General features: G+C 45.0%; 55 protein-coding genes and 1 riboswitch (2 of these 56 running past the window's edge). Of the genes, 41 read left to right on the top strand and 14 right to left on the bottom strand.

The window, feature by feature from the left end; translation table 11 throughout:
* The 4 genes from NFU07_RS10725 to NFU07_RS10710 all read left to right on the top strand — a co-directional run.
* Positions 1 to 511 carry the 3' portion of an NAD(P)/FAD-dependent oxidoreductase gene (locus NFU07_RS10725; RefSeq protein WP_251477906.1) on the top strand. It extends 398 nt beyond the left edge of the window, so 511 of the gene's 909 nt are visible here — the last part of the coding sequence; its start codon lies off the left edge, out of view; the stop codon is at positions 509 to 511.
* Between the two features lie 124 nt (positions 512 to 635).
* Positions 636 to 935 carry a hypothetical protein gene (locus NFU07_RS10720; RefSeq protein WP_251477903.1) on the top strand — a complete coding sequence of 100 codons (300 nt, stop codon included), beginning with the start codon at positions 636 to 638 and terminating at the stop codon, positions 933 to 935.
* Between the two features lie 113 nt (positions 936 to 1048).
* A complete protein-coding gene (locus NFU07_RS10715; protein ID WP_251477900.1) occupies positions 1049 to 1228 on the top strand; it encodes a hypothetical protein in 180 nt (59 codons plus the stop codon).
* Entirely contained in the window at positions 1225 to 1590 is a 366-nt protein-coding gene (locus NFU07_RS10710) for a nuclear transport factor 2 family protein (RefSeq protein WP_251477897.1), read from the top strand. Before NFU07_RS10715 ends, NFU07_RS10710 begins: the two co-directional genes overlap by 4 nt.
* Positions 1591 to 1632: 42 nt before the next feature.
* Here NFU07_RS10710 and NFU07_RS10705 read toward each other — a convergent pair whose 3' ends face one another.
* Genes NFU07_RS10705 through NFU07_RS10695 form a run of 3 tightly spaced genes read right to left on the bottom strand, consistent with a single transcriptional unit; the run spans position 1633 to position 4049 of the window.
* On the bottom strand, positions 1633 to 2205 hold the full coding sequence (locus tag NFU07_RS10705) for a 5' nucleotidase, NT5C type (protein ID WP_251477894.1): 573 nt from the start codon (positions 2203 to 2205) through the stop codon (positions 1633 to 1635).
* Between the two features lie 4 nt (positions 2206 to 2209).
* Positions 2210 to 3301 (bottom strand): bifunctional diaminohydroxyphosphoribosylaminopyrimidine deaminase/5-amino-6-(5-phosphoribosylamino)uracil reductase RibD, encoded by a 1092-nt coding sequence (gene ribD, locus NFU07_RS10700; protein WP_251477891.1) that lies wholly within the window; start codon positions 3299 to 3301, stop codon positions 2210 to 2212.
* Entirely contained in the window at positions 3288 to 4049 is a 762-nt protein-coding gene (locus tag NFU07_RS10695) for a GTP cyclohydrolase II (RefSeq protein WP_235197954.1), read from the bottom strand. Before NFU07_RS10695 ends, ribD begins: the two co-directional genes overlap by 14 nt.
* A 277-nt stretch (positions 4050 to 4326) precedes the next feature.
* Between NFU07_RS10695 and NFU07_RS10690 the strand changes: the two genes are divergently transcribed.
* From NFU07_RS10690 to NFU07_RS10680, 3 genes are all read left to right on the top strand, one after another.
* A complete protein-coding gene (locus NFU07_RS10690; RefSeq protein WP_251477888.1) occupies positions 4327 to 4824 on the top strand; it encodes a ferritin in 498 nt (165 codons plus the stop codon).
* Positions 4825 to 4889: 65 nt separating this feature from the next.
* Positions 4890 to 5621, top strand: coding sequence for an ABC transporter ATP-binding protein (locus NFU07_RS10685; RefSeq protein ID WP_251477885.1), 732 nt, complete (start codon positions 4890 to 4892; stop codon positions 5619 to 5621).
* Positions 5618 to 6367 carry an ABC transporter permease gene (locus NFU07_RS10680; RefSeq protein ID WP_251477882.1) on the top strand — a complete coding sequence of 250 codons (750 nt, stop codon included), beginning with the start codon at positions 5618 to 5620 and terminating at the stop codon, positions 6365 to 6367. The genes NFU07_RS10685 and NFU07_RS10680 overlap by 4 nt, the downstream gene beginning before the upstream one ends.
* Positions 6368 to 6420: 53 nt before the next feature.
* Here NFU07_RS10680 and NFU07_RS10675 read toward each other — a convergent pair whose 3' ends face one another.
* Positions 6421 to 7479, bottom strand: coding sequence for a saccharopine dehydrogenase family protein (locus tag NFU07_RS10675; RefSeq protein ID WP_251477879.1), 1059 nt, complete (start codon positions 7477 to 7479; stop codon positions 6421 to 6423).
* 90 nt (positions 7480 to 7569) lie between these two features.
* The gene (locus NFU07_RS10670; RefSeq protein ID WP_251477876.1) at positions 7570 to 8403 is read right to left on the bottom strand and encodes an STAS domain-containing protein; all 834 of its coding nucleotides are present in this window, start codon (positions 8401 to 8403) and stop codon (positions 7570 to 7572) included.
* A 195-nt stretch (positions 8404 to 8598) separates the two neighbouring features.
* Between NFU07_RS10670 and NFU07_RS10665 the strand changes: the two genes are divergently transcribed.
* The 5 genes from NFU07_RS10665 to coaW all read left to right on the top strand — a co-directional run bounded on the left by NFU07_RS10665 (position 8599) and on the right by coaW (position 13214).
* Positions 8599 to 9045: a GNAT family N-acetyltransferase gene (locus NFU07_RS10665; protein WP_251477873.1), complete on the top strand. Its 447-nt coding sequence runs from the start codon at positions 8599 to 8601 to the stop codon at positions 9043 to 9045.
* Positions 9046 to 9074: 29 nt separating this feature from the next.
* The gene (locus tag NFU07_RS10660) at positions 9075 to 10064 is read left to right on the top strand and encodes a S8 family peptidase (protein ID WP_251477870.1); all 990 of its coding nucleotides are present in this window, start codon (positions 9075 to 9077) and stop codon (positions 10062 to 10064) included.
* Between the two features lie 174 nt (positions 10065 to 10238).
* A complete protein-coding gene (locus tag NFU07_RS10655) occupies positions 10239 to 10655 on the top strand; it encodes a DUF485 domain-containing protein (protein ID WP_251477867.1) in 417 nt (138 codons plus the stop codon).
* The gene (locus tag NFU07_RS10650) at positions 10652 to 12187 is read left to right on the top strand and encodes a solute symporter family protein (protein ID WP_251477864.1); all 1536 of its coding nucleotides are present in this window, start codon (positions 10652 to 10654) and stop codon (positions 12185 to 12187) included. The genes NFU07_RS10655 and NFU07_RS10650 overlap by 4 nt, the downstream gene beginning before the upstream one ends.
* A 223-nt stretch (positions 12188 to 12410) precedes the next feature.
* Positions 12411 to 13214, top strand: a complete 804-nt coding sequence (gene coaW / locus NFU07_RS10645; RefSeq protein WP_251477861.1) for a type II pantothenate kinase — start codon at positions 12411 to 12413, stop codon at positions 13212 to 13214.
* Between the two features lie 64 nt (positions 13215 to 13278).
* On the opposite strand, the gene NFU07_RS10640 is transcribed toward coaW, so the two are convergent.
* Positions 13279 to 13836 (bottom strand): nitroreductase family protein, encoded by a 558-nt coding sequence (locus NFU07_RS10640; RefSeq protein ID WP_235199240.1) that lies wholly within the window; start codon positions 13834 to 13836, stop codon positions 13279 to 13281.
* Between the two features lie 167 nt (positions 13837 to 14003).
* Between NFU07_RS10640 and NFU07_RS10635 the strand changes: the two genes are divergently transcribed.
* A complete protein-coding gene (locus NFU07_RS10635; protein ID WP_251477857.1) occupies positions 14004 to 15401 on the top strand; it encodes a protoporphyrinogen oxidase in 1398 nt (465 codons plus the stop codon).
* Between the two features lie 157 nt (positions 15402 to 15558).
* Here NFU07_RS10635 and katA read toward each other — a convergent pair whose 3' ends face one another.
* Positions 15559 to 17025: a catalase KatA gene (gene katA, locus NFU07_RS10630; protein ID WP_251477854.1), complete on the bottom strand. Its 1467-nt coding sequence runs from the start codon at positions 17023 to 17025 to the stop codon at positions 15559 to 15561.
* A gap of 392 nt (positions 17026 to 17417) precedes the next feature.
* Between katA and NFU07_RS10625 the strand changes: the two genes are divergently transcribed.
* From NFU07_RS10625 to NFU07_RS10610, 4 genes are read left to right on the top strand one after another with little or no spacing between them, the layout of a single operon-like run.
* Complete coding sequence (locus tag NFU07_RS10625; protein ID WP_251477851.1) at positions 17418 to 18920, top strand: class I adenylate-forming enzyme family protein; 1503 nt, start codon at positions 17418 to 17420, stop codon at positions 18918 to 18920.
* A 31-nt stretch (positions 18921 to 18951) separates the two neighbouring features.
* Complete coding sequence (locus tag NFU07_RS10620; RefSeq protein WP_251477848.1) at positions 18952 to 20133, top strand: acetyl-CoA C-acetyltransferase; 1182 nt, start codon at positions 18952 to 18954, stop codon at positions 20131 to 20133.
* The gene (locus NFU07_RS10615; RefSeq protein ID WP_251477845.1) at positions 20126 to 21028 is read left to right on the top strand and encodes an NAD(P)H-dependent flavin oxidoreductase; all 903 of its coding nucleotides are present in this window, start codon (positions 20126 to 20128) and stop codon (positions 21026 to 21028) included. Before NFU07_RS10620 ends, NFU07_RS10615 begins: the two co-directional genes overlap by 8 nt.
* Positions 21012 to 21821 (top strand): enoyl-CoA hydratase-related protein, encoded by an 810-nt coding sequence (locus NFU07_RS10610; protein ID WP_251477842.1) that lies wholly within the window; start codon positions 21012 to 21014, stop codon positions 21819 to 21821. The genes NFU07_RS10615 and NFU07_RS10610 overlap by 17 nt, the downstream gene beginning before the upstream one ends.
* A 49-nt stretch (positions 21822 to 21870) precedes the next feature.
* Here NFU07_RS10610 and NFU07_RS10605 read toward each other — a convergent pair whose 3' ends face one another.
* Positions 21871 to 22455, bottom strand: a complete 585-nt coding sequence (locus tag NFU07_RS10605; protein WP_251477839.1) for a hypothetical protein — start codon at positions 22453 to 22455, stop codon at positions 21871 to 21873.
* 172 nt (positions 22456 to 22627) lie between these two features.
* Here NFU07_RS10605 and NFU07_RS10600 point away from each other — a divergent pair, with 172 nt between their 5' ends.
* The 11 genes from NFU07_RS10600 (at position 22628) to NFU07_RS10550 (ending at position 34082) form a co-directional block, all read left to right on the top strand.
* On the top strand, positions 22628 to 24190 hold the full coding sequence (locus NFU07_RS10600) for a fatty acid--CoA ligase (protein WP_251477836.1): 1563 nt from the start codon (positions 22628 to 22630) through the stop codon (positions 24188 to 24190).
* Between the two features lie 67 nt (positions 24191 to 24257).
* Positions 24258 to 24650 carry a hotdog fold thioesterase gene (locus NFU07_RS10595; RefSeq protein WP_235197972.1) on the top strand — a complete coding sequence of 131 codons (393 nt, stop codon included), beginning with the start codon at positions 24258 to 24260 and terminating at the stop codon, positions 24648 to 24650.
* A gap of 157 nt (positions 24651 to 24807) precedes the next feature.
* Complete coding sequence (locus NFU07_RS10590; RefSeq protein ID WP_251477834.1) at positions 24808 to 24951, top strand: hypothetical protein; 144 nt, start codon at positions 24808 to 24810, stop codon at positions 24949 to 24951.
* Between the two features lie 119 nt (positions 24952 to 25070).
* Positions 25071 to 26033: a hypothetical protein gene (locus NFU07_RS10585; protein ID WP_251477832.1), complete on the top strand. Its 963-nt coding sequence runs from the start codon at positions 25071 to 25073 to the stop codon at positions 26031 to 26033.
* A gap of 107 nt (positions 26034 to 26140) precedes the next feature.
* Positions 26141 to 27805 (top strand): formate--tetrahydrofolate ligase, encoded by a 1665-nt coding sequence (locus NFU07_RS10580; protein WP_251477828.1) that lies wholly within the window; start codon positions 26141 to 26143, stop codon positions 27803 to 27805.
* Positions 27806 to 27807: 2 nt separating this feature from the next.
* On the top strand, positions 27808 to 28029 hold the full coding sequence (locus NFU07_RS10575) for a hypothetical protein (protein ID WP_235197976.1): 222 nt from the start codon (positions 27808 to 27810) through the stop codon (positions 28027 to 28029).
* 164 nt (positions 28030 to 28193) lie between these two features.
* Positions 28194 to 28700, top strand: a complete 507-nt coding sequence (locus tag NFU07_RS10570) for an RrF2 family transcriptional regulator (RefSeq protein ID WP_235197977.1) — start codon at positions 28194 to 28196, stop codon at positions 28698 to 28700.
* Positions 28697 to 31534 carry a YhgE/Pip domain-containing protein gene (locus NFU07_RS10565; protein WP_251477825.1) on the top strand — a complete coding sequence of 946 codons (2838 nt, stop codon included), beginning with the start codon at positions 28697 to 28699 and terminating at the stop codon, positions 31532 to 31534. Before NFU07_RS10570 ends, NFU07_RS10565 begins: the two co-directional genes overlap by 4 nt.
* 114 nt (positions 31535 to 31648) lie before the next feature.
* Positions 31649 to 32146, top strand: coding sequence for a TspO/MBR family protein (locus NFU07_RS10560; protein WP_251477822.1), 498 nt, complete (start codon positions 31649 to 31651; stop codon positions 32144 to 32146).
* Between the two features lie 130 nt (positions 32147 to 32276).
* Entirely contained in the window at positions 32277 to 32891 is a 615-nt protein-coding gene (locus NFU07_RS10555; protein ID WP_235197981.1) for a PH domain-containing protein, read from the top strand.
* A gap of 216 nt (positions 32892 to 33107) precedes the next feature.
* Positions 33108 to 34082, top strand: a complete 975-nt coding sequence (locus NFU07_RS10550) for a proline dehydrogenase family protein (protein ID WP_235197982.1) — start codon at positions 33108 to 33110, stop codon at positions 34080 to 34082.
* Positions 34083 to 34126: 44 nt separating this feature from the next.
* Here NFU07_RS10550 and NFU07_RS10545 read toward each other — a convergent pair whose 3' ends face one another.
* On the bottom strand, positions 34127 to 35383 hold the full coding sequence (locus NFU07_RS10545; protein ID WP_251477819.1) for an MFS transporter: 1257 nt from the start codon (positions 35381 to 35383) through the stop codon (positions 34127 to 34129).
* Between the two features lie 754 nt (positions 35384 to 36137).
* On the opposite strand from NFU07_RS10545, the gene NFU07_RS10540 reads away from it, so the two are divergent.
* The 4 genes from NFU07_RS10540 to NFU07_RS10525 all read left to right on the top strand — a co-directional run bounded on the left by NFU07_RS10540 (position 36138) and on the right by NFU07_RS10525 (position 43303).
* Positions 36138 to 40517 (top strand): S8 family serine peptidase, encoded by a 4380-nt coding sequence (locus tag NFU07_RS10540; RefSeq protein ID WP_397443728.1) that lies wholly within the window; start codon positions 36138 to 36140, stop codon positions 40515 to 40517.
* 107 nt (positions 40518 to 40624) lie between these two features.
* Positions 40625 to 41017, top strand: a complete 393-nt coding sequence (locus tag NFU07_RS10535; RefSeq protein ID WP_251477816.1) for an acyl-CoA thioesterase — start codon at positions 40625 to 40627, stop codon at positions 41015 to 41017.
* A gap of 112 nt (positions 41018 to 41129) precedes the next feature.
* Positions 41130 to 41231, top strand: a riboswitch (purine riboswitch).
* Between the two features lie 153 nt (positions 41232 to 41384).
* On the top strand, positions 41385 to 41972 hold the full coding sequence (locus NFU07_RS10530; protein ID WP_251477812.1) for a xanthine phosphoribosyltransferase: 588 nt from the start codon (positions 41385 to 41387) through the stop codon (positions 41970 to 41972).
* Entirely contained in the window at positions 41969 to 43303 is a 1335-nt protein-coding gene (locus tag NFU07_RS10525) for a nucleobase:cation symporter-2 family protein (protein WP_251477809.1), read from the top strand. Before NFU07_RS10530 ends, NFU07_RS10525 begins: the two co-directional genes overlap by 4 nt.
* Positions 43304 to 43346: 43 nt before the next feature.
* Here NFU07_RS10525 and NFU07_RS10520 read toward each other — a convergent pair whose 3' ends face one another.
* A complete protein-coding gene (locus tag NFU07_RS10520) occupies positions 43347 to 44342 on the bottom strand; it encodes an alpha/beta hydrolase (protein WP_251477806.1) in 996 nt (331 codons plus the stop codon).
* Positions 44343 to 44537: 195 nt separating this feature from the next.
* Between NFU07_RS10520 and NFU07_RS10515 the strand changes: the two genes are divergently transcribed.
* Together NFU07_RS10515 and NFU07_RS10510 are read left to right on the top strand one after the other, a co-directional pair.
* Positions 44538 to 45143, top strand: coding sequence for a hypothetical protein (locus NFU07_RS10515; protein ID WP_251477802.1), 606 nt, complete (start codon positions 44538 to 44540; stop codon positions 45141 to 45143).
* A 117-nt stretch (positions 45144 to 45260) separates the two neighbouring features.
* On the top strand, positions 45261 to 46199 hold the full coding sequence (locus NFU07_RS10510) for a ring-cleaving dioxygenase (RefSeq protein ID WP_251477799.1): 939 nt from the start codon (positions 45261 to 45263) through the stop codon (positions 46197 to 46199).
* A 44-nt stretch (positions 46200 to 46243) separates the two neighbouring features.
* On the opposite strand, the gene NFU07_RS10505 is transcribed toward NFU07_RS10510, so the two are convergent.
* Entirely contained in the window at positions 46244 to 47152 is a 909-nt protein-coding gene (locus NFU07_RS10505) for a proline dehydrogenase family protein (protein WP_251477796.1), read from the bottom strand.
* A 340-nt stretch (positions 47153 to 47492) separates the two neighbouring features.
* On the opposite strand from NFU07_RS10505, the gene NFU07_RS10500 reads away from it, so the two are divergent.
* Complete coding sequence (locus NFU07_RS10500; RefSeq protein WP_251478244.1) at positions 47493 to 48767, top strand: acetamidase/formamidase family protein; 1275 nt, start codon at positions 47493 to 47495, stop codon at positions 48765 to 48767.
* Between the two features lie 72 nt (positions 48768 to 48839).
* Here the strand turns inward: NFU07_RS10500 and NFU07_RS10495 are convergent, their stop codons facing one another.
* Positions 48840 to 49400 (bottom strand): shikimate kinase, encoded by a 561-nt coding sequence (locus tag NFU07_RS10495; protein ID WP_251477793.1) that lies wholly within the window; start codon positions 49398 to 49400, stop codon positions 48840 to 48842.
* 112 nt (positions 49401 to 49512) lie between these two features.
* On the opposite strand from NFU07_RS10495, the gene NFU07_RS10490 reads away from it, so the two are divergent.
* Positions 49513 to 50559, top strand: coding sequence for a lactonase family protein (locus NFU07_RS10490; protein WP_251477790.1), 1047 nt, complete (start codon positions 49513 to 49515; stop codon positions 50557 to 50559).
* 144 nt (positions 50560 to 50703) lie between these two features.
* Here the strand turns inward: NFU07_RS10490 and NFU07_RS10485 are convergent, their stop codons facing one another.
* Together NFU07_RS10485 and NFU07_RS10480 are read right to left on the bottom strand one after the other, a co-directional pair.
* Positions 50704 to 51033: a hypothetical protein gene (locus NFU07_RS10485; protein ID WP_251477787.1), complete on the bottom strand. Its 330-nt coding sequence runs from the start codon at positions 51031 to 51033 to the stop codon at positions 50704 to 50706.
* A gap of 3 nt (positions 51034 to 51036) precedes the next feature.
* The gene (locus NFU07_RS10480) at positions 51037 to 51618 is read right to left on the bottom strand and encodes an SCO family protein (protein WP_235197994.1); all 582 of its coding nucleotides are present in this window, start codon (positions 51616 to 51618) and stop codon (positions 51037 to 51039) included.
* 240 nt (positions 51619 to 51858) lie between these two features.
* Here NFU07_RS10480 and glgB point away from each other — a divergent pair, with 240 nt between their 5' ends.
* The 5 genes in view from glgB to NFU07_RS10455 are tightly spaced (at most 40 nt apart) and all read left to right on the top strand, a layout consistent with a single transcriptional unit that may run on beyond the window.
* Positions 51859 to 53739: a 1,4-alpha-glucan branching protein GlgB gene (gene glgB, locus NFU07_RS10475; RefSeq protein WP_251477784.1), complete on the top strand. Its 1881-nt coding sequence runs from the start codon at positions 51859 to 51861 to the stop codon at positions 53737 to 53739.
* Positions 53736 to 54884, top strand: coding sequence for a glucose-1-phosphate adenylyltransferase (locus NFU07_RS10470; protein ID WP_251477781.1), 1149 nt, complete (start codon positions 53736 to 53738; stop codon positions 54882 to 54884). The genes glgB and NFU07_RS10470 overlap by 4 nt, the downstream gene beginning before the upstream one ends.
* Positions 54881 to 55906 carry a GlgC family sugar phosphate nucleotidyltransferase gene (locus tag NFU07_RS10465; RefSeq protein WP_251477778.1) on the top strand — a complete coding sequence of 342 codons (1026 nt, stop codon included), beginning with the start codon at positions 54881 to 54883 and terminating at the stop codon, positions 55904 to 55906. Before NFU07_RS10470 ends, NFU07_RS10465 begins: the two co-directional genes overlap by 4 nt.
* A complete protein-coding gene (gene glgA / locus NFU07_RS10460; RefSeq protein WP_251477776.1) occupies positions 55903 to 57345 on the top strand; it encodes a glycogen synthase GlgA in 1443 nt (480 codons plus the stop codon). The genes NFU07_RS10465 and glgA overlap by 4 nt, the downstream gene beginning before the upstream one ends.
* A gap of 40 nt (positions 57346 to 57385) precedes the next feature.
* Positions 57386 to 57511, top strand: the 5' end (the start) of a protein-coding gene (locus NFU07_RS10455) for an SDR family oxidoreductase (protein ID WP_235198000.1). 684 nt of this gene lie beyond the right edge of the window; the window shows 126 of its 810 coding nt (coding positions 1-126); the start codon lies at positions 57386 to 57388; its stop codon lies off the right edge, out of view.

Raw genomic sequence — 57511 nt, 5'->3', positions numbered from 1 at the left:
GTATTGCGATGGATGGGAGTTAAAGGACCAGCCGCTCGCAGTCATTGCGGATAAGAGTGTCTTTGAATTGGCGAAAAAAGTATACACCTGGAGCAAAGATTTGGTAGTCTTCACCAATGGAGAAGGAAGGCTTGATCTGGAAGAGAAGGATAAGCTGATTGCCAAAGGCATTAAAGTCAGGGAAGAGATCATTGATGGGTTGGAAGGCGAAAATGGACAGTTACGCAGCGTCAGACTTGAAGATGGAACCTTGATTGACCGAACAGGCGGGTTTGTCACACCGCTCTGGAGCCATCCGACAAGTTTCGCGAAAGAATTAGGCTGTGACCAAAATGAATACGGCGGCATTTTAACGGATGGCTATGGACGCACGAACGTCTGGAATGTCTATGCTGCAGGAGACGCTTCGCTTATCGTCCCTTCCCAATTGGTGATTGCAGCAGGCGAAGGAAGTGCTGCAGCCATCGGCGTCAATGGGGATTTGACCAATGAGTATTTTGACAGCGAATGATGAATAAGTAATTTTTCAAAGCGGACAGCTACTGGCTTGTCTGCTTTTTTTAAAACGAATCTTTTGCGTATACCTGGCTTTATGGGTTAAACTTTCCATACAGAATGCTAGGAGGCGAGCCGAAATGGATCAATCGAATGCTTTATCAACCATTACCTATATCGACACCGAACGGTCCATTGAAGCCGGTGAAATGAAGATTACGCAATCAGAATACAGCATCTATCTTTTTGAAGACCATCTTATCGCTTCAACGACAAAATTCAGCTTGGACAATGTCTGGGATATTTCCTATAAATCGTTTTCGGAAGAAGCCAATCTCCTTTATCTGCACACGCATAGGGGAGTGGTCACTTATAAAGTCTTTGAAAATCCGATGAAGTTTGTCCGGACTTTCAAGAAAATAAAAAATGAAAATTACTGAGAAGCAGCGGGAAAGCGGCTTCTTTTTTTGCGGTCAAAATCCTAAAGAAAACAGCATTTGCCGCTGTTGGAAAGCAGGCTTTGTGCTAAAATTTAGAAAAAGGGGGTGGGCGAGTGGAAGGCGATTATTTTGTGGGTTGGGGTACTTTAGCGTTGATCAATGCCGGAATTGCCCAAGGGAAGAACAGGAGCGGATTGAATTGGTTTCTGCTATCGCTGATTGCCGGGCCGGCAGCGACGCTTGCCTTAGTGATTTTTGAGAAATTGCCTGATGAAGGGAGCCATGCCAGATGAACTCAGTGATCGAAACAGCAGATCAATGGACGGATTGTGTAAATGCCAAAGATATTGACGGTGTGCTAAGCCTATCAGCGACAAATGTCGAAATCAGCGGGCCGAGAGGAACAGCAGCGGGCCATGACATGCTTGCACAATGGATAGAAAACTCCGGAATTCAATTGCGTACGCTCGCCCGTTACGTGAAAGACGGCAAAGTGATCTATGAACAAAAAGCTTCTTGGGAAAATGAGGACGGAGAAGTCATCCTTTATTCATTTTTCTTAGTGAAAGAGGGAAAAGTCACGCAAATAGCACGATTTGATTTATTGGAAGATGCGTTTGGTTCGAGTGGGCTGAGCGAAGAAGACTTGGTTTAATGGATAAAGAAAAAAGCTGGCCACGGAATATGGCCAGCTTTTTTAGTTGGTTTTGCTTTTTACAAGTTGATGGAACTCAGACCAGTCAGTTAAGCGGAGTCCTTCGACATGCCGATTGTACGATTGGTCGCGGATAATGACATTCAAGGAATCACCGGACAAAGTATCGATCACTGCAGGCTTGTCATCAAAATAATAGTCCAGTTCGAGATTTTTGATGATTTCAAACTTCTCATGGTCTTTCATGCCGCAATAAAACTGGCTGTCTTTTACAGGAAAGCCCTGGCTCTTCATCCAGTTTTTCGTTTCCTCTCCATGTGCAGCCCCGCGAGCTGTAATATAGAAAATTTCATGGCCTTCTTTATCGAGCTGCTGCAGAATTTCCACAGCGCCTGGATAAACAGGGCATTCCGCATAATATAGTTCAGCGAGCGAACTATTCCACATATTGCTTCCTTCTTCGTCCGTCAAATCGAATAATTCATGGATTTCTACTCGGTTAAGCTGATCGAACAATTCACGGGCAACTTCGCGCCCTAGCTTCTGTTGATAAAGCTGGAATGCATAGCCCCGCAAATCGATTAAGGTATCATCAATATCGAATCCAAATTTCATTTTTTTATCTCCTAACTGGATAAGCTGTAAATTTAAAGTCTTTGCCGACTTTCGTAAAATCGCCTTCTTCGAGGTCGATGGCATCTTTCATCAAATCAAACCCGTTTCCTTCTAAAAACGTCGGGGCATTCTTGCCGCCGATCAATTTCGGAGCGAAGTAGAGCACTACTTTGTCAATAAACCCATTTTCTAAGAACGAGGCGTTGACTGTTCCGCCGCCTTCGATGAATAAAGAAGAAACCGACTGCTCGCCGAGCGTGCGCAAAACATCCGGAAGGTCGACCCGGGTTTCTCCGCTAGTCTCGAAAATGCGTATGCCGCGTTCTTCCAATACCGCTTTTTTGTTTCCATCCACTTGCTTTGCCGTGAAAATCCAAGTCTCTGCTAAAGAGTCTGTCACGAGCTTCGCATCCAGCGGAATGCGCAGGCTGGAATCCAAGACAATGCGCAAAGGGTTGCGGCCATTAGGGATGCGTGCAGTCAATTCGGGATCATCTTCGATGACAGTTCCGACTCCTACAAGAATCGCTTGGTTTTCGCTTCGCAATTTATGTACATCGTAGCGTGCTTCTTCGGAAGTGATCCATTTGCTGTCGAGGGCATGGGTCGCAATTTTGCCATCTAAAGTAGAAGCGGCTTTCAACGTAACGAAAGGGCGCTGTTTAACAATGAATTTATTGAAGACTTCATTCATTTTGCGGGATTCTTCCTCGCGTATGCCAACGATTACTTCAATGCCGGCATCTTCCAGCATCTTCACGCCATTTCCGGAAACGACAGGGTTTGGGTCTAATGTGGCCACCACAGCTTTTTTCAATCCAGCTTTGATGATTGCTTCAGCGCAAGGACCTGTCCGGCCGTGGTGGGAACAGGGTTCCAAGGTGACATAAATGGTACCTCCTCTTGCAGCATCGCCCGCCATCCGCAGTGCATGGATCTCTGCGTGCGGTTCCCCGGCTTTAAGATGGGCACCTACGCCGACAATCCGGCTTTCATTGACGATGACCGAACCTACCAAGGGATTCGGAAAGGTCTGTCCTTTCATAGACTGGGCATTATTCAAGGCTAAATCCATATAAAACTCATGGTTTGGCATGAACAGGGCCCTCCTCGTCTTGTAAGTGGCCGGAACGATTGATTTTTGTCTGCAGGTATTTGGAATTGTATTCCGATTTATCGCCCCAAAGTGCTGTGCGTCCAGCGAGCGGCAGTCCAGCATTTTCAAGCGCATGAATTTTTTTCGGGTTATTGGTCAGCAAAGTGACCGGTTTTGTCCGAAGGGTTTTTAAGACGGCAATCGCGTCTTCGTAGTTCCGCGAATCATCGACAAATCCCAAGCTTTCATTGGCTTCGACCGTGTCATAGCCGTTTTCCTGCAGGACATAAGCCATCGCTTTGCTGAAAAGTCCGATGCCGCGTCCTTCGTGGTTCGCCAAATAGAACAAAGCGCCAGAACCGTGTTCTGTGATTTGCTTCATGGATTGTTTCAATTGGAAGCCGCAGTCGCAGCGTTTGCTGCCGAAGATATCTCCAGTATGGCAAATCGAATGCATGCGAATCAAAGCGTCTTCACTGTTTTCAAAATCTCCGTATACCAATACACTTGATTGTTGGTATTCAGCCAGGTTCGACGAAGAAAGTTTTTCGATGATGCTTTCGATATCATCTGTTGTTTCATCGTGTTTCAACCAGCAATACCATTGGAAAATAACGGTTTCATCGTATAAGTTAACCGGAAGGCGGATCGGCCCTACGAGATAGATCGCTCCTTCATCGGATTCAACCATTTTTATTTTATCTTTTAATACTGAAAAAACTTCAGGTTCTAATTTTGTAGAAGTCATTTTGCTTCCCCCTCTTGAATAGCTTAATCGAGCTTGTACCGTTATCATACAACAATCGGTTACTAAAAGTAAGTTAAAAGCTTCGAAATCGAATAGAATATATTAATAATATTTTTAAATAATAATTATTATCGTTTAGAAAGTTTTATATCTTCATTTAAATGATTATTATTCTCAATTATATTATTCTATTCTCATTTATTTTGCAATGATTTAAGGGATATGTTATATTATCTACATTAGAATGATTCTAAATAAGGAAGAGGAGGATGATCACATGTTGCCGTCAAAACTAGTATTAGCGTTAAATGACCAATTCAATAACGAGTTGCAGGCATCCCATTCGTATACTGCCATGGCCGCTTATTTCTCGAAAAAAGGGTATCATGGATTTGCCAATTTCTATTTAGTGCAGGCGAAAGAAGAACATTTTCATGCGATGAAATTTTACGAGTATTTGGTTACAATGGATGAAAAGCCAATGCTGCAATCCTTGAGTGAACCGAGAAACCATTACGACAGTGCCATGGACGTGTTAGAAAGTTCTTTAGCGCAAGAAAAAGATGTCACAAGCAATATTTATGCACTGGTTACATTAGCCGATGAATTGCAGGAACATGCAACTTTATCTTTCCTTGACTGGTTTATTGAAGAACAGATGGAAGAAGAAAAAATGTTCCGTGATATGATTACCCGGATGAAACATATTGAAGAAGGCGGAGAATACTTCCTTAAGATGGATGATGAATTCGCTGAACGCAAATTAGAAGAGTAAAGCGATTTTAAACAGCACACTGCTGACTGTGTGCTGTTTTATTTTTTGAGAAGAGGAGTGGGACTATGGCGATCGACTATAAACCGGCGATCCATTTTAAGCATGTGGATTATTCCATCGGAAACCTGAACATCTTAAAAGACATCACCGGTTCTTTTCCAGCCGGAAAAATCACCACATTAGTGGGACCGTCTGGAGCAGGGAAAACGACCTTGCTTAAATTATGCAATGGCTTATTGTCACCAAAATCCGGTGAAATCTATATTAACGGCGTATCGATCCAGCAATATGAACCGGTGGAACTTCGCCAGACTGTCGGCATTGCTTTGCAAAGTGCGCCGATGATTGATGGATCTGTCTATGACAATTTAAATTTGCCGCTGGCATTGAAAAATGAAAAATTGGAGGAAAGCCGGGCTCTTAGCTTATTGGAAGATGTCGGTTTAGAAAAAGAACTTTTAAAGAGGAACGTCAAAGATTTATCAGGAGGGCAGCGGCAGAAAGTGTCGATTGCCAGGACTTTGGTGAACCGCCCTCAAATTTTATTGCTGGACGAAATCACTTCATCTTTAGACCGGACTTCACTGAAAGAAATCGAAGAATTGGTTGTAAAGATCAATCGAAAATACAAAGCAGCAATCATTTGGATTACCCATAATTTGCAGCAAGCTTTGGAAATCGGTGATTTTACCTGGGTCATGATGGACGGGGAAGTTGTCGAAACCGGGGAAAGCGAATTATTGGAAGACCCGCACAATGAAAAAGTCAAAGTCTTTGTGAAGGGGGAAGTTAAATGACTTATTTGACCTTATCGATTACCCTTATTTTCGTTGTCATTCCCTTGATCCTATCGAAGACCTTGAATCTTGGATTAGAAAAAGACACCATTATTGCAACGATCCGTTCGATTGTTCAATTGCTGGCAGTCGGATTTATCCTGAAATTCGTCTTTGATTCGGAGAGCTTGCTTTATATTTTCCTGATGGTGACGTTGATGATTGTAGCGGCCACTCATAATGCACAGAAGAAAGGTGCCGCGATTAAAGGAATTACCTGGAAAATAGCGGTGACGCTCGTATTTGTGGAAGTCCTCACTCAAAGCATTCTCTTAGGCTTCCATATCACGCCTCCAACTGCGCAATACATCATTTCCATCAGCGGCATGGTGATCGGGAACTCCATGGTGCTTTCCATCTTATTCTTGAATCGCTTCACTTCGGAAGTAGAATCGCATCAAGATCAAACGGAACTGATCCTATCGCTTGGAGGCACCCCGAAACAAGCGATTCACAGACAATTGATCCAATCGATCAAAGCCAGTATGATCCCGACCATCGAGAGCCAGAAAACCGTCGGGCTTGTGCAATTGCCTGGTATGATGAGCGGACAAATCATTGCGGGTGCGGATCCAATTCAAGCCGTGCAATTCCAGTTGCTGATCATGTTCCTATTGCTAACGACTGCAGCCGTCACGAGCGTTTTGTTAGGATTCCTATCTTATCCGACCTTGTTCAACCAACGGATGCAATTACTGAAGAATTAAAAAAGGGGTTGTCTCAAAAGTAATTTGGGACAACCCTTTTTTCTATTAGTTGATCAAGGGTAAAAGGTATCGACTTCGAAATTTCCGGAGCCTGGCAGTTCTTCGACAAGGCTTGAGCCGAATAGCATGGATGGCGTGTAGCTGCCTCCCGTAAATCGGTCAGCCAGCACTCGAGTGACACATTCCAATGCGCCGTAAATCGTTAAGTCGTATACATTGGCTGTCTGAAGGCGAGCAACTTTTCTTAAGCCTGCTGCATTCCGGGCTTCTCCCCATATAAAAGCGGGAGAGTTGGAGCGAAGTTCTTCGTCGGGTCCGGATATGCGCTTATCCACCCAATTATTCAATGTTTTTTGAACCGCGGCGGATGATAAAACAGGGCGCAGGCCGCCGATAAAGCGAGCGCCGACTGCTGCTGGGCGGGGGACGGGCGTCCAAGCAGAAATGTTTTGAATGCCGGTTGTGTAGTAAGCGGTTGAAACGTCTCCCCAAGGGATGCCCATGGAAGAACGCGGCCCTCGCCCGTAATCGATGACGCGGCGCTGGCTTCCAAGAGGCACAGGCGTTAGCTCCCCGTCTTGCCGGACCGTACTGCCGGAACCCAATCCTTCGATCATCGTTTTATAAGTGCCTCTCGAAATTCCCGAGTCCGAATCAAAGCCAAGAGACAACGAAACGGCATCCGGCATTAATTCTTTTAATTTTAAAGCTGTGCAGTCAGTTGGAATAATATCGAAACCGACACCGGAACAAATAATGATGCCTTTTTGTTTCGCTTCTTCTTTTAAGGCATGGGCTTGTTCAAAGACGTCGATTTCCCCGGTAATATCCAAATAATGCACCCCTGCAGAAAGGCAGGCTTCCATCATGGGTTGGCTAGTTTTGCTGAAAGGGCCGGCACAATGGAGGACCAGCGAAACATCGGCCAAATGGCCCGCCGCATGTGCATCCAAAGAAAAAGCGCGCATGTCGAGATTTAATTCATCTGCGAGCGGCTGAAGTTTCTGCTCATTTCGGCCAGCCAAAATCGGAGACAGCCCTCGCTTAACTGCTTCGCGTGCAATCAATTCACCTGTAAAGCCATAAGCTCCGTATAAAAGCCATTTCTCCATTTCTGTCCACTCCTTTATGGTTTGAAACTTACAACCATTCTGACGGCAAGCCGTTGGAAAATCCAGTGAACCCTCTCTCGACGCATTTTGCTATTTTCCGGTCTTTGATTTATTCATATCTTCTAGAGCTTGTCTGACAGTTGCATAACTTCGGATGGTCGAAAGGTTGACGCCTTCATGGATCATCGCCTGTGCAATTTGGGGACGGATGCCCGTAGAAGCGATAGCGATACCGAGCAGCTTCAGCATACTTGAGATTTTCAGTAACTGGTCAGCCACTTGGTTGTCGATCATGAGGATGCCAGAGAAATCGACAATCAGCATTTCAATATTCAAAGAAGGGATTTTCGGTACGATATGTTCCATCAGGTATTGAGCCCGTTCCCGGTCGATCAAACCGATCAACGGAAGAACGGCAATGCCTTCTTGAATGGATACAATCGGAGCAGAAAGTTCATTGATTTGGCGGCGGTTGGCGGTGAGTTTCTCTTCAGTCAACCGTTCAAATGCAAAGATGGCTTCATTCAAACTGATATCCAGTAAATAATTAAACCGTTTGATTAAATTTATCATTTCGAGTGCTGGCAATTGATAAGCCATGGACACAGCTGTTAAATGGTCAATGAAAATGGAGCGGGTTGATGGATAGCGGACAATCACCGTTGAAATTGGCTGGCCAAGAGCTGCCTGAAGCTCTCCATTTTTTTTGCTCCATTTTACTAATTCGGTATGTACATTTTCTTCCGGGTTCAATAATGAAGCGCCAAGGAATTCCAGAAACTCGGTATAGACAATTTTAGCTTGGTCAATTTCCTGTTGGGAAACAGAGTGGGGAAAAGTAGGCACTATGTCATCAACGATTGTGTTAGATAGAGATTGAGCATTTTCAGTCAAATGCTTGGCCACATTTAAAATTGATTCCATATAGTTCACGCTCCAATAATAGATTCGATTGTCCTAGTTCCATTATATACATTTAAAAGGAAGAATTTTAAAAATGAATTAATATTTCCTTTTATAGCCACAAATTATTCGTTTGACAATTTAGAACATTTGTTCTATTATACGAAATAAATCCAAGCATCAAATTGTTCGATTAAATCGTTAAAGGAGGAAAAGATGGCAATCACTTATAAAAGCGTGGACGGTGAATTGAATGATCCGGTTTTATTGGAAGGAATTCTTCGTCTGCATCACTCTATTTTTGGCGAATCAGCCCTTCTTGAGGAACAGATGAAGGAAAAAATGAAGCTGCGGATAGAAATCGCTCTCCAGGAAAATGAGGTACTCGGCTATAAGATGGGGTATGAATTGAAGAAGGAAACTTTCTATAGTTGGCTCGGAGGAGTGGATAGCAGATGGAGAGGAAAAGGCATTGCTTCTGAACTGATGGATCGGCAGCACCACTATGCACGTGCCAGTTCCTATAAAACGATCGAGACCCGCACCAAAAACAAATGGAGAAATATGCTTTTGCTGAATATCAAAAATGGCTTTGACATTGTAGGGATTTACGCAACTGCCGATAGGGATGTTAAGATCATCTTGGAAAAAAAGTTATTTTAAGTAATTCCATTCATAAGGAGGAGAAACAGATGGAAAAAATTCATCTCATACCATACCGAATTGAAGAAATTACTTCAGCGGCACCACAGATACCTGAAGGCGTTCGCATGATACAGGCACCGGCTATTTGGGAAATGGCAGCACATGGGAAAGGAAATGTCATTGCCGTTTTGGATACGGGCTGCCAGGCAGATCACCCGGATTTAATCGAGCGGATCATTGCTGGCAGAAACTTTACAAGCGACTTTGATGGAGATCCTGAAAATTTTGATGACAATAATGGGCACGGCACACATGTAGCGGGAACTGCCGCTGCATCATTGCGAAAAGGTGGAGGCATTGCGGGTGTTGCACCGGGTGCTGATTTGCTGATTATTAAAGTGTTGAATGGAAGCGGAAGTGGAGAGTATGCGGGTATTATTGCCGGCATCCATTATGCAATCGATTGGAGAGGGCCAAACGGTGAACAGACTAGTGTGATTTCGATGTCTCTCGGTGGCCCGGAAGATATTCCGGAATTATATGAAGCGGTAAAACGGGCGGTTGATGCAGGGATTCCAGTGGTTTGCGCTGCCGGAAATGAAGGGGACGACAGCCCTCAAACAGACGAATTCGCTTATCCAGGGGCTTATGGTGAAGTCATTCAAGTAGGAGCGGTAGATTTCAGCCGGAAAATTGCGCCGTTTAGCAACACCAATAACGAAATTGATTTGGTGGCGCCGGGCATGAACATCTACTCGTCTTATCCAGGCGGCAAATATGCAAGCTTGTCAGGAACTTCAATGGCGACGCCTCACGTGTCTGGAGCCTTGGCGCTGATCAAGAATATTGCTGAAAAAGAATTCCAGCGGGAGTTGACAGAAGCGGAACTTTACGCTCAATTGGTCAGAAGAACCGTGCCTCTTGGCTATCCGAAAACAGCGGAAGGAAACGGTTTGCTCGCCTTGGATATTCTGCAGAAATACGAGCGGTTAATGGACCTTTTCAATTCTTCCATAGAGAAAACCGATCCAGAATAATTAGTTGCAAAGAAAAAATCTCAGAACAGTCAGGTGACTGCTTCTGAGGTTTTTTTTGAATAAAATTCCATCCTATATTACCACATTTTGTATGATTTTTATTGACGTGAGTCTTTAAGGATGTTTTAATTATTTTTAGATTCAGAAAAATTAAAATTTTAAGGGGTGTTATATTTGTCAAAGCCAATTGCAGAAACCAATGCAGAACTTGCTCGTTCAAAGGGGAGCAGCAAAGTGAAAGATGGCAATACCGTTTCTGATTCAAGAGCAGCAGGACATGTCCCGGACTTTTTAGCAATTGAATCCTCAGCGGGGTTCAAAGAATTAATGAAGAAGAAAAAAGCTTTTCTCGTACCAACAACCATCCTTTTTTTAGGACTTTATCTATTATTTAATTTTATTATTTCGTACTCAAATATTCTCGAAGCTACTATTATCGGTGATATTTCTTGGGTTTGGGTCTTCGCTTTCAGCTTATTCGCCATGACGTGGATTCTTGTAACCGTATACATGAAGCGGGCAGAGAAGTTTGACAAGATGGCTCAAGATACGTTAAAAGAGTTTAACTATGACAAGGAGGAAAATCGATGAATGCTACAGTAATTATTATTTTCTTAGTCATCGTTGCGATGACCCTTGTCATTACATATTACGCTGCGAAACGGACCAATTCGACAAGTGATTTTTACACGGCAGGCGGAGGATTGACAGGTTGGCAGAACGGAATGGCCATTGCAGGGGATTATTTATCAGCAGCATCATTCCTAGGGATAGCGGGCTCCATCGCATTATTCGGATTTGATGGATTCCTATTCTCAATCGGCTATTTGGTGGCTTATCTCGTAGTACTATTCATTGTCGCAGAACCCCTTCGGAACTTAGGGAAGTATACATTAGCTGATATGATCAATGCCCGTTTTAATGCGAAAAAAGTACGAGGAGCGGCAGCATTGAGCTCCATAACAATTGTTATTTTCTACATGATCGCCCAATTGGTAGGGGCCGGTGCATTAATCCAGTTGCTTTTCGGCATTGACTATTTATGGGCCGTGCTTTTGGTCGGTATCATGATGACCATTTACGTTCTTTTTGGCGGCATGACAGCGACAAGCTGGGTTCAAATCATTAAAGCCGTTCTTTTGATGGTGGGTACCGTCATTCTTTCTTTCCTGGTGCTGCAGCGCTTCGATTTCAGCATCCTGGAAATGTTTGCTCAAGTGAAAACAGCTACACCACATGGTGAAGCATTCTTGAATCCAGGTGTGAAATACACGATTCCGTTGGATACGATTTCCCTTATGCTGGCACTTGTTCTAGGAACAGCCGGGTTGCCGCATATCTTGATGCGTTTCTTTACAGTTCGTGATGCGAAAACGGCAAGAAGCTCGGTTATGTGGGCAACTTGGATCGTCGGCATCTTCTACGTAATGACAATTTTCCTTGGATTCGGCGCTGCCGCATTTGTAGGATCCCAAAAAATTATTAGTACGAATGCTGCCGGAAATATGGCGGCTCCGCTCCTTGCTCAGGCGCTTGGTGGAGACATCTTGATGTCCTTCATTTCCGCGGTAGCATTTGCGACCATCTTAGCCGTAGTGGCAGGTCTTGTGTTAACGGGTGCTTCTGCTTTTGCCCATGATATTTATGGCCAAATCATCAAAAAAGGAAAAGCATCCGAAAGAGAACAGATGCTGGCTGCACGTTATGCCTCCGTCGGCGTCTCTGTATTCTCCATCCTTTTGGCGATTTTCGCCCAAAACTTGAACGTTGCGTTCTTGGTATCATTGGCATTCTGTATCGCAGCAAGTGCAAACTTGCCGGTTATCATCTACACGATTTTCTGGAAGAAGTTCAACACGACGGGAGCCATTTCCGCTATTTTGACCGGTTTGATCTCAGCGTTAGTTCTGGTTTCAATCAGCCCGAGCGTGATGAATCCGGAAGCTGGCGCAGCGATTATCACAGGAACGCCGATCTTCCCGCTGACTAATCCGGCCATCGTTTCCATCCCGCTCGGCTTTATCGGCGGAGTGGTAGGAACTTTGCTTTCGAAGGAAAGCGATATCAAGAAATATGCTGAAGTTAAAGTCCGTGCGAATACAGGCGGCTTCAGACAGCTATAAAATAAGAAGTCCAATAGGTGCGCCGCCTTCTCTTTCTCTGAGAAGGCGGTTTTTTTGGGGAGAAAAATGAAGGGGCTTAGAGAAGTTATCATTCTTTTCCTGCAGGTTGTTATTCTGGACACCTTCCCTCTTGTGGAAAACTGCACCAAATCTTAAAAGATTATGGTAGAATTTCATCGTATGCAATTAATGACAGCTGGTATTCAGAAAGAGCAGGTGCGAAATGATTATCGGAATAGATGCGGGAGGTACACTGATTAAGATCGTGTACACCGAGAATGATCAACTGCAATTCAAGAAATCCCCGATAGCAGATATAGAAGGAGTGGCAGCTTGGGTGAACAGCCTAGGCGATTGTGAAATTTGCCTGACTGGCGGAAAATCAGGCGTGTTGCGTTCACTTTTGACGAAAGAAGCAAAGGAAATAGTGGAATTCGAGGCCACTCATCGTGGTGTTCAATTTCTGTTGGGCAGAATGGGGCGCAGTGAAACGACGTATCTTGTCACAAATGTAGGGACAGGGACTTCCATTCACTGTATTCAAAACGATACTCAAGAACGCTTAGGGGGCACGGGAGTTGGCGGGGGCACTTTATTGGGCTTAAGCCATTTATTGACCGGGGTCAGCGACTACGAAGAAATCGTCAGACTCGCAAGCAATGGTTCCCGTGAGCGGATCGATTTAAAAGTAAAACATATATATGAAGGAAAAGAACCGCCGATTTCCGGTGAATTGACAGCAAGCAACTTCGGAAACGATCTTTTTTCCGTCTCGGATGAATTGACGAAAGAAGAATTACTGGCTACAGTGATCGGGCTTGTCGGCGAAACCGTCAGTACGGTCAGCGTACAAGCGGCCCGTCAATGCGACAGTTCGTTGGTCATCTATATTGGATCTTCATTCATCCACAATCCCTTATTAAAAGAAGTGGTAAAAAGTTATACGATTCTTCGCGGCTCTACACCGTTATTTTTGGAAAACGGTGAGTTTTCAGGAGCAGTCGGAGCGATGACCACTTTGCAGTAGAGGGTTAAGCGTACGTAAAAAAACTCGTCTCTTCGGCCGGAATTCGGCGCCTGAGACGAGTTTTTTATTCGGAAATAATGGTTAGTTTTTCACGGATATCGGTGCGTTCACGTTTTTCAGGAACATGCTGCGGATAGCCGATCATCATCGTAGCGACGATTTTCTCTCCTGGCTGAACACCGATGGAATGACGGAAAATCGGGTTATAAATCCAGTCGTTTGAGCGCCAAATCATGCCGATGCCGCGCGCCCAGGCTGCTAATTGGAAGTTTTGCAATAAGGAAGAAATAGCGCCGTAATCTTCATCCCAGCGTCTTTGGCGAGGATCTTCCGGCATGATCACCACGAGATGCAGCGGGATTTCGCGGAAGTACTTCGCTTTATTCAAAACTTTTTGCGGTGTGACACCATCTTCTTTTGGCATAGCGTCGATGAAAGCTTGGACGAATTTTTCTTTGCCTTCGCCAGCGTAAAGCTGGAAGCGCCATGGTTCGTTCACTGTATGGTTCGGAGCCCATTTGGCAACATTTAATAACTCGATGATTTCCTCTATATCAATTGGGTCGGATTTGAATTTTTTAATGGTGCGCCGTTCTATGATATTCTGGTCAATAGCATTCATCATCTTCATTCTCTCCTTCATGTGGTAAAGTCCCTTTCTTTATCAAACCAAAAGTTTTGGTGAAACGCAATCTAAAAAGAAAATCAAAGCGTAGTAAAACTGTCAAACTCTCTTCTGCCGAGAAGGATATTTATTGATAAAATGAAGTCACAAGGAGTGGATGAACCATGAAAACGGCTGCAATTATAGGTGGAGGCATTACCGGGCTCTCCGCTATGCATTATTTGCAAAAGTTAAAACAGCAGCGAAACCTGGATTTGAATCTTGTGTTGATTGAAAAAGATGAGTTGCTCGGCGGTAAAATCAAAACAGCCAAGGATGAGGAATTCATCATGGAAACTGGAGCGGATTCAATAGTAGCACGCCACGCAAGCGTCATGCCGCTTATTGAAGACTTGGATCTGCAAGAACACGTTGTCTATAATGGAACCGGGATTTCTTATTTGTATGCGAATAATAGATTACATGCCATTCCAGCAGATTCTGTCTTTGGGATTCCGATGAACAAAGAAGCATTATTCAGTTCTACGCTCGTTTCAGAAGAAGGGAAGCAAGAAGCCCTCAAAGATTTTGAAACGATCAATGCAACTTTTACGAAAGACAGTTCCATCGGTGAATTTTTGGAAGCTTTTCTTGGAAAAGAATTGGTCGAAAATCAAATCGCACCGGTTTTATCGGGCGTTTACTCCGGGAATCTGTACGAACTGACATTGGCGACAACTTTGCCGTATCTAGTCGATTACAAGAATAAATATGGCAGCATCATCAAAGGGTTCGAAGCGAATGCTGCCCATTTCAAAGGAACAGCGAATAAGAAATTCATCTCGTTTGACGAAGGGATGTCTGTATTGATCGACCGTTTGGAAGAAACACTTGAAGATGCAGCGATTGTGAAAGGTGCTCAGACGGAAAAAGTGGAAAAAACGCAAGCCGGCTATGAAATCAAAATCAGCAATGGCGAAACGATAAACGCTGATTATGTTGTGCTAGCAACGCCTCACCGGGCAGCACAAACAATGTTGGATCTTCCGGAACTAGACGAGGAATTCGATCAACTTTTAACTTCTTCGCTTGTAAGCGTCTATCTCGGCTTTGATTTGCCGGACGCGGATCTTCCAGCGGATGGCACCGGGTTTATCGTCTCCCAGAAAAGTGATCTTCTGTGCAATGCTTGCACATGGACGAGCCGGAAATGGGCGCATACTTCACGAAAAGGCAATTTGCTTGTTCGCTTATTTTATAAAAGTTCGAACCCTTCCTATGCCCGTTTAAAAGATTTAACCGAAACGGAATTGGCTGAAGTGGCTTTGTCGGATATTCAGAAAAGTTTAGGGATTGGGGCAAAGCCTGTGTCAGTCGAAGTGACTGGCTGGAAGAACTTAATGCCGAATTACACGATGCAGCATAAAACAGCTGTCTCTGCTTTAGAAGATAAAATGGCGAAACTTGTGCCGAATGTAAAGCTTGCTGGTGCTTCTTTTTACGGTGTCGGCATCGGCGCTTGCATTCAGAATGGCAAAGATTTAGCCGAAGAAATTGCAGAAAGTATACTAGCAGAAAACTAAGGAAAGCAGGGGAGCGGCCGATCAGGCAGCTTTCCTGCTTTTTGATTTGCGAGCGACTTTCCGAGAAATACGAGCGACTCAATGACAAATACGAGCAAGTTGCAAAAAGTCCAAAAAAAGCAGCCACCCTTTAAAAAGGATGGCCGTAAAATAGGTTTTATTTTGTTTCAGTAAGACCTGGAACTGGAAGTCCAAGACCTTCTGCAACACGTGTTCCAAATTCAGGATCCGCTTTGTACAAGTGGCCGATTTGGCGAAGTTTGATATCTTCTTTGTCGACTGCGCTCAAGCCGCCAACGAAAGTAGCAACAAGGCGTTCTTGCTCTTCCGGAGTTTGCAGGCGGTATAGGTCGCCCGGCTGCGTGTAATGGTCTTCCTGGAAGTAAGGAACTGAATCAGTCATGCCGGAAACTTCAAGCGGAGCTGGTTTCGCAGCTGCTGTTTCAGTTGGTCCGCCGTAGCTGTTTGGCTCGTAATAAACTGAACCGCCGCCGTTGTTGCCAAAGTTCATTTGGCCGTCGCGCTGGTAGTTGTTTACTTGGTTTTTCGCAGCATTGATCGGAAGCATTTGATGGTTAGCGCCTACACGGTAACGGTGTGCATCGTGGTAAGCGAACAAACGGCCTTGCAGCATTTTGTCCGGTGAAACGTCGATACCAGGAACCAATGTGCCAGGTGAGAATGTTGCTTGCTCAACTTCAGCAAAATAGTTTTCCGGGTTGCGGTTCAGCACCATGCGTCCAACTTCGATTAACGGATAGTCTTTATGAGACCAAGTTTTCGTTACATCGAATGGGTCGAAGCGGTACGTGTTCGCATCTTCCAATGGCATGATTTGAACGTACATTTTCCAAGCTGGGAAGTCGCCTTCTTCGATTGCGTTGAACAGATCTTCTGTGTGGAAGTCTGGGTTTTCACCGGCAATTTTATCTGCTACTTCTTGTGTGATGTTTTTGATGCCTTGTTCAGTCAGGAAGTGGTATTTCACCCAGTGGGATACGCCTTCAGCGTTTGTCCATTTGAATGTATGGCTTCCGAAACCGTGCATATGGCGAAGTGTTGCAGGGATCCCGCGGTCACCCATCAAGTAAGTTACTTGGTGCAACGATTCTGGAGATAACGACCAGAAGTCCCACACTGCGTTAGGGTTTTTCAAGTGTGTGCGTGGATCGCGTTTTTGTGTATGGATGAAGTCAGGGAATTTGATCGCATCTTGGATAAAGAAGATCGGCGTGTTGTTTCCGACTAGATCGTAGTTTCCTTCTTCTGTATAGAATTTCAAAGCGAAGCCGCGTGGGTCGCGAACGGTATCAGCAGATCCAAGTTCTCCAGCTACTGTAGAGAAACGTGCGAACATATCTGTACGTTTGCCGACTTCAGAAAGGAAAGCAGCTTTCGTATATTTTGTAACATCTTGAGTTACTTCAAAGTATCCGTGAGCGCCGGCGCCTTTAGCATGAACTACACGCTCAGGTACACGTTCCCGGTTAAAATGCGCTAATTTTTCAAGAAGATGAACATCTTGAAGCAATACTGGTCCGCGTTGGCCAGCTGTCTGTGAGTTCTGGTTGTCGCCAACTGGAGCTCCCCAGCTAGTCGTTAGAGTTCTTTTATCTGTACTCATGTTTCGAACACCTCATTCTCATTATTATGTAAAACACTACACTACTAATAATAACATTTTTTAAATTAAAATCAAACCTTAATAATAATCATTATAAATAAAAGAGAGTTAATACTATTCTAATTGAACGGAATTGAAAAAATCTCCGTAGTTTCTCAATTACAAATATGCATTGAGCGAATCAATATATTAATTTGAACAATCGTTCGAAAATTAAACGAAAAGGTAAAAATCCGTTGCATTTCAAAATGAAAGAAGATAAGATTTATTCTAAGGTAAGAATTTTCTGACAAATATCCGCTTGTTTATTTTCATAACTACTTTTTCACTCGACAAAATGAAAACCCTTACAGAATCTGATATCTTCATCATTTGTCTTAAGGAGGAAAAATATGTTCATAACCGAAAGCATTGCCCGATACGCTGATAGCCAGCCGGAAAAGATCTACACGACTTATGAAGGGAGGACATGGACATACCAGTCCTTTTATGAAAAGGCGAAACGCGTGGCGAGCTATTTTCAAAATAAAGGCTATGAAAAAGAAGATATTATCGCGTTGTATGCTTTAAACTCGGATATTTTCCTCGTCTGTTATTTTGGGATTCAATTAGGTGGATTTACTGCGATGCCCGTAAACACCAAATTAGCAGCGCCGGAAGTGGAATATATTTTCTCGAATTCCAATGCGAAAGCGCTGATCTACGATGTCCGGATTGAAGAGACGATCCACGGAACTGCGCATCAATTCCAGGACGTGCTTCAAATTGGCGGCGGCAACACAATAGGAAGCGTGATTGCTGACGAAGCGCTGCATTTCCAGCGAGTCGCACTCCAGCCGGAAGATACGGCAGTGGTCATGTATACTTCCGGGACGACCGGCAAACCGAAAGGCGTCATGCTGACTCATGCTAATATCCAGGCGGCGGCTGAAATTTGGTCGGAAGCGATGGCCATTACAGAAAATGACCGGATGTTGGTTGCAACGCCGCTCTTTCATTGTGCAGCAAGCCATGTATTCGTTGTGCCAGTCACCTATATGGGCGGATCCCTTATTATAGAAGAAGCTTTTTCCCCTGATCGCACCGTCAGCATGCTTCAAAAGTCGGCGCCAACGATGTTCTTTGGCGTACCGGCCATGTACAGCATTATTTTAAATATGCCGGCGATCCAAGAAACCAAATTGCCGGAACTCCGGTTATTTTGCTACGGGGCTGCACCTATGCCGTATGAGCTGGTCAAAAAGCTAAAAGAAATATTCCCGGGAGTCGGCCTTCAAAATTGCTATGGCCAAACGGAAAATGCACCGGCGGCTTCTTCGTTAAAGGATGAATTTGCATTAGGGAAAATCGGTTCAGTGGGCGAAGTGCTGCCTCAAACGGAAATACGCATTGCGGATGAATTCGGCGAATCGTTGCCTGTTGGACAAGTCGGTGAAATTGTCGTCAAAGGCCCGCAAGTGATGAAAGGCTATTTGCGGAACGAAGAAGCGACTCATCAGACGATCCGGAACGGCTGGCTTTATACCGGTGACCTGGGAAAATTCGATGAAGATGGATTGTTGTATATCGTCGACCGAAAAAAAGACATGATCATCCGCGGGGGTGAAAATGTCTATCCCGTTGAAGTTGAAGAAGTCCTTTACCAAATCCCTCAATTGCTGGAAGCGGCAGTAGTCGGGGTGCCGCATGAAGTCTATGGTGAAGTGCCGAAAGCTTACGCTGTGAAGAAACAAGGGCAGGAAATTTCAGAACAAGAAATTAAAGATTATTGCGCGACGCAATTAGCCAAATACAAAGTGCCGCTGGAAGTTGAATTCATGGAAGAATTACCAAGAAACGCCTCTGGAAAAGTGTTGAAGCATACATTGCGGAAAGTGGAAAATACGGTTTCGTAAAGAACTGGAAATTCGAAAGGGGAATAATGAAATGGAAAACGTGTACTTAGTGGACGGAGCGAGAACGGCGTTTACAGCATTTGGCGGGTCTTTTGCCAATGTAGAAGCAACGGAACTTGGAACAGCAACCGCGATTGAAGCGTTAAAACGTGCGAACGTCAAAGCGGAAGATATTGACCACGTCATTTATGGAAACGTCATTCATTCCAGTTTGAACGCGGCCTATTTAGCAAGGCATATCGGGTTGAAAGCGGGAGTGCCGCAAGAAGTGCCGGCGCTTACATTAAACCGCCTTTGTGGTTCGGGGGCGCAGGCTGTTGTTTCAGCGGCGCAGCATATTTTGCTTGGGGAAGCGGATCTTGTGCTGGCGGGTGGTGCAGAGAATATGTCAATGTCGCCTTACTCGAATTTCAAGCAGCGTTTCAATGGATCCAAGATGGGCAATATGCAATTTGAAGATATGCTGACTGCCACGTTGACCGATCAATATACCGGCAATGGCATGGGCATGACAGCGGAGAAACTGGCTGAACAGTATTCGATTTCACGCGAAGAACAGGATGCGTATGCCGTAGAATCCAACCAAAAAGCTGCAGCGGCCTCGAACAATGGCGTATTTGCCGAAGAGATTGTCAGTGTTGAAGTAAAAACAAGAAAAGGCACTACGCTCATTGATAAAGATGAACATATCAAACCGGACGCCAATGTCGAAAAACTCTCGACACTGCGCCCTTCCTTTAAAAAAGAGGGTACGGTAACAGCTGGAAATGCATCCGGCATCAATGACGGCGCGGCTTCAGTCGTAGTAGCGGGCCAAGCGGCCGTCGACAAGCATGGCTTAAAGCCGATTGCCCGAATCGTTTCTTGGGGAGTTGCAGGTGTCGATCCGACGGTTATGGGAATCGGACCGGTGCCAGCGATTAAACAAGCCTTATCACGTGCAGACTTATCGTTGGAAGATATTGACCTCATTGAGGTAAATGAAGCATTCGCTGCGCAGTATCTAGCTGTAGAAAAAGAATTAGGGCTCGACCGTGCTAAAGTGAACGTCCACGGAGGTGCCATTGCACTTGGGCACCCGGTAGGAGCTAGCGGAACCCGGGTCTTGCTCTCAGCAGCCTATGAACTGAAGCGCCGCGGAGGGAAATATGCGGTCGCGAGCCTATGCATTGGTGGCGGGCAAGGGATTGCGGTGGTGATTGAACGTGCTTAAATTGCCCGTTATCGTCTCTCCGATGTTTCTCGTCTCTACGCCTAAAATGGTCATCGAATCCAGCAATGCAGGTGTCATCGGGTCATTTCCTTTATTGAATGCCCGGCCGATTGAGCAATGCGCGGCTTGGCTGGAAGAAGTAAAGACTGCACTCGGTGATAAGCCGTGGGCTGTCAATTTCATCTGCCATAGGGGTTCGAATAAACGCTATGAGGAAGATTTGGAAATGATCCGGCGCTATGAGCCGCCCATCGTCATCACGTCGCTGGGCTCGCCGGCTGATGTGATTGAAATCGTCCACGCTTATGGGGGACTGATCTATTCGGATGTCGCGAATGTCCGGCATGCGAAAAAAGCGGCAGCAAGCGGAGTCGATGGCTTGGTTCTAGTGAGTGCAGGGGCTGGCGGCCACGGGGGAACATTAAATCCTTTTGCTTTCATTGCTGCAGTGAAAGCCTTTTATGAAGGGACCATTATCTTATCCGGATCTCTTTCGACCGGGGCGGATGTCGCGGCTGCCAAAATGATGGGGGCTGACTATGCGTACATGGGCACCCGCTTTTTAGCAGCTGAAGAAAGCAATGCCCCGGAAGATTACAAGCAGATGGTCATCGACTCTTCGATTGAAGATATCCTGTATACCGATTCGTTCAGCGGAGTGCCTGTGAATGTGCTCGTCCCGAGCTTGATCAAACAAGGAATCGATCCGAAAACCTTGAAGCCGAAAGAGGAGATTGATCTGTCGCATTTAGTCAATGCAAAAGCATGGCGTGATATCTGGTCTGCTGGCCACGGCGTGACAACCATCACGAAACGGGAGACGACTAAAGAGATTGTTGAAACCTTGATTGCCGAGTATGAGGAAGGAGTGGCTAAACTTGTACGAAACGATTAAAACGGAACTAAAAGAGGGCATATTGACGCTCACCTTAAACCGTCCGGATCAAATGAACGCGTATACGGAAAAAATGAATGAAGAACTTCTGGATTTTTATAAAAATGTAAACCAGGATGACGCAGTCCGTGTCATTGTGGTGACCGGAAGCGGCCGGGCATTTTGTGCAGGCATGGATTTATCCGAAGGAGGCTCCACGTTTTCATCAGAGCAGTCCGCCGAAGATTATCGGGATCTAGGCGGACAGGTGAGCTTGCAGGTCTATGAAGTGAACAAGCCGATTATCGCTGCCATCAACGGACCAGCTGTCGGCATCGGGATGACGATGACTTTGCCGATGGATATCCGGATTGTGAAAAAAGATGCGAAAATCGGATTTGTGTTCGGACGGCGCGGGATCGGCCCGGAAGCAAGTTCAGGTTGGTTCTTGCCGCGGCTTGTCGGCATCGGGAAAGCGTTGGAATGGACGCTGACTGGCAGGTACATTCCAACGGGCGAAGCCGTCAGAAGCGGACTGGTTCAATATGAGTCGGATGAGCCGCTGGCAAAAGCTTATGAAATTGCACGCGAGATTGTCGAGAACACAGCTGCCACTTCGAATAGTTTTACACGGCAGCTGTTATGGAAGATGCTGGGGCAAGACCATCCGGAAGCTTCCCATTTAATTGAATCGAAATTTCTGCACTGGGCAGGGCAAAATGCAGATGCCAACGAAGGCATCCAGGCATTCGTTGAAAAACGGAAAGCTGAATTCCCAATGAAATCAAGCCAACTGCCCGAGTTTTTTAAATGAAGAAAAGGAGTGGCCCCAAATTAGTTTGGGATCACTCCTTTTTCTTTTATTACACTTTCGTGTCGATGTATTTATAGATGCTTTGGAAATCAGCGGGGATGTTCGCAGCATTCTTCATTACATCGGTATACCAAGTGTCCAATTGAGCCAGTTCATCGGTGCTTAGGCTTTTCCCGTTCGCCGCTTTGTCGACAAAGCTATTGATGCCGTTCACCCGGTTTTGGAAATGAGGGATGTGCTGGCGAAAACGATCGGCGATTGTCGGATTGAACAGCATTCCGAGATGAATAATCCCATTATTGATGTATTCTTCCGCATACAAAGCCGCTCCTGCTACTGCTAATTGATCAGCGAGCTCAGGCTTTTCCGTTTTCTCCACGGTATGCGGCATTAATTTTTTTACAGTCGCAAGAATGGCCAGCAATTCTTGCTGCTGTTCTTTGGACAAGCCGTTTTTTGTGTCGAAGTGTTGGAAAATCTCGCTGGTTTTATCCAGCAATGATGGCAGGCTATCGATTTCAAGCGTTTCAGGTACAGCCCCGAGCATGCTTTTCACTTTTCCGTAGACGAATAAACGCTGAAGATACCCATAAAGCAAAACAATGCCGTTGTATTGAATTTCTAAAGGATTCATTTCCGTAGCCTCCAATCTGTTTTATCTTTACCCATTATACCGATTCTTAAAAAGTTAAGACAAATCGCTTAAATTTTCTGAAAAGTTATTGCGTTGTTTATATAAATCTGACATCATTATAGGTAGAAACAAAATGAATAGCTGTTCATAAAAAGGCGAAGGGGTTGGGGGAATGTACGCAACGCTCGGCAGAATTTTTGATCAGACAGTGAGTAAATTACCGGACAAAGAAGCGATTGTGGATTTGCGAAGAGGCTATCGATGGACGTACCTCCAGTGGGATGAAGAAGTAAACCGCTTAGCCCATGCCTTAACAGCAGCGGGTGTCGAAAAAGGGGATCGTGTTTCAACCTATCTTTTTAATAATATTGAACTGCCGACTGCCATGTTTGCTTGCGCCAAAATTGGTGCGATATTCAATCCGATTAATTTCCGTTTGAAGTCTGAAGAACTTGCTTACATTTTAACTGACGCCAGCCCTAAGATTGTTTTATTCGAAGAAGCCTTGAAAGAACCGGTAGCTGCCATCCAAGCGGATTTCCCGAATATCGGCTTCTGGTTCATCGATGCAGAAACACCTGATTATGCGAAGAACTATAACGAAGTCACCCAGGCTTCACCATCGGAAAAACCGGTTGTGGAAGTTGAGGAAACGGACACTTATGCCATTATGTATACGAGCGGTACGACGGGACGGCCAAAAGGCGTGATCCACCGCCACCGCGACATGGCAGAACAGAGCTTGGTGTGCATCGCATTATTGAAATATACACCGAAAGACATCGGTTTAGTCGCTGCACCGATGTTCCATTGTGCGGAATTGCATTGCAACATCATTCCGCGTGTCCAGTCAGGTGCATCCAGCATCATCATGCATCAATTTCACCCGGCCGTTGCATTGGACATCATTAAAAAAGAAGGCATCACCGTGATGTTTGCAGTGCCGACCATGTGGAGCATGATGGCGCAAATGGAAGGGGCAGCGGCTAAAGTCGACACATTGAGATGCGGATTATACGGCGCAGCTCCGATGGCGCCGGTCCTTGTCAAACAAGTAAAAGAAGTGCTCGGCATCGATTTGATCCAAGCTTATGGCCAAACTGAAATGGGGCCTGCCATTACGTTTCTTGCAGAAGATGAGCAGCTGACCAAAGCGGGTTCTGCCGGGCGGGCTGCCTACAACCATGAAATCCGGATTGTCCAACCCAATGAAAACGGACCATCAGAACCGGATGACATTTTAAAGCCTGGCGAAGTTGGAGAAATCATCGTTAAAGGCCCTTCCATGATGGTCGGGTATTTTAATCGGCCGGAGGCAACAGAAAAAGCGCTCTATAAAGGTTGGTATCATTCAAGTGATCTCGGGTTCATGGATGAAGACGGCTATTTGTATGTGGCAGACCGTGTCGATGATATGATTATCAGCGGCGGTGAAAATATCTATCCGCGTGAAGTTGAAGATGTCCTTCATGAACACGAAGCGGTGATGGATGTAGCGGTTCTTGGCGTGCCGGATGAAAAATGGGGAGAATCGGTGCTTGCGTTCATCGTTTCAAAAGACCCTTCTTTGACAGCGGAAGCGTTAGAAGAATTTTGTATAAAAAATGAAAATTTGGCACGCTTTAAGCGTCCGAGACATTATCGTTTTGTGGATGAACTGCCGCGGAATGCCAGCGGGAAAATCCAAAAATTCCTCTTGCGCGAACAAAAAATAGAAAGCGGTTCCAATTCCTAGCGATAGCATGCAATCTTTTGCATTTCTAGGAAATGAGTTTGATTGAAGAGAAGGGAAGTTGTAGTAGATGAAGATGAAGCCAGTAGAACAGACCATTGCAGGAGTGCTCGGCATTGAATTTACCGAAATGGAGGAGAATCGGGTAGTGGCCACAATGCCGGTCCACGCAGCCACGCATCAGCCTTTTGGCCAGCTGCATGGAGGCGCTTCTGTCGTACTTGCCGAATCAGTAGCAAGTGTCGGCACCTGGAACCTGATCGACCAGGAAACTGAGTATGCGGTCGGTTTGGAGATCAATGCCAATCATATTAGAGGCAAGCAAGATGGTCTTGTGACAGCAATTGGTACACCGCTTCACAAGGGGCGGACGACCATGGTGTGGGACATTAAAATTGTCGATGAGCAAGACCGGCTTATTTGTGTTTCGCGCTGCACCGTTGCGATTGTGAAGAAAAAATAAAACGAAGCCCTATCTCCTGGTCTATTAGGAGGTAGGGCTTTATTGTTAGAGAACGAAAATAGGGCTTAAACTTCGATTCTTTTATTATCATGATTATCCGTTTATCAATTTCTTATCAGGGAATAAGGGGGATAACATAAATTTAGGGAGGGATTGCATGGCTAGAGATAAAAATAAAGATGAGTTGCAGAACAAGCAATTGGAGCAGGAATTCAGAGAACAGGCTCAAGAATCTCGCGATGACATGGATTTTCCGGAAGAGCGCAGAAACACTGCAGATTCGGATGATAAGGAAAAATGACGGTTGATTGAAACTCTCCCCGCATCCCGGACTTCCCGGTCTGCGGGGGTTTTTGTTTAAAGGGCTTTTGTCTGCGTGATAAAATATACATAAACAGATCAAGAAAGTGAGTGGAAAAGATGTTTAATTCCATAACAGAGTTGATGGAAGCGAAAGCTTATCAAGATAAACGAGCCATTTCCTGGAACCGCATTTGTGAAGAAGAGGCGTTGTCTGAAGAATTTATCCGTGCCAACAGCGGACAAGTCAACTGGTATTTGGTATCGGCTAAGCAAGTGCTTTCGGAAGCTTTTATCCGGGAGTTCAGCCATCGCTTGTACTGGCAGGAAGTTGCGGCAGCACAGGAACTTTCTGAGCGGTTCATCGAAGAGTTCAGCGAAGCGGACAAGTGGCAAGCGGAGCAAGAAGGCTTATCGAATCGCCAATTGAAGACCTTGGAGAGAGAAGGAGAAGAGTTCAGTGAAAAACATTATTGGGCCCTTATTTCGATGAAGAGGAATGTCAATAATGGCAAAGGCTTATCTCCGGCTTTTATCGAAAAGCACCAAGACCATTTATCGTGGAAAGCGCTCTCGCTGTTTCAGGATTTGCCCATGTCATTGATTGACCGCCATCCGGAGAAGGTCGATTGGAACAGCATTACCCGCAGCCAAAAACTGTCTGAGCGTTTTATCGAGAAGTATCGGCATTTAGTGGAGTGGGAGACGATTTCTTTTCATCAAAATCTTTCCGAGCGATTTATCAACCGCCATCATTCAAAGATGAATTATATCTCTGCTGAAAAAGAGCGTTCGGAAGGGTTCATCTATAACCATTTAGAAAAAATGGATGCGGCTTCAGTAGTCGCCCATCAAAATTTGCGCAATGTAAAGAAATACGAACCGTTCACCATTTACGTTATTGAAAAAAATGGCTTAAAAAAATACATTATCAAATTCCATGAAGAAGGTTATTCGGAATCCGGTGCGATTCGCATTGCTGAAGACGAGGAACTTTATGAACATTTAGAAGAGAACGGTTTATATGCCGTGATTGAAGAAGATTTTCCAGAATTGATTTTAAGCGGATTTTTCAAATTTTAACTGAACTCGCCAATTATAGGCAGCCGTCTCGTTTTTCTAAGAGGCGGCTTTTTCTTTTCTGCAGAGGGCAGGTTATAATAAAAGAAAAATTGAAAGTGGGGAAATGAATGACGAATACGGATTTGTCCATTGCTTCAAATGCCAAGATCTTACCCATACAGAAAATCGCAGAGAGAGCCGGCATTCCAGCTGATGCGCTTGAGCTATACGGAAAATACAAAGCGAAAATAGACGTCCAAGCATTGCCGAAAGCTGCAAGACTCGGAAAAGTGGTATTGGTGACGGCAATCAGTCCGACACCTGCAGGAGAAGGCAAGTCTACAGTTACTGTAGGGCTTGCAGATGCATTCGGCCAATTGAAGGAATCGGTCGTTGTGGCTCTTCGTGAACCATCGCTTGGCCCGGTTATGGGCGTAAAAGGCGGTGCCACTGGAGGCGGCTATGCCCAAGTCTTGCCGATGGAAGATATCAACCTGCATTTCACAGGAGACATTCACGCCATCACTTCTGCTAATAACGCGCTTGCTGCTTTTATTGATAATCACCTGCACCAAGGCAATGAGCTGCAAATCGATCCGAGGAGAATTACATGGAAACGGGCTCTCGATATGAATGACCGGGCGCTCCGCCAAGTGACGATTGGACTTGGCGGACCTGCACAAGGAGTGCCGCGCCAAGACGGTTTTGATATTACAGTAGCTTCGGAAATCATGGCAGTCCTGTGTTTAGCCACTTCTATAGAAGACTTGAAAGAGCGCCTTGCCCGAATGGTCATCGGCTACACTTACGGAAAAGAACCGATCACCGTACGGGACCTTGAAGTTGAAGGTGCCCTTGCGCTGCTTTTAAAAGAAGCTTTTAAACCGAACCTCGTACAGACAATCGAAGGGACGCCCGCAATTATCCATGGCGGCCCGTTTGCGAATATCGCCCATGGCTGCAATTCTTTAATGGCGACAAATACAGCAAGGCAGCTTGCCGATATTGTGGTGACCGAAGCCGGCTTTGGTGCGGATCTCGGCGCTGAAAAATTCATGCACATCAAATCGCGAAAAGGCGGATTCCATCCGGATGCCGTGGTGATTGTGGCGACCGTTCGGGCCTTGAAGATGCATGGCGGAATTGCTAAAGGTTTATTGGGTGAAGAAAATCCGGAAGCGGTAAGACGCGGCATGGTCAATTTGGCAAAGCATGTAGATACGATCCGTCAATTCGGTATTGAACCGGTTGTGGCGTTAAACCGCTTTGTTACAGACAGCGACTCTGAAATTGGCGAGATTATGGGATGGACAGCAGCTGCTGGCGTTCAAGTGGCTTTAACAAATGTGTGGGAGCAAGGCGGAGTAGGCGGTTTAGAGCTGGCAAAGTTGGTCAAACAGGAATTGGACCGTCCGACAAACTTTACTCCATTATATGATGAAACCGACTCTGTGGAAGAAAAGCTTCAAACCATTGTGCAAAAAGTCTACGGCGGCGCAGCGATTCAATTGACGGACCAAGCCCAAAAACAACTGGCCGAATTAAAAAAATACGGTTGGGACGAGTTGCCGATCTGTATGGCGAAAACACAGTATGCCTTATCAGACCAGCCGAAATTGCTTGGCCGTCCTGAAGGATTCACTGTCACGATCCGGGAGATCATCCCGAAACTTGGCGCAGGCTTCCTAGTTTGTTTGACTGGCGACATTATGACGATGCCTGGATTGCCTAAACAGCCGGCAGCATTGAAAATGGATGTCGGTGCGGACGGAAAAGCTGTTGGGTTGTTTTAAGGATGAAACATGAAATTTCACTTATTGATTATGTAGAACAAGGGAATTCGATTTATATTCAATTAACGGTTTTCGATGGGAATCTTCAGCAAAATTTTCAAAATGAAGTGCGTTTTTTAGGCGAGTTATTATATGGTGAACTTGTCCATCCGAAGGCTTCTCCGCTAACGGAAAGCTGCAGGCTTGAAGTGATTGCCTACTTAAAAAAATATTTTAATCGCTAAGATTTAGAATTCCCTTTGCTTCGACTGCCGTTGAAGCAAAGGGAATTTTTTATTGACGGAGGGCAATCTAAGTCTTGCAATCCGAATGAGAAAGTGGTTTAATACTTTATGGATATAATTTATCCATAATGGATAAAAAAAGTAGAAGTAAAGGGGCGTTAAGTATGCAGCTAACAAAAAAAGTGGAACAGGCGATTTGCATCATTGTGTTGCTCGCAACGCAAGAAAGCAGCGCGCCATTAGCTTCGGATGAAATCAGTAAACGACTGGGCGTATCGCCTTCCTATATGAAAAAAATCACGAGAAAGCTCGTTGTACAAGGAATTGCTGTGTCGGTTTCAGGAAATAACGGCGGCGTTTCTCTCGCCAAATCAGTGGATGACATCAGTATGCTGGATATCATTGAAGCAATGGAAGGGCCGATCCAGATGTATCCGGACACCGGCTTGATCAGCCTGGCTTTTCATGATGGAAAATACGCTAAACGCGGCCAAAATATTTTGCGGAATGTATTCGCACAAGGAGACAATCTGCTGATCGAGTATTTTTCGAAAGTGTCAGCAGGAGATTTATTGAAAGAAGGATTTGGAGTGGAAAATTTACCGACTTTGAACTGGAACCAAGAGTCTTTGAGCGATGTATTGCCATGGGAACAAGGTGATGACAAGTGAATACGCTGAAAACCGAATGGAAGAAACTGCTTTCTAAGCCTTTATTGATGGGTACAATGTTTGTATTGATGTTCATTCCGATCATTTACGGAGGATTTTTCCTTGGGGCTTCATGGGATCCTTACGGCAAAACAGATCGTTTGCCGGTAGCTGTCGTCAATCAGGACCAGCCGGCAGAATACGAAGGAACGCAACTTGCAGTTGGCGATGAACTCGTAGATAACTTAAAAGATAACCAGGATCTTGAATGGCATTTTACGGATAAAAAAGAAGCGGAAAAAGGAATGGATGAAGGGAAATACTTCATGGTTTTGACGATTCCGGAAGATTTTTCATTTAATGCTTCGACGGTGATGGGGGTTCAGCCTAAACCGATGAATCTTCAATACGAAACCAATCCTGGACGCGGATTTTTCATTGAAGCTGTGAGCAAACAAGCGACAGCCGATATTCGGGAACAAATTTCTGAAAGTGTCACAAAAGAATATGTAAAAGCGGTTTTTGACCAGATTCAGACAATTGGAGATGGTATGGACGAAGCAGCAGATGGGGCAGTGCAACTTACGGACGGCGCTGCAGAAATCCATAAAGGAAATGCAACGCTCAGTGAAAAACTAGGGGAACTGGCAACGGGTACGTTAACTTTCAAACAAGGTGCTGAAAAACTGGAAGTGGGTGCTGGCCAGTTTGCAGCGGGAGCTGCGCAATTGGATGAAGGTGCCGGCCAGCTTCGAACTGGAGTATTTGCGTATACCGATGGAGTCGGCCAATTGCAAAGCGGCATCGCCGGTTTAGCTGACGGGACTTCCCAGCTTACAGCAGGCGGGGCAGAACTTGTCGAAGGGTCGGCGGCCTTAGCAGACGGCCTTGGAACCTTGCTTCCGGGTGCACAGCAATTGAATAGTGGATTGGCAGATGCTGAAAACGGCAGCGGCCAACTAAATGCAGGGCTTCAAGAACTGCAAACCAAAACGGCTGAACTGGCTGGGCCGGATTCAGGAATCCAGCAATTAGCAAATGGGCAGCGAGCGTTGAATGATGGCCTTGATGAATTGGCAGCGGGAAGTTCTTCTTTAGAAGAAGGTCTTAAAGCCCTTCAACAAGGATTGCCGAGCCAAGACCAAGTCAATAGCCTTCAACAAGGGCTTGCGAGCATCCGGGAAAATGCAGCGAAATTAGCAGCGGTTGCTTCTGCAGGAGATGCCAATGGGGCAGCTTCGCTGCAAGCGAACTTGTCGGCAGCGAAGCAGGCATTGGATGAATTGCAGATATCCTCATCGAATGCAGCAGAAGCAGTAAAAAACACATCCACCTATAATGCATTGGCGCCGGAGCAGCAAAGTGAATTGATTGCTGCCATCGAACAAAGTGCTGCAACGCAGTCAGCCAATCAGCAAGCGTCTATCGACAAATTAGCTGGAAACTTGGCAGCGATCAATTCAGATTTGAACAATAGTATTTTACCGGCGTTCCAGTCGCTTGGATCATTGCCGGAACAAGCAGCTGGCTTGTCTGGTGCCATCGCTCAAGTGAACCCGGCTGCAAGCGAAGCTTTAGGCGGATATGAAACCATTCAGCAAGCGCTAAATGGCAAATTGATTCCAGGAGCTGGATCGCTCACAACAGGCATCAATGAAGCTGCCGCAGGAAGCGGACAATTGCTTTCAGGAGTCAATGAAGCGGCGAGCAGTTTACCGCAGCTGGCGGGAGCAGTGGATAGTTTGGCCAAAGGCAGCGAATCGTTGAATCAAGGGGTTTCCGCATTATCTGCCGGGTCTAACGGATTGGTGGAAGGTGCAGGAGCATTAAAAGAAGGTTCAGCGCAGCTTCAGCAAGGAACGGCTGCCTATACGGAAGGCGTCGCTAAAGTGGCAGATGGAACAAACGAACTAAAACAAGGGGCCGATGAACTTGCAGGAAATTCGGCTGCTCTTCAATCGGGAGCAGATGATTTAGCCTCTGGAATTTCTTCGCTGAACAACGGCGTGCCGACACTCATTAATGGGGTCAATGAACTGGCCGGCGGAGCAGGGGACATTGGCGACGGAGCGCAAGCATTGGAAAGCGGTGCAGGAGAATTGGGCGAGGGAGCTGCCAAGCTGGAAACAGGTTCAACGGAACTTGCTGATCGTTTGGCGGAAGGAGCACAAGAAATCAACGGCACTGATTTGTCGGATGCCAACTACGAAATGATTGCGGCACCGGCATCAGCTACCGAGAGCAAAATAAGTGAAGTGCCTAACTACGGCCACGCAATGGCCCCGTATATTTTGTCATTAGGCCTCTATGTAGGTGCTTTGTCTTTCAACTTAGTCTTTCCGATCAACGGACGTCCAAGCCAGCCCACTTCCGGAGCTGCTTGGTGGCTCAGTAAGTTTTTGCTCGGCTTTGTCCAAGCGACTGCCGCAGCCTTGATTGTGGATGCCATCATGATTTTCGGCTTCCATTTGCAAGTGGATCATGTAGGCGAATTTATCGCCATTTCAATTATTACTTCATTGGCTTACATGTTCTTAATCATGTTCTTGAGCATTGCGCTTGGAAATCCGGGGCGTTTTGTCGCCATGATTATTCTTGTTCTTCAGCTTGGAGCAAGCGGTGGGACATTCCCAGTCGAATTAACCAATTCGTTTTTCCAAAAAGTGCATGATTTCGTTCCAATGAGCTATGCGCTTCTCGGTTTCCGGGAATCGATGTCATCAGCTTATGGAAGCGAAACGTTCATTTTAAGCGTATCCATTCTTGGTGGTTTCGTTTTGGCTTTCAATCTTATGCTTTGGGCGGTTTTAAGTGTAAGAAACCATAAATTGGCGAAATTGACTGCTTCAAATTAATCAAAATCATCTTCGTATCTGCTGTATAAGCGGATATGGGGATGGTTTTTTTTGTTTATGAACTTTTCTTAAAGGAAAGAGTAGGAAAGAAAGTATTCAAAAGGAGGAGAAATAATGGAAGTTTTAAAAGCGGACGGTCAATTCAACGGCAAAAAATTAGCGTTAAGTGTGCTGGTTCCGGTAGTTGGCGGATCGATAATCGGAACTATTGCCAACCGCAATACGCAAGAGAAGTACAAACGCTTGAAGAAACCATCATTTTCACCGCCGCCATGGGTATTTCCGACAGTTTGGACCACCTTGTATGCAGCTATGGGGCTAGCGAAGTATCGCGTGGATGAAAAATCGGACAATCAAGAAGAACGCAAAAACACTTTGGCCCCTTATGATCTTCAATTAGGGCTCAATTTCCTCTGGTCGTTCCTGTTTTTTAAATGGGGAATGCGCGGCACGGCTTTAATCGAAATGACAGCTTTACTTGGCGTTCTGACATTGACCACTTACGAATTTTTCGGCGTGGATAAACTGGCCGGATCTCTCATGATTCCATATATTGCTTGGGTAGCCTTTGCTTTGGGACTGAACTATTCAGTCTGGAATTTAAATAAATAATGGAGAGAGGTAGCCAGTCTGCTAAAGATTGGCTATCTGCTTTTTAACTGACAAAATTTTGGTGTAGCAACGGATCTTATTTGATAGAATAAAGGGGAACGATATTCATCTTGAAAAGGGGAACTGGCGAATGTTCAAAAAAATGGCTTCAGAAGCTCTAGGTTTATCTGATATCGGCAAAATCATTGACCCACAAGACTACGATAAAACGGATGCAGACGATTATGTCATGCACGAAGACCAGGAAAAAATCTATTTCTTGATCAAGACGAAAGCGGACGAATATTGCTTTACTAACTTAGCGCTTATCCACGTGGATGGCGAAAGTGCAATGTCTTCAAAACGTACGTTGAAAAGATTCCCGTATTCACAAAACTCCATTTCGGATGTGGTAATGGAAACAGCCGGAAAAATCGATTTGGATATTGAAATTAAATTTAAATTAGGGCAGATCGCTTACAGCATCGATGTTCAAAAAGATCAAATCGAGCGTTTGAAAGATTTGTATAAATCCCTATTGCGCATTGCTGAAATTACGCATGAAAATGAAATCGTTACGGCGATGGCAAACGAAAGTTTGAACAAAGCGGTAACGGTGCTTCAAAATTCTCGTCCAAATGACGTGGCAATGGATGTCCAATACTCTAAACTGACAGACTTTGGATTCACGTGGATGACTTCTGTGCGAAATCAGTACCATATCAAGGATTTTGGCGACGTTTTCGAAAAATATATCAATAACTGATCTAAACTCCTCGGAAGCTTTCGGCTTCGGGGAGTTTTTTTGAAAAGTAAGCTCGTAGAATTTTGAGATTTTTAGCAATCATCTTTAATTCCAGTTAAAATAATGGTGCGGGTTCAGAAAAAAAGGATTACAATATAAATGCTTGTATCTGAGAGGAAAAGCCATTTTCCATTTGGATAAACAGGCTTTTGGTGAATTGTATCAGGAGGGAAGAAAATGTTAAAAGATGTGTTTATCGGATTGTCGCAAAATCAATTTTTGACAGCTGCTGCAAAGAAATACGGCCTTAAATTAGGCGCTCAAACAGTGGTAGCCGGGACAAATATTGAAGAGACAATCGCAAGTATCCGTGAATTGAATGCTCAAGGAATCAGCTGTACAGTTGACAATCTTGGAGAATTCGTTTTTGAAAAAGAAGAAGCATTAAAAGCGAAGAACAGTATTTTGGAAGTCATTGAAAGCATTCATGCGAACGGGGTAGACGCACATATTTCTTTAAAGCCTACTCAGATCGGTTTAGATATCGACTATGATTTCTGCTACGAGAATTTGAAAGAAATCGTGGATGCGGCAAGCAAATACGATATGCATATTAATATCGACATGGAAGATTATGGACATGTCCAGCCTTCCTACGACTTAATCGATGAATTATTAAAAGAATACGATAACGTGGGAACCGTTATCCAATCTTATTTCTATAGAGCAGAAGATGACATAAAAGAACGGAAAGATCTTCGTCTGAGAATTGTTAAAGGCGCTTATAAAGAACCGGAAGAATACGCTTACCAGACGCGCGAAGAAATCGATGCAAATTTCATCGCTTTGATCGAATACCATCTATTGCATGGCAAGTTCACTTCGATCGCGACGCACGATCACCATATTATCAACCACGTCATCCAGTTTGTAGAAGAAAACGGCATTCCGTTGGAGAAATTCGAATTCCAGATGCTTTATGGCTTCCGGAAAGATATGCAATTGGATTTGGCGAATAAAGGCTATAATTTCTGTACGTATGTGCCTTTTGGCGATGACTGGTACGGCTATTTCATGCGCAGACTGGCTGAACGCCCGCAGAACTTGAATCTAGTCGCAAAACAAGTATTCACTAAGCGGACGAATACGGCAATTGGGCTTGCAGCTGGTGCATTCTTGCTCGGACGGCTCACTTCAAAAAAGAAAAAATAAAGTAAAAGGAGTCGCCCCAAATACCTTTTGGGGCGACTCCTTTTTTATTCGTCTGCAAGTTTTCGTTTTCCAAAGATAAAGTAATAGTAGATGGATGAGACGACATAAAGTCCTGCAGTGATGGTGAACGCATAAGCGTAGCCCCAGTAGGAGCCGAAAGCGACAACAAGTCCGGCAGCAAGTGGGCCCATGGTGGCCCAGCCGACATTGAAAACCACTTGGTTTAGCGAGTTCGCCAAACCTTTGTATTTATCATGAACGACCTCCATAGCAATCGCGCTTTGAATCGGGTTGCCGGCATTCATCAAGGCTTGCCTCAAAAGAAAACCGATGGCAGCAAGAAACAGCGAAGTCGTATAAGCGGTCAAAATCAGAAACGGGATGGACAGTACTTGGAAGATGATCAAAGCTTTCACTTTGCCGACTTTCCGGACGAGCATAGGGCCGATCAACATCGCTACAGCCGTCATCGCAGAGCCTAACGATAAAATAAGGCCGATATACGTATTCGAAGCATCAAATCGATTGGAAAAGTAGAGGTTCAAGTAGGGGACGACAAGTCCCGAGCCGAGTCCGATCAATAGGCTGGCAAACGAAAAATGAAAAATGACAATCAAATTCTTTTTAAGGTTGATGTCGTTTGCAGGTACAAGCGGGTCATGGCTAACTTTTTCTTCAATTTCAGTGGACCGGCTTTTTAAAGAAAGCAAAGGAATCAAGCCGCAGCTGTAAATGAAAGCCCCTGCAAGCAATGACCAGCGGATGGCATATACCGCTTCCATATCCAGGATGGTTTGAAATACATCTGAAATTACGCCGCCAAGCAGACTGCCGACGACATTTGCTACAGTCATCAAAGCAAAATAGATGCTGAACATCTGTACACGCTCCGAAGGTTTGGAATTCTCCGCTAGAAAAGGGACGCCTGAAACTTGTACAAAGGCCATGAAAAGCCCAGTGAGAAAAGCAGCTGTGACAAGGGGAGTTTCTGTAATCGTAAAGCTGCGATAAAAAAGGGTCATAGCCCCAAAAACGGCACCGGCAATGATGATCCATTTCCTTCCGAACCGGTCGCTCAAGAAGCCAGCCGGAATCAGCATAAGAGCTGAGGCTGTTGCAGTCATGGAAATTACTTTGCCATTGACGGTTTCGGGCATGCCGAGTTCTTTAATATAGAGGTTATACATCACCATAAAAACGCCTAACCCGATTTGGATTAAAACATTTGCCAGCATAAAGAATTTAATATTGCGGTTATAGGAGGAGAAATTCAACTTCCAATTGTCGATCCAAGCCTTCATAGCCGTCCACTCATTTCGTCTTTTTAATATTTCGCCTCTCTAAATATAAAGTTTTCAAAGTTCGAAAGCAAACAGTAAATTTTGAATCTACCGCTTTTATAATCAATAAGTCCTTTCTGGTCGAATAGGTACTAAAACTCATAGTCATGATAACGATAGAAGAGGAGACCCAAACACTTAAAATAAGTCCGGAGAAAAGCACGGCTGGTTATAACGGAGAAAAGAAAATAAGAAACTGCAAATTTTAAGGAAATGAAAATTATAGAGCTATTTCTTTACAATAGAATTACAAAAATGACAAACAGATTAAAATAGGCAGAATGTACTTACGAAAATCGAGATTCATGTCAGTTATTTGCGATTCTTAAAAAGTGACAGTCTGGAATAATTTTCAAGTGGGTGCATCGGTTCATTTTAGAAAATTAGGGGATCAGAAGGGGGGTCTGGAAATAAGATCAATAATTGCCTTGAATCCTCTATTCTAGATGGAATAAAACTAATTTCTATATTTTTAAATCAATATTTTAGTTCTTTAGACATGCTTTAAGAAGTTAGGTATAGTTTATCAATTCAAAAAATTCAATAATATTACATATTTTTTTCTTGTATAGTGTTAAAAACAACTTAGATAAAAGAAATGACACCAAGACGCTGGGCACCAAAAATATTTGGGGAAGGGGGACAGGTGTATTTTTTTGTCTTCTTAAAAGGCAAGTAAGAGGAAAAAGATGTTGTAAATTTGGAGGGAGGAACAATATTGAGTAAGAAAAAAGGTCCTATCAAAGCTTTTAGTTTAGCAGCTTCCTTACTTATGGCGTTTTCACTTGTATCACCGGGTGCTGCAAGCGCGGAAACGGCAAGCAAATTGCACCGATCGGTAAATGACTCCAACATAATTGCCAAAGAAAAATTAAGCAGCAGGCTTTTGACTAATTTCAAAGGCGAAGAAAAAGTTACGTTTCTGATTAAATTCAAAGAAAAGGCAGAAACAGAAGAAGTGGCTGATTCGATTAAAAAAAGTGCAGAAAAAGCCGCTTTGTCTTCTTCCAAGTCAAAGCTCGCCCAGCGCTCTGCAGTAGTTTCTGAGTTGAAAGCGACGGCTCTTGAAGAGCAGCAGAATGTCAAAGAGTATCTTGAAAAAGAAGTAGCAAAAGGAAATGCGGAAGATCTCAATTCGTATTATGTAGTTAATGGCATGGCAGTGACAGCGACCAAAGAAGTAGCTGAAAAAGTAGCGGCTTTTGCTGAAGTAGAAAAAGTATTGCCGAATGAAACGCGCCAATTGTTTACAACAAAAACGCCGAATGCCGAACCGCCTAAATCAAATGTCGCAAATGTTGAGTGGAGTGTCGAGCGTGTGAAAGCTCCAGAAACTTGGGACCTTGGAATTGACGGCGCCGGAACGGTCGTTGCGAGCATTGATACAGGCGTGCAATGGGACCATCCAGCATTAAAAGAAAAGTACCGTGGATACAATGCGGCAACAGGCGAAGCCAACCATGACTTTAACTGGTTTGATGCAACGGCTGGCCAAACAGCCCCTTATGACGATCAAGGGCACGGAACGCATGTAACTGGAACAATGGTCGGAAGCGAACCAGATGGCTCCAACCAAATTGGTGTCGCACCGGGAGCTAAATGGATTGCAGTCCGGGCATTTACAGCTTCTGGAGGCACAGATGCCGACTTGCTGGAAGCAGCTGAATGGATTTTAGCTCCAACCGATTCAGAAGGCAATGCCCGTGTAGATCTAGCACCGGATGTTGTGAATAACTCATGGGGCGGCGGGCCTGGCTTGGATGAATGGTACCGCGATGTCGTCATCAACTGGCGCGCAGCTGAAATCTTCCCGGAATTCTCTGCAGGAAATACGACATTGTTTAACCCCGGCGGCCCAGCATCTGTTGCGGCACCTGCAAATTATCCTGAATCATTTGCGACAGGCGCAACCGATATTAACAATAAAGTAGCTGATTTTTCGTTAAGAGGGCCATCTCCATATGACGAAATCAAACCGGATGTTTCTGCGCCGGGCGTTAATATTCGTTCTTCTGTTCCAGGCAGCGGTTATGAAGGCGGTTGGAACGGCACATCGATGGCAGGGCCAGCAGTGGCAGCGACGGCTGCGTTACTTCGCCAAGTTGACGCGGGTCTGACAGTGGATGAAATGGAGCAGATTCTTCTCGATACTGCGACACCACTTACGGACAGCACTTATCCTGAATCGCCAAACCACGGTTACGGCTACGGGTTGGTCGATGCCTATGAAGCAGTCAGCTCCATCTTGGACGGCATCGGCAAATTGGAAGGCCAAGTTTCGAAGCAAGGCGATGATGTGGAAGCTCCGACTTTCGAGCACGCAGCTCCGACAGAAACTTATGAAGGAATGGAATTGCCATTAACGGTTTCGGTACAAGACAATATCAGCATTTCTTCTGTGAAATTGAATTACTTGGATGAAAATGGGGACTGGCAACAACTTGATGCCGCCCGCACATCCGGAGATTTCAAATCCGGTGTGTTTAAAGCAGTGGTTCCAGGAGCAGCGGTTTCAGGCGAATCGTTCGTTTACAAATGGACCATCAACGATTTTGGCAATAACGAAGTTTCTTCTGAAGAATACACGGTTGAAGTAAAACCAGGAATCACGATCGGGTATTTTGAAGATTTTGAGGGCGCGGCAGCAGGCTGGACTTCATTTGGTGAAATGAATAGCTGGGAGCAGGGAGTTCCGACTTCGGGTCCTGGAAATGCAGCATCCGGCGAGAAAGTTTATGCAACGAACTTGGACGGTGCTTACGATTCCAATATGAACGCAACACTTGTATTGCCGCCGGTCGATCTGCCGGATGGCCAAGCGTATTTGCAGTTCAAGCATTGGCACAGTTTCGAACAATCGTCTTCAGGAACGGCATGGGATTATGGCCATGTATTCGTCTCTGCCGATCAGCAGGAATGGACGCAATTGCAGACATTCCAAGGCGAGACTGGAGAATGGGCGGATGCAGAAGTCGATCTGCGCGACTATAGCGGACAGCGCATTTATCTGGCATTCAATGCTTATTCGGATGGCAGTGTCGTCAAAGACGGCTGGTATATCGATGACGTGGCATTAGCTGATGTTTCAGAAACTGGAAAAGTTTCGAAAGGAAAAAATGCAAAAGGGAATTCAGCGAATAAAGGAAATGGCAAAGCAAATGCAAAAGGTGCAGTGAATAGAGGAATCGGATTGGGGCTTGTGAAAGACAAGGATAAAGAATCGGTGAAGAATCCGGTTGATCCAGCGAAGATCCATCCAATCATTCCGGCTAAAGAAGAATTGCCGACGGTAGAAGTTCCGGTCAATCCGACTTTATTGCCGCTTGGTGCACAAGTGAGGGTATTGGAATCCGGGCGCTCGGTTTACTCGAACCCTGCGGATGGAACATATACCTTAACGCATACACCGGGTGATTATACTGTAAAAGCGGAAGCATACGGTTATCAATCGGAAGAGAAAGCGGTAACGATTGAAGCGGATGCAACAACGCAAGCAAACTTTACGCTGGAAGAAGTTTCGCAAAATACAGTAAGCGGGACGATCACCGATGAAGCGACAGGTGAAGGAATCGAAGGGGCGACTGTTCTTCTTGTGGAAGACGCCAATATTTCCCCTGTCGAAACTGCGGAAGATGGCAGTTATTCATTGAGCGCATATGAAGGTGAATATACGTTGAAAGTGGTGGCAAGAGGCTATTACAGCAAAGAAGTTCCTGTAACAATCGGTGCTGAGGCAGTGGAAGTCAGCTTGGCACTTGAGCCATTCTATACGTATCCAGGCGGAGAAATCGGCTACGATGACGGCAGTGCAGAAAATGCACGTGCGTATAACGCGGCAGGGAACGCATGGGCTGTGAAAATGTCGCTTCCTGAAGGCAAGGAATCCGGTATTGTCACGGACGGCGTATTCCGCTTCTGGGATACGGAATGGCCGAGCCCGGGCGGTACAGAATTTGCTGTAGAAGTATGGGATGCTTCGGGTGCAGAGGGCACACCAGGCAAAATGCTGGCAGGCCCGATTGATGGAGAAGCCTTGCGCAACGGGGAGTGGACAGTTGTTGACTTGGGGGAATACAATATCGTGGTTGAAGGCGACTTCTACATGGTTTACCGCCAGACAGTTGCGAACCCGAACTCTCCTGGACTTGCGACAGATGAAACTGGTGAAAATGCGAAGAGAAGTTATCAGCATGTCTCTGGAGCTTGGTCACCGGTTCCGGCAGAAGAAGGGAATTATATGATCCGGGCACGCGTCAGCTATGAAGTGAATGCACCGGTCATCACGTCCCCTAAAGATGGGCAGGTTACAAATGAAGCGAACGCAGTAGTGGAAGGGAAAGCTTCTCCTACGACGATTATTGAATTGGAGAACAATGGCGAAGAAGCCGGGACAGTGGAAACAGCCGCTGACGGAACATTCGAATTGCCGATTGAATTGGAAGAAGGCAGCAATGAACTGGTCGCTGTTTCAACGCTCAATGGGCAGGAAACAGGTGAATCTTCTCCTGTAACCGTTGTGTTGGATACGGAAGCGCCGGATCTTACGATTACCAATCCAGTGGATGGTGAAAAAACAAACCGTGAAACGGTGACTGTGGAAGGGACGATTGCTGATGAGCACTTGGAATCAGTAACAGTCAACGGACAAGCGGCAGCTATTGTAGACGGCAAATTCTCCAAACGCATTTTGCTGGATAATGGCAATAATGTAATTGAAGTAAAAGCGGTCGATGCTGCAGGCAATGAAGTTTCAGAAACTGTGACAGTTACCGCTCAATTTACAGCTCCTGCCATTGAAAACTTGACGCCTTCAGAAGACGTTCACTTGACAACGGGCAGAAGCGTGAAAATCGAATTTGATTCAGCGCCAGGCTTAAAAGCCAGCTTCACGATTCATATGCCATTGACCAATGTGTCAAATGCAACTGAATTGCCGATGATGGAGCAAGGCGATGGGCATTATGTGGGTTATTGGACTGTTCCTTATGGCACCACTGCCAATGGAGCAATGATTGAAGCGAAAGTGGTCGACAGCTTTAAGAACGAAACACGAAAAGCGGCTGCCGGCAAACTGTACATCAACATCGAAGACTAAAATGAGAACCGGAAGGGGTGGTTGGCCCCTTCCGGTTTTTGTATGGCAAAACCTTTCAAGGTGATAAGATGAAAAGAGAATTTATTCGCGGAGGGGGATTAAAGTTAATGTATCAAACCACATTATCGCCACGAGTTTCCGAAACCGATGGCGTTGGCCATATCAATAATACGACTTTGCCTGTCTGGTTCGAAGCAGCTAGGAATCCGTTATTCAGCCTGTTTACACCGGACCACGATTTTGCCAAGTGGAAAATGGTGATCGTCAAAACGACCTTGGAATTCGTCAAACAGATTTATTTTGGCACAGATGTGGAAGTGCGTGTCTGGGTGAAGAAAATCGGCAATTCCAGTTTAGAGCTGTACGAAGAGCTTTATCAGGACGGCAAAGTTTGCGCAAAAAACAGCGTAACCTATGTAAACTACAATCTTGCTGAGCAGAAATCCGAGAAAATTCCGGAAGAAATCCGCGCTGAACTCGAAAAGCATTTATACGTTTAGCCAACTCCGTGAGGCGCAGGAAGCAGCCGTAAGAGTTTCGGTCGGATGAATTATTCGAATTCTCTTTTATTTTTGTATGGCTTGAAATGGCATTTTAGCGTGCTATAATAAGACCATTCTAATAATATTCACTCATATAATAGCGGAAATAAGGTCCGCGAGTTTCTACCAGTTTGCCGTAAACGAACTGACTATGAGAAGCAACGAAATGATAAGAGGGTGCCTTTTCCAAGAAAGGCATGTTTCTTTTCTATTTCCTTTCGAATTTTTAGCTCGAAGGACATTGCTCCACTCATGGTATGAATGGATGCACGTTCTGAGGGCTATTTTTTATGCCTTCTGGCGTGACGAAAGGAGTGCTGACAGCATGAAACAGTTACAGGAGAAAATTTTAGCAGAAGGCAAAGTGTTATCGGAGTCCGTACTCAAAGTGGATTCGTTTTTAAATCATCAAATCGACCCGGCATTGATGCAGGCAATTGGGGAAGAATTTGCTTCCCGATTTGCAGATGAAGGGATCACAAAAATCTTAACCATCGAATCTTCCGGGATTGCACCGGCTGTTATGGCAGGGCTAGTGTTAGGGGTTCCAGTCGTATTCGCCCGTAAACGCAAGTCACTGACATTGGTGGATAACTTATATACAGCAAGTGTCCATTCATTTACTAAAAATGAAACAAACGATATTTCAGTTTCTAAAGCTTTTATCAGCAGTGAAGATGTGGTGCTAGTCATGGACGATTTCTTGGCGAACGGCCAGGCAGCACTCGGCTTAGTGGATATCGTTGAACAGGCGAATGCCGCTCTATCCGGTATTGGCATTGTCATCGAAAAAGGGTTCCAAACAGGCGGAAATCTACTGCGCGGACGTGGGATTCGCGTAGAATCGTTAGCAATTGTCTCGTCGCTGGAGAGCGGCAAAGTGGCATTTCTTGAGGAGGAGATTGTTAAATGAAAAAGTCTTTAGGTGCAGCAGCGTTAGGATTCCAACATTTGCTCGCAATGTATGCAGGCGCAATTTTAGTGCCTTTGATCGTAGGAGACGCCCTTGGACTTTCTTCAGAACAACTCACTTATCTCGTCGCAATTGATATTCTGCTTTGTGGAGTCGCAACGATCCTGCAAATCGTCAATAATCGCTTTTTCGGAATCGGGCTGCCCGTCGTTCTTGGCTGTACGTTTACAGCAGTCGGCCCTATGATTGCCATTGGCGGCGAATATGGCATATCTGCCATTTATGGATCGATCTTGGTTTCAGGCCTTATTGTTGTATTGATCAGCGGATTTTTCGGAAGCCTCGTTCGGTTCTTCCCGCCAGTAGTAACAGGGTCGGTTGTAACCATCATCGGAATCACGTTAATCCCTGTGGCCATTAATAATATGGGCGGCGGCCAAGGAGCGAGCGATTTCGGCTCTCTTCAAAACATCGCTTTGTCATTCGGAACTTTATTGCTCATCGTGCTGATTTATAAATTTGCTACCGGCTTCTTAAAAGCCATTTCTATTTTGCTCGGGATTGCGGCAGGAACAATTGCAGCAATCTTCATGGGAATCGTTGATTTTGCAGCTATTTCAGAAGCGTCGTATTTCCACATGGTGGAGCCGTTCTATTTCGGCGCTCCGACTTTTGAGTGGTCCGCCATTCTGACAATGACTTTAGTGGCCATGGTGTCATTAGTGGAATCTACTGGCACTTACTTTGCTTTGAGCGACATCACTGAAAAGAAATTAACTGAAAAAGATTTAGCTAAAGGATACCGTGCAGAAGGGTTGGCGATCATCCTTGGCGGGATTTTCAACTCATTCCCTTACACGACATTCTCGCAAAACGTCGGCCTGATTCAAATGTCTGGCGTGAAATCACGGAAAATCATCTTGATTACCGGATTGATGTTGATTACACTTGGTTTCTTGCCGAAAGTGGCGGCTGCTACGACGATTATTCCAACAGCTGTTCTAGGCGGAGCAATGATTGCTATGTTCGGCATGGTGATCTCACAAGGAATCAAAATGCTTAGCAAAGTCATTTCGGCTACTCCTGAAAACTCGATGATCATTGCTTGCTCCGTAGGCCTTGGCCTTGGTGTAACGGTAGTTCCTGAGATTTTTGCGCAATTGCCTTCAAGCTTGCAGATTCTGACAAGCAATGGAATCGTAGCTGGAAGTGTTACAGCCATCGTACTGAATATCCTCTTCAATATGCTGCCTTCGAAATCGAAAGCAAGAGAAGCGAAAAAGGAAAATATTTCGGTAGCTGTAGCGAAAAATGCAGCTCATAATAATTAAATGAATACACAAAAACGGGCCTGCTTTATGCAGAGCCCGTTTTCTAATGGCTATTGACGAATAAAAAATTTAAGGTTCTTTTTAAAGCTTCTTGAGCTTCTTCGGTATCCAAGGCATATTGATATTCGTGCTTCAATTGCTTATTGCTGCCTTCAAAAAAGAGGCTTTCCACTGGGACATTTTGATGAAGCAGCTGCTCCTTCAATTCTTCGGATTGGCTAGCAAAAGGATCGGCATCACCGACCGTCATAAACACTGGCGGATAAGCTTCTGTGATGTGGTTAACGGTCGATAGCTCATCAATGCGCTCAAACGACTCGAAAACTTCAGTTCCAGTGTAGGCAGCCAAAAAGTTTTCGAGATTCGGGAATTGGGTGGCACGCACCGTATCCATATCATATAAGCCACAAAACAGGACAGCGCCTTTCAGTTGCTCGGCATTAGCAGCAGGAAGAATATTCATTGCTGCTGCCAACTCAGCATTTGAAATGACCGCAGCAACTTGGCTGGAAATTTGCGCTCCAGCTGAATCCCCGCCGATAAAAAGCCGCTCCATGTCGCCGCCGTATTGCGCCACATTCGCCATCATAAATTCAATCGCTTCGTTTGCCTGGAAAATCGGTCCAGGGTATTTCTGTTCGGGAGCCAAAGCATAGTTGATATTGGCTACAACATAGCCCCCGTTAGCTAAAGTCATCGCATAGTCTTGCCGGCTGTCTTTGGAGCCGCCGATATAGCCTCCGCCATGGATCCATAGCACAACGGGCATATTTTCGGCTTGGTTTTTAGGGTAGTAAATATCTAAAATGGCGTCTTTCGTGTCACTGTATCTCAAGTTTTTCACAACTTCTACATTTTCCTGAATCTCGAGGAAATTAGGCGGCGGTGCATAAGCTGAGAAGCTTGCGACCTTTTTAGAAGCGGATGCATCGGAAGAGGTGATAATTTGATCGCTTATGAAAATAGACAGCATGAGTCCAATTAAAAAGAACGGAATCAACCATATCCGCTTTCCGTAAAACAGTTCTTTTTTCTCCACTCTACATCCATCTCCCCGCCAGTTTCTGTCTCTCCATCGCTAATTTCTATCTTAAGGTCCTGCCCTTAGAAAAAGACAGTGAATATTGTACCAATGTGACAAATATAACAAAAAAGTTTCATTTTGAAAAAGGATTGGCTCGATTCTCATAAGGGTATCTTAATAGTTGAGCGATTTTGACGGGATGTGATGAACATGTTTGGACTGACTGACCTATTGTCATTAATAATTTCTGCATTTATTATTCTGCCCGTTGTGATTTTCATTAGAGAAACCGGTTATTTGCTGGTCAGTGCCATTTTCGGTGTGAAGAATCCAAGGCTGACCATCGGTTCCGGCCCTCGAATCGTCAAGATTTGGATGTTCGATATCCGAAAGTACTACCATTTATACAGTTGGTATTCCTATGACGATTTGCGCTCGAAAGGGAAGATAGCCTATACCTTTATCTACGCCGGGCCAATTTTAATCAATATGGCCGTTGCATTTGCGATAAACGCGATGCTTGCTAACGGCCTGCTCGAAGAATATAGAACTTTTTGGGATCGTTTTGTTTTCTATGCTTTTTATTATGTTCTTTTTGATATTGTGCCGATGAAAACGGCGAATGGCAAACCCAATAATGGATTGATCATTTATGAAATGCTGCGCTACGGCAGAAGAACGGATTATAACGAAGAGCCTTTCATTCCATCTACTACCGAAGTTGAAGAGCGGTACCAGGAAGAGATGGAGCATATTGAAGAGCTGAAAGAGCAGCAGAAGGAACAAATAGAAAAGGAAACCGAAGAGGAAAAGTAAAAATTAGAAGAGCAGAAAGAGCTTGAAAAAGAAAAGTTGGCCAAGCAAAAAGAGAATAGCGAGTAAAGCCAAAATGGTACGATAGAATGGAGAAAAGAGTTGAAGGAGAATGATAGCATGGTGAAACGAACGGCAGGGATCCATCACATTACAGCGATTGTCGGAAACCCACAGGAAAATGTGGACTTTTATGCAAGTGTTTTAGGACTAAGGCTAGTAAAGAAAACAATCAACTTTGACGATCCGGGAACTTACCACCTTTATTTTGGCAATGAAGGCGGAGATCCGGGAACCATCATAACGTTTTTCCCTTGGGACAACGCTTATAAAGGAAGAATCGGTGACGGCCAAGTTGGTATAACTTCCTACGCGGTTCCTGCGGGAGCGCTTGGCTTCTGGGAAGAACGGTTAGCCCATTATCAGGTTGATTATGAAAAAGCGAGCCGGTTTGGAGAAAGTTCGCTGCGCTTTGATGATCCGCACGGCCTCCATTTGGAGATTGTCGAGAGAAGCATGGGTGAGTTGAATAGCTGGAGTTTTAATGGAGTGAAACGGGAAGCTGCGATAAAAGGATTTGCAGGTGCGACGCTTTTCACTTCACGAGCGGAAAAGACAGCTGAATTGCTTGAACAGGTGCTTGGATTTGAAAAAGTCGGAGAAGAAGGCGAATTTATTCGTTTTCGCTCAACCGCGGAAATCGGCAATATGATTGACGTGAAAACTACTTCTTCAGGAACCGGCCAAATGGGCGTCGGTACGGTTCACCACATTGCTTGGCGTGCGATGGACGATGCGGACCAATTGGATTGGAAAAATGAAATTGAAGCTTACGGGCTTGGCGTGACGCCTGTACAAGACCGCAGCTATTTCAATGCGATTTACTTCCGGGAGTATGGCGATTTGTTATTTGAAATTGCTACGGATCCTCCTGGTTTCGCTATCGACGAATCTCCGGAAAGCCTTGGCGAATCGCTGATGCTGCCAAAACGGTATGAACAATACCGAAGCGGATTGATGAATGACTTGATCCCGATTAAGGTTCGTGAAAGGGAATAAATGACAATAGGAAAAACGCTTTGGAAAAATCCAAAGCGCTTTTTTTATTTGGAGATCAAGCTCTTTAAAGCCAAATTGATGTTTTGCGGGCGTTCAGCTAACCGGCGCATATAATAGCCGTACCAGTCTTGGCCGAAAGGAACGTATGTCGTGAAAGCATAGCCTTCTTGGGCCAATTCTTTCTGCAGTTCGGACCGGAATCCGTAAAGCATTTGGAATTCAAAACGGTCGCGTGAGATTTTGTTTTCTTTTACGAATTTCTTCACTTCATGGATGATGACATGGTCGTGCGTCGCGATAGACGTAAACACATCTTGCTGGAGCCGGATCTTGATCAATTTCAAATAATTATTGTCGATATCTTGTTTGCTTTGATAAGACACTTCAGAAATCTCTTTATAAGCTCCTTTGACTAGACGCAAGCGGACATGTTGGAGGGATTCCAAATCTTTTTCAGACCGGAATAAGTAAGATTGGATCACGGTCCCAACGTTATCGTAGTCTTTCAGCAATTCATGAAGAATATCAAGCGTTGGCTGAAGATGGCTATAGTCTTCCATATCGATATTGATGAAGATGGCATAGTCAGCGGCGGCAGCTACAATTTCTTTCATATTTTCCAAACAGAACTTGTGGTCGACATCCAAGCCGACTTGGGTCAGTTTGACAGACATATGGGCAGCGACGCCATGTTTTTGGATCGCTTCTATCGTTTCAAGGATTTGCATTTTTGCTTCAAGTGCTTCTTCGCGGTTAAAAACAAATTCACCTAAATTATCAATGGTAGCGCCGATGCCTTCAGCATTTAACTCTTTAACGGATTTCATCATGCTATCGATATCAGTTCCGGCTACAACTTTGCCGGCTCCTAATTTAAGACCCCATTTTTTAGCTCCGCTATTCAACACTTGGTTTTTGGACAAGGCAATAAAAAAATCTCTTGTTAAACTCACTGTTTTTCCTCCTATGCATATGGAAACGTTTTCAAGAGCGGCGGATAAAAAATCCTCCAAACTTGTATGAAAGACCGTAGGCTCATGGGTTATTTCTTAAGTGGATGGGTGATGTACTTCAATCCCTTTTTCATTATAATCGATAGCTTGGATTCTACCTAACTTAATCTAGCTCATGAAAAAAGAAAATGGAATCAATGTAAAGCAATGTGTCCAATTAAGGAAAAGCAGTCAGAGCGGTGAAATTGTAAGCTTTTGAAATTTACCGTATACTCAAAATGACAGAATAATCAAACGGAAAGAGGGAGTTAAGTTGAGCAGAGAAGCATCGGAAACTGTAATGGTCAATCAATACATCAACGGAGTACTAGATCCCAACCTGGAAATGCTGGGCCCCTTAAAAAGCGGCGGACATATCATTGCCCACACAGCACCTGGCTGCTGGGGTCCGATGATCACACCTTGCATCCGAGGCGGGCATGAAGTGACAAAACCGGTTTTTGTGGAAGGCGCAGAACCGGGGGATGCCATTGTCATCAAGATAAAATCCATTGAAGTGACCTCGCTTGCCACGTCTTCTGGAAATGACAGTCCTGTTGAAGGGCGTTTTCTGGGAGATCCGTTTATTGCCGTGAAATGTCCAGGATGTGGAACTTTGTATCCGGATACAGTGATTAAAGGCACCGGAAGCGAAGCGATCCGCTGTGCTAATTGTGATGCAGATGTCACCCCTTTTGTGTTTACGAATGGCTACACGATGTTCTTTAGCGAAAAAGGCGATGTCGGCATAACGCTGAACCAGGAAGCTGCAGAAATGATTGCCCAGGATGGGCGGGCGTATATGAAAACGCCTGATGCTTCTGTCCAAAATCCGATTGTCACTTTTGCGCCGCACGATTTGGTCGGGACCATTGCACGGATGCGTCCATTTTTAGGGCAGCTTGGGACGACACCGTCACGGCCAATCCCAGACTCCCACAATGCCGGCGATTTTGGGTCGTTTTTAATCGATGCACCTCACGAATATGTCAGCACCCAAGAAGAGCTGGATACGCATCGGACAGATGGCCATATGGATATTAGCCGCGTCAGAGCGGGCTCGGTATTGATTTGCCCAGTGAAAGTGCCGGGCGGCGGGGTTTATCTTGGAGACATGCATGCGATGCAAGGCGACGGCGAGATCGCAGGGCATACGTCTGATGTAGCGGGAATTGTCCATTTGGAAGTCCATTTGCTGAAGGGATTGAATAATGACGGTCCGATTCTTTTGCCGAATGTGGAAGATTTGCCGTATACGGCTAAACCTTTTACCGCAGAAGAGCGATTATCTGCTCAACGGATTGCCGAGAAGTGGAATGTCCCGCAGCTGGAAGAATCATTGCCAATTTCATTCATTGGGACTGGGCCGACTTTGAATGCAGCTACAGACAATGCATTGGAACGGGCAGCTGCGATGTTCCGTGTGGAGGTGCCGGAAATAATGAACCGGGCGACCATAACCGGTTCGATTGAAATCGGCCGCCATCCTGGAGTCGTAACCGTCACCTTCCTCGCACCGGAATCTTATTTAAAAGAAGCCAATCTGTATGATTTAGTAAAAGCTCAGTATCGTTAACATAAAAAAGGGATGGCGCCAGATTGATGGCCGCCATTCCTTTTGTTTTATCTTTTATATTCCCGCGGATTTTCAGCCAGGCTGCGGAGCATGAATCTCCCAAGACAGCTTCAGTGCATCAGCCAAATAGTCTGCTGCTTCTTCGGCATCAAAATGGTCCACTTGAAATTTCGAATGGTTCAGCGAATAAATGGCCTGCCTTTCGACAAAAAGTTTCTGGATGTCTTCTATGGATCGATCTTGAAGGAGTGGCCGGTTGTCTGAGAGGATGTGGATGCGTTCTTTCCAAGAATCCCAGCTGATGTCTAAAAACAACACGATGCAATCCGCTAAACAGATTTCACGGATTTCTTGCTGCAAAAATGCTCCGCCGCCAACTGAAATAACATAAAGAGGCTGTTGACTGTAAAAATGAATCAGCTCTTTTTCTTTTTTCCGGAAGGTTTTTTCACCGAACTTCTCGAAAATAAGGGGGATGGGCATGCCGAATTCTTTTTCGATTTCTGCATCAATGTCCACAAAGCCCCGATACAATTTTTTTGCGAGCAATTTTCCGACAGTCGTTTTTCCAACACCCATAAAACCGATGCAGACAATGCTTTTTTCGCGGATGGATAATCCGAACTTTCTCATTGGCGACCACTCTTTTCTAAAATAATTGTACGAGCAATTTGTTCTCAAAGCTTACTTTACACCACACACTTGAAAAACTCACGGAAATTCTATAAAAGCAGGGAGGAAGAAAATGAACCATACATATTTAGTGACCGGATCGTATTCAAACGCTGAGGAGCAAGGCATCAAGCTTTGGGAATTTAATCATCAATCTGGCAGCTTAACTGAAATTGCGGGCACTTTCGGTATTGATCGCCCTTCTTTTTTAGCTATCCATCCAAACGGGAAAAGCTTTGCTGCAACAAGTGAAGTGGGAGACGGCGATTTAGTGGCCTATGAATTTATGGAGGAGCCGCTCGGCTTAAAGGAAATCAACCGGCAGCCGGCGAATGGAGACCACCCTGCCCATGTATGCATTGACCATTCAGGAAAATGGCTACTCTCGGCCAATTATTCAGGAGGGAATGTCAATGTCTATCCGATAGCTGAGGACGGATCAATTGGTGAACGCACTGATTCCATCAAACATGAAGGCAGTGGTCCTAACGCGGAACGGCAGGACGCCCCGCACCCACATTCTGTTTTTCAAATCCCGCAAGACGCCCGATTCATTGTTTCGGATTTAGGTACAGATATGCTTTATATTTACAAGCTGGATCAAGAAGCTGGGAAGTTGGAACTTGAGCAATCCATCGAAGCGCCTCCTGGTTCGGGTCCCCGCCATTTAACTTTTCATCCGTCGAGCGGACACATCTATTCATTGGAAGAAATCACTTCTTCTTTAACCGTTTATGAATGGAATGACGCGGGAAGTTTAAATGCGATTCAACGGGTGTCTCTGCTGCCAGATGGGTTCGAAGGAAAGAATACAAGCGCAGAGGTCCGAGTTTCTGCGGACGGACGGTATTTATATGCATCTAATAGAGGAGATGACAGTTTGGCAGTGTTCGCTATCGGAGAAGACGGCAAATTAGAATTGACCGGATTTTCGCCAAGCGGCGGAGAAGGGCCGAGGCATTTCGAGCTGATTTCCGGTGGACAGTGGATGATAGCAGCCAATGAACGTTCACATAATTTAGCTGTGCTGAAAATCGGGAAGAACGGGATGCCTGAGTTTGCTGGTGAAATAGCAAAAACTAAAGCGCCCGTATGTGTAAAAAGCATCGGAGGAAGATAAAAAAGCAGCGACTGAGTATTTTTGCTCTGTCGTTGCTTTTTATTAGTTGCCTGTCGAACCTAAGCGGCTGCTTCCGCTTTTCAGTGTCCAGCCTCTCGGGGTCTTAAACCAATCAAGGCTAGATGGGCGCTTACGCTTTTCTAATCACCAATCCATCGAGTCTTTTTCTTTGATGCCAAGCTCTTTAAGCAAGCTGATGAAAGGGCTGTCGTTATTTCCTTTGAAGGATTCTTCTGTGCATGTGGAGTGGGGCGGATATTGAAGTTCTTCCGCCTTTTCCAATGTCGAATCTTCAAGGAAGTTCGTAGCATCCGCCTGGTCGAAGCATGACGGCGCAATGTACGTGTGGTGCGTATGTTCAAGGATGACGCGTGTGCTTGGTGATGGCGAATTCTCACGCGGCAAAAAGAAAAACACGAGTAAGGCGGCCGCAGCTATCAAGCCGATCAGCATACTGATTCTTTTTTTATTCATCTTTTATTCCTCCGCAAGCAAAATTTCTGCATCCGCTATTATTTCTTCAACGGGCGGATTGACGCCATTATAGTCTTTCATGATGACACCGTTTTTGTCGACAAGGAAAAAGGATGTGCCATGCAACACTTGGTCATCGTTTGCCGGTTTGCGGGCAATCGTCTTGAAATTCTCCATGGCGAAAGCATCAATCTTCTCCGGTGAATAGCCGGTTAACAGATTCCACGAAGCAAAATCCGCTCCGTAGTTTTCCGCATAGGATTTCAAAATTTCTGGACTGTCGACAGTTGGGTCGACGCTGAAAGAAACAATCTGGACATCGAGTCCTTGTTCTTTAAACTGATTTTGCAAGTCCACCATATTCGCTGTCATTGGCAGGCAGACAGTCGTGCAATTCGTGAAAATGAAATCGGCCAGCCAAACTTCGCCTTTTAAATCGGCAAGTCCCATTTCCTCATTGTCTTGATTGGTGAAATTAAAATCTTCTATTTTCCATTCCAATGGATCTTCAATGCCTTTGCCGCAGCCGGCAAGCAATAAAATGAAAAGCAATATGAGTAAGGTCAGTAATCTATTTCGCAACATTTCTCGCCCTTCCTATCGTAAGCTATCTTCCCTAAGCGTAGTAGAATTTCTGCCCGTAAACAAGTCCTTATGCGTTTAAATATGTGTAGATACTGAGAACTCCTCAGTGTTTGCGCTAATCTGCTTTCTTATTTTCACTGTTTTTCAATTATTCCGATTTTTTACAAGGGTTTTACATGGACTGTGTAGAATAAAGTTAATTGGGGCAAGGGAAAGAATGACGATTTGGAGGTGCTTCTCGTGGACTATGATAAGACTTCTCTGAATGAGAAGGAAGCAGCAAAATTCCATAATGGGCAAATGTACGATGCTTATCGATATTTCGGCCCGCATCTGAATGGCGAGGAGACCCGGTTTACTGTTTGGGCACCGGACGTAGCCAAAGTGGCTGTCATCGGCACAGCTGCTGGAGCGCAAGAATCGGAACGTTTTGAGATGAAGCCATTGCCATTTGATCCAAGTATTTGGGAAGTCCTGATTCCTCGGAATCTTGCTGGATTTATATACAAATATGATATTGAAACGATTGAGGGCGAACGGATCGGAAAATCCGATCCTTATGCGCGGTCCAGTGAAATGAGGCCGGACACATGTTCAATTGTTCCAACTGATTCTGTATTTAAATGGAGCGAAGAAGTTTTACAGCAAAAACAGCAACTCTTCCAAAATCATTTTGAAAAGCCTCTAGCGATTTATGAATTACATATGGGAACGTGGAAGAGAGCGCCAGACGGATCTTTTCTGACGTACCGGGAAATCGCTGAAGAATTGATTCCTTATGTTAAAAAACACGGTTTTACTCATATTGAAATATTGCCGATCACGGAACATCCTTTGGATGAATCGTGGGGCTACCAAACGACGGGTTACTTTGCGCCAACAAGCAGGTACGGCACGGCGGAAGACCTGAAATATTTCATTAACGAATGTGCCAGGAACGGTTTGGGTATATTTTTAGACTGGGTACCCGGCCATTTTTGCCAAGATCTGCATGGGTTGGTTTTATTCAACGGGAGGCCGCTTTACGAAGACCGCCGGAAGGAAAGGCGGAAGAATCCCGAATGGGGGACCATGAACTTTGATCTTCAAAGAGGCGAAGTCGTCAGCTTTCTTTTATCGAGTGCGCATTATTGGCTAGACGAATTCAAATTCGACGGGTTCCGGATGGATGCCTTGATGAAATTATTGTTTGTACCGAACGACCCGAGGCGCATACACAATGAAGAAGGCGCGGACTTTTTGAGGCAATTGACTTCCAGCATCAAGCTGCATCATCCTTCAGCCATCTTAATCGCAGAAGATGCCTGGCATTATCCAAATGTGACTGGCAAAGCCGAAGACGGGGGAATCGGCTTCGATTATAAATGGAATTTTGGCTGGATGCATGACACTTTAAGCTATATGGAGACGCCTCCTGAAGAACGATCTGAAAAACATCAAAAATTGAATTTTTCACTTATGTATTATTACGATGAACGCTATGTGTCGATATTTTCTCATGATGAAGTGGTCCATGGGCAAAAGTCGCTGCTGAATAAATTGCCGGGAAGCAAAGAAGAAAAGTTCCATCAATTGCGGTTGCTTTTAGCTTTCTGGATTACGCATCCGGGAAAAAAACTTTTATTCATGGGCCAGGAATTCGGGCATGACGATGAATGGGAATTCCAGCCAGAGCTGGACTGGTTCTTATTAGATCAGCCATCCCATCGCCAAATGGACTTTTTCACAAAAGAACTTTTGGCTTTTTATAAAAACGAGAAGGCCTTATTTGAGTTGGATAACGACCGAAGGGGCTTTGAATGGCTGGATCCCGATAATCATGAACAAAGTGTTCTGGCCTTTATCAGGAGAGGGAGATCGCCGGAAGCTGAATGCATCGTAGTCGGAAATTTTTCAAACCAGGATTACAGCGGATTCGAGGTAGGCGTTCCGCAGCCGGCTTTGTATGAATGCGTTTTTTCAACAGCGTCGCCTTTATATGGTGGAGTAGGGACTGGCAAAGGGGAAGTGGCTGCTAGAAACGTTCCAATCGATGGCCAAAGCCAGTCAATTGCCATTGAATTGCCGGCCTTTGCCATGGAGATATGGAAGAAAAAATCGGATGGGAGTGAAAAATCATGAAAAATAAAGTGGTGGCTATGTTACTCGCTGGAGGGCAAGGGAGCCGGTTGAAATCCTTGACCTACAATATTGCCAAACCTGCAATTCCGTTCGGAGGAAAATACCGGATCATTGATTTTCCGCTATCGAACTGCATGAATTCTGAAATTCATACAGTCGGCGTCTTGACGCAATACCAGCCTCATGTACTCCATAATTATATCGGACAGGGGATTCCATGGGATTTGGATAGAAGAAGCGGCGGCGTCACCATGCTTACTCCCTATACAGAGATGGGCGGGCTTAAATGGTATGACGGAACGGCTAATGCGATTTACCAAAACATGCATTATCTGGCTGAACAAGACCCCGAATACGTGCTGATTTTATCAGGAGACCATATTTATAAGATGAATTATCAAACCATGCTTGAATTCCACAAAGAACAAAAAGCGGATGTCACGATTTCGGTTATTGAAGTTCCATGGAAAGACACCAACCGTTTTGGCATCATGAATACCGACGACCAGATGAACGTAAAAGAATTTGTTGAAAAACCCGAAAACGCAGAAAGCAACTTGGCTTCGATGGGGGTTTACATTTTTAATTGGCAAAAACTCAAAAAGTATTTGCAGTTGGATAATGAAAATGATAATTCTTCACATGATTTCGGGAAGAACATCATCCCGCTTATGCTTGAAAACAATGAAAAGATGGTCGCTTATCCGTACAAAGGCTATTGGAAAGATGTAGGGACCGTAGACAGCCTTTGGGAAGCCAATATGGATTTGCTGGATGAAACTTCGGGGCTGAACTTGCATGATCCCGGATGGCGGATTTTCTCTTCCAATCCGCAGCTGCCACCGCAGTTTATCGGTGAACATGGCGTCGTCCAGGATTCCTTGGTCAATGAAGGCTGTGTCATCGAAGGGGCAATCGAAAAATCGGTCATTTTTCAGGATGTCCAGGTTGACGAAGGGGCGTCCCTCAAAGAATGCGTCGTGATGAGTGGCGTGAAAATCGGCAAAGGCGCACAACTTCAACGCGTTATTATCCCGCCGGGGTTGTCGATTCCTGAAAACTATCAGATTCCCGATCAAAAAGAAGAAATTGTTTTATTGACAGAAGAGGTCTTAGAGAACTGGAGAAGAGGTGAAGGTCAATGAGATTAATGGCAGTTATTGATGCGTCTGTAGGGATGTCTGGCCTCGAAGATCTGACGATGTACCGTTCAACGGCATCGATCCCCTTTGCCGGTCGCTACCGGCTCATCGATTTCACCTTGTCCAATGTCGTGAATTCGAATATCAACCTTGTCGGCGTTTTCCCGGCCTATCCATTTGTTTCTTTGCTGGACCATATCGGCGTTGGGAAAAGCTGGGATTTGAATCGCCGGAAAGACGGTTTGTTTTTCCTTCCAGGTTCCCAGAAAGCGGGTAATCACGTTAGCGTCGGTGCCTTCTCCATGCTGGGAGAACATCGCCAGTTTTTTGCCAAAAGCAAGCAGGAGCATGTCGTAATCACCAATTGCTTTACGGTGGCTCAATTAGATTTTGATGATATGCTGGATTCCCATTTGGCTTCAGGTATGGACATCACCGAGGCCGTCTGTGAAGATGGCACCCTTTTGAAAAGCTACATCCTGTCCAAAAAATTGCTTGTGGAATTGATGGAAAGTCATGAAGAAAAGAAAATCATCAGCATTGAAGATGTAGTAAACCGCAAAAAATCGCCCTATACATTCAATGCGTATGTGCATGACGGTTTTGTCGCGGTTATCGATTCGACAGAAAGCTATTTCAAGTCAGCGATGTCATTATTAGAAGCCGGACAAAGAGAGAAATTGTTCTTAAAAGACCGTCCCATTTATACGAAAGTGAAAGACGAGCCTCCGACAAAGTATTTAAAGGGATCCCAAGTGAGCCAAGCATTGATTGGAAATGGCTGCACAATCTCTGGAAGTGTAAAGAAAAGCATTATTAGCCGCGCAGTTTTAATTGAAGAAGGCGCCCGGTTGGAGAATTGCATCATTATGCAAAAAAGCAGGATCGGAAAAAACTGTGAACTAACTTGCGTCATTGCCGATAAAGATGTGCAGATAGACGACGGGGTCGTATTAAAAGGAACATGGCAGCACCCCGTTGTTCTCCGCAAAGGCGAGCGGGTGACAAAGGAGGATACTCAATGAGAATTGCGATGGCTGCAGCGGAATGCGCTCCTTTCGTAAAAACTGGCGGACTCGCTGATGTTATGGGAGCCTTGCCAAAAGCGCTTGCAGAACTTGGCCATGAAGTAATGGTGATCTTGCCGAAATACACGTTGATTTCAGCAGAACAAGAGAAGGAGTTTCAATTCAAAGGAGATCTTGAAGTGCCTTTTAAAGGGCAAAGAGAGATCTACCCTATTTTTGAATATTGGATGAACGGCGTCCAATTCATTTTTGTCGAAAATGATGCTTATTATGGACGCGACCAAATATATAGCCAACCAGATGATGCCGAGCGTTTTGCATTTTTCAGCCGTGCGGTATTGGCTGTGATGGAAGCGGAAACCGAAGCTTTCGATATTTTGCATGTCCACGATTGGCACACGGCCATGCTGCCGCTTCTGTTAAAAGAAGATGAACGTTATGCCACGCTTCATTCAAAGACAAAGACGGTTTTGACCATCCACAATCTTCAATTCCAAGGCTATTATTCCAAAGAAACGGCCACTCAAGAATTTGAGCTGGCGGAGCGTTATTTTGATGATGGCCTAATTGAATGGCGCGGCAACTTCAATATGTTGAAAACGGGGATCTTATACGCAGATCTAGTGACGACCGTCAGCCCTTCTTACCGGGATGAAATTCTTACTGAATCTTACGGAGAGAACCTGCAAACGCTCCTTCAAGAGAGGGCGGAAGATTTAATCGGCATATTGAACGGAGTCGATACCGTTTCCTATAATCCGGCAGCTGATTTGATGATTGAAATGCCTTATGACCAGACGACCATGGAAAGGAAAGCAGTCAATAAGCGGGCTGTCCAACTCCGGTTTAATTTGCCGGAACGCGGAGGTATTCCATTGATGACGATGGTTTCCAGGCTAGCTGGACAAAAAGGGATTGATGTTTTAGAAGAAACTTTGCCGAGCCTATTGAAAACACAGGACGTGCAATTTGTGTTGCTTGGCTCAGGCGAAGAGAAATACGAGCAATTTTTCCGTCAGTTGGCTGAAGAATTCCCGGAGAAAATAGCAGTCCATATCGGGTTTGATGAAGAACTTGCCCATTTGCTATATGCAGGCGCTGATATGTTCTTGATGCCTTCCCATTTTGAGCCTTGTGGATTAAGCCAACTGGTCTCCATGATTTATGGTACGGTCCCAGTAGCAAATAAAACCGGAGGCTTAAAAGACACGGTTGTGGAGTATGATGAAGTGCTGCGCTCCGGGAATGGTTTTTTAAGTGATTTCGCTGAACAGGATCGTTTTGAAGACGCGTTAAAACGTGCTTTAAAGATGTATCATCATGCTGAGCATTGGGAAATCATTAAACGGAATGGCATGGATGGCGATTATAGTTGGAGCCGTTCTGCCGGAGAATACAGTCGATTATATGAAAAACTAGTCAATAAGCAAGGATAGGGAAATACTGGGCTAAGGTGAAGCGAGGAGGAGGAGACGGATGGCAGATCTAGATTTCAATAACACGGATTTAGAGGGTTATAAAGCGAGCGGTGCGCTTGAAGGGAAGGTGGCTATTATTACAGGCGCAAACAGTGGGATTGGCCGAGCAGTAGCCATTGCCTAT

This window comes from Planococcus sp. NCCP-2050 (assembly GCF_023708025.1).
GTDB lineage: Bacteria > Bacillota > Bacilli > Bacillales_A > Planococcaceae > Planococcus.
This window is presented reverse-complemented; position numbering and strand designations above follow the sequence as displayed.

Bases quoted from the DNA above. Each gene is read 5' to 3' on its own strand.
- NFU07_RS10500 (WP_251478244.1), top strand. From the start codon at position 47,493: ATGGTCAATCAATACATCAACGGAGTACTAGATCCCAACCTGGAAATG.
- NFU07_RS10695 (WP_235197954.1), bottom strand. From the start codon at position 4,049: ATGACTTCTACAAAATTAGAACCTGAAGTTTTTTCAGTATTAAAAGAT.
- NFU07_RS10515 (WP_251477802.1), top strand. From the start codon at position 44,538: ATGTTTGGACTGACTGACCTATTGTCATTAATAATTTCTGCATTTATT.
- NFU07_RS10510 (WP_251477799.1), top strand. From the start codon at position 45,261: ATGGTGAAACGAACGGCAGGGATCCATCACATTACAGCGATTGTCGGA.
- NFU07_RS10625 (WP_251477851.1), top strand. From the start codon at position 17,418: ATGTTCATAACCGAAAGCATTGCCCGATACGCTGATAGCCAGCCGGAA.
- ribD (WP_251477891.1), bottom strand. From the start codon at position 3,301: ATGCCAAACCATGAGTTTTATATGGATTTAGCCTTGAATAATGCCCAG.
- NFU07_RS10570 (WP_235197977.1), top strand. From the start codon at position 28,194: ATGCAGCTAACAAAAAAAGTGGAACAGGCGATTTGCATCATTGTGTTG.
- NFU07_RS10710 (WP_251477897.1), top strand. From the start codon at position 1,225: ATGAACTCAGTGATCGAAACAGCAGATCAATGGACGGATTGTGTAAAT.
- NFU07_RS10465 (WP_251477778.1), top strand. From the start codon at position 54,881: ATGAGATTAATGGCAGTTATTGATGCGTCTGTAGGGATGTCTGGCCTC.
- NFU07_RS10670 (WP_251477876.1), bottom strand. From the start codon at position 8,403: ATGGAATCAATTTTAAATGTGGCCAAGCATTTGACTGAAAATGCTCAA.
- NFU07_RS10665 (WP_251477873.1), top strand. From the start codon at position 8,599: ATGGCAATCACTTATAAAAGCGTGGACGGTGAATTGAATGATCCGGTT.
- NFU07_RS10480 (WP_235197994.1), bottom strand. From the start codon at position 51,618: ATGTTGCGAAATAGATTACTGACCTTACTCATATTGCTTTTCATTTTA.
- NFU07_RS10585 (WP_251477832.1), top strand. From the start codon at position 25,071: ATGTTTAATTCCATAACAGAGTTGATGGAAGCGAAAGCTTATCAAGAT.
- NFU07_RS10545 (WP_251477819.1), bottom strand. From the start codon at position 35,383: ATGAAGGCTTGGATCGACAATTGGAAGTTGAATTTCTCCTCCTATAAC.
- NFU07_RS10595 (WP_235197972.1), top strand. From the start codon at position 24,258: ATGAAGATGAAGCCAGTAGAACAGACCATTGCAGGAGTGCTCGGCATT.
- katA (WP_251477854.1), bottom strand. From the start codon at position 17,025: ATGAGTACAGATAAAAGAACTCTAACGACTAGCTGGGGAGCTCCAGTT.
- NFU07_RS10590 (WP_251477834.1), top strand. From the start codon at position 24,808: ATGGCTAGAGATAAAAATAAAGATGAGTTGCAGAACAAGCAATTGGAG.
- NFU07_RS10485 (WP_251477787.1), bottom strand. From the start codon at position 51,033: ATGAATAAAAAAAGAATCAGTATGCTGATCGGCTTGATAGCTGCGGCC.
- NFU07_RS10535 (WP_251477816.1), top strand. From the start codon at position 40,625: ATGTATCAAACCACATTATCGCCACGAGTTTCCGAAACCGATGGCGTT.
- NFU07_RS10720 (WP_251477903.1), top strand. From the start codon at position 636: ATGGATCAATCGAATGCTTTATCAACCATTACCTATATCGACACCGAA.
- NFU07_RS10580 (WP_251477828.1), top strand. From the start codon at position 26,141: ATGACGAATACGGATTTGTCCATTGCTTCAAATGCCAAGATCTTACCC.
- NFU07_RS10560 (WP_251477822.1), top strand. From the start codon at position 31,649: ATGGAAGTTTTAAAAGCGGACGGTCAATTCAACGGCAAAAAATTAGCG.
- NFU07_RS10620 (WP_251477848.1), top strand. From the start codon at position 18,952: ATGGAAAACGTGTACTTAGTGGACGGAGCGAGAACGGCGTTTACAGCA.
- NFU07_RS10555 (WP_235197981.1), top strand. From the start codon at position 32,277: ATGTTCAAAAAAATGGCTTCAGAAGCTCTAGGTTTATCTGATATCGGC.
- NFU07_RS10660 (WP_251477870.1), top strand. From the start codon at position 9,075: ATGGAAAAAATTCATCTCATACCATACCGAATTGAAGAAATTACTTCA.
- NFU07_RS10605 (WP_251477839.1), bottom strand. From the start codon at position 22,455: ATGAATCCTTTAGAAATTCAATACAACGGCATTGTTTTGCTTTATGGG.
- NFU07_RS10635 (WP_251477857.1), top strand. From the start codon at position 14,004: ATGAAAACGGCTGCAATTATAGGTGGAGGCATTACCGGGCTCTCCGCT.
- NFU07_RS10575 (WP_235197976.1), top strand. From the start codon at position 27,808: ATGAAACATGAAATTTCACTTATTGATTATGTAGAACAAGGGAATTCG.
- NFU07_RS10600 (WP_251477836.1), top strand. From the start codon at position 22,628: ATGTACGCAACGCTCGGCAGAATTTTTGATCAGACAGTGAGTAAATTA.
- NFU07_RS10675 (WP_251477879.1), bottom strand. From the start codon at position 7,479: ATGGAGAAATGGCTTTTATACGGAGCTTATGGCTTTACAGGTGAATTG.
- NFU07_RS10525 (WP_251477809.1), top strand. From the start codon at position 41,969: ATGAAAAAGTCTTTAGGTGCAGCAGCGTTAGGATTCCAACATTTGCTC.
- NFU07_RS10650 (WP_251477864.1), top strand. From the start codon at position 10,652: ATGAATGCTACAGTAATTATTATTTTCTTAGTCATCGTTGCGATGACC.
- NFU07_RS10530 (WP_251477812.1), top strand. From the start codon at position 41,385: ATGAAACAGTTACAGGAGAAAATTTTAGCAGAAGGCAAAGTGTTATCG.
- coaW (WP_251477861.1), top strand. From the start codon at position 12,411: ATGATTATCGGAATAGATGCGGGAGGTACACTGATTAAGATCGTGTAC.
- NFU07_RS10470 (WP_251477781.1), top strand. From the start codon at position 53,736: ATGAAAAATAAAGTGGTGGCTATGTTACTCGCTGGAGGGCAAGGGAGC.
- NFU07_RS10495 (WP_251477793.1), bottom strand. From the start codon at position 49,400: ATGAGAAAGTTCGGATTATCCATCCGCGAAAAAAGCATTGTCTGCATC.
- glgA (WP_251477776.1), top strand. From the start codon at position 55,903: ATGAGAATTGCGATGGCTGCAGCGGAATGCGCTCCTTTCGTAAAAACT.
- NFU07_RS10550 (WP_235197982.1), top strand. From the start codon at position 33,108: ATGTTAAAAGATGTGTTTATCGGATTGTCGCAAAATCAATTTTTGACA.
- NFU07_RS10690 (WP_251477888.1), top strand. From the start codon at position 4,327: ATGTTGCCGTCAAAACTAGTATTAGCGTTAAATGACCAATTCAATAAC.
- NFU07_RS10685 (WP_251477885.1), top strand. From the start codon at position 4,890: ATGGCGATCGACTATAAACCGGCGATCCATTTTAAGCATGTGGATTAT.
- NFU07_RS10640 (WP_235199240.1), bottom strand. From the start codon at position 13,836: ATGAATGCTATTGACCAGAATATCATAGAACGGCGCACCATTAAAAAA.
- NFU07_RS10490 (WP_251477790.1), top strand. From the start codon at position 49,513: ATGAACCATACATATTTAGTGACCGGATCGTATTCAAACGCTGAGGAG.
- NFU07_RS10680 (WP_251477882.1), top strand. From the start codon at position 5,618: ATGACTTATTTGACCTTATCGATTACCCTTATTTTCGTTGTCATTCCC.
- NFU07_RS10705 (WP_251477894.1), bottom strand. From the start codon at position 2,205: ATGAAATTTGGATTCGATATTGATGATACCTTAATCGATTTGCGGGGC.